Source organism: Bradyrhizobium sp. CCBAU 11357 (assembly GCF_028128865.1).
In the GTDB taxonomy this organism is placed as follows: Bacteria; Pseudomonadota; Alphaproteobacteria; order Rhizobiales; family Xanthobacteraceae; genus Bradyrhizobium.
In genome coordinates, this window is the sequence record NZ_LBJW01000102.1 from 172,601 (window position 1) to 228,158 (window position 55,558).

Annotated in this window: 48 protein-coding genes (1 of these 48 only partly in view); 23 read left to right on the forward strand and 25 right to left on the reverse strand. The window is 64.0% G+C overall.

The window, feature by feature from the left end; all coding sequences use genetic code 11:
• A protein-coding gene (locus XI05_RS20555) for a marine proteobacterial sortase target protein (protein ID WP_271505125.1) crosses the window boundary here: on the reverse strand, positions 1–1,010 show its 5' portion. The gene continues 1,255 nt to the left of window position 1, outside the view; only the first 1,010 of its 2,265 coding nucleotides appear in the window; it begins with the start codon at positions 1,008–1,010; the stop codon falls past the left edge of the window.
• 187 nt (positions 1,011–1,197) lie between these two features.
• Here XI05_RS20555 and XI05_RS20560 point away from each other — a divergent pair, with 187 nt between their 5' ends.
• On the forward strand, positions 1,198–1,968 hold the full coding sequence (locus tag XI05_RS20560; RefSeq protein ID WP_271505127.1) for a helix-turn-helix transcriptional regulator: 771 nt from the start codon (positions 1,198–1,200) through the stop codon (positions 1,966–1,968).
• Positions 1,969–2,088: 120 nt separating this feature from the next.
• Here the strand turns inward: XI05_RS20560 and XI05_RS20565 are convergent, their stop codons facing one another.
• On the reverse strand, positions 2,089–3,639 hold the full coding sequence (locus XI05_RS20565) for an acyl-CoA synthetase (RefSeq protein WP_271505129.1): 1,551 nt from the start codon (positions 3,637–3,639) through the stop codon (positions 2,089–2,091).
• Positions 3,640–3,905: 266 nt separating this feature from the next.
• Between XI05_RS20565 and XI05_RS20570 the strand changes: the two genes are divergently transcribed.
• The 10 genes from XI05_RS20570 to XI05_RS20615 all read left to right on the forward strand — a co-directional run bounded on the left by XI05_RS20570 (position 3,906) and on the right by XI05_RS20615 (position 15,900).
• Positions 3,906–5,042: an acyl-CoA dehydrogenase family protein gene (locus XI05_RS20570; RefSeq protein WP_271505207.1), complete on the forward strand. Its 1,137-nt coding sequence runs from the start codon at positions 3,906–3,908 to the stop codon at positions 5,040–5,042.
• 120 nt (positions 5,043–5,162) lie between these two features.
• Positions 5,163–6,326 (forward strand): acyl-CoA dehydrogenase family protein, encoded by a 1,164-nt coding sequence (locus XI05_RS20575; protein WP_271505131.1) that lies wholly within the window; start codon positions 5,163–5,165, stop codon positions 6,324–6,326.
• Entirely contained in the window at positions 6,326–6,982 is a 657-nt protein-coding gene (locus XI05_RS20580; protein ID WP_212255900.1) for a glutathione S-transferase family protein, read from the forward strand. Before XI05_RS20575 ends, XI05_RS20580 begins: the two co-directional genes overlap by 1 nt.
• Positions 6,983–7,176: 194 nt before the next feature.
• Positions 7,177–7,977 carry a helix-turn-helix domain-containing protein gene (locus XI05_RS20585; protein WP_271505133.1) on the forward strand — a complete coding sequence of 267 codons (801 nt, stop codon included), beginning with the start codon at positions 7,177–7,179 and terminating at the stop codon, positions 7,975–7,977.
• A 231-nt stretch (positions 7,978–8,208) separates the two neighbouring features.
• Complete coding sequence (locus XI05_RS20590) at positions 8,209–9,075, forward strand: 3-keto-5-aminohexanoate cleavage protein (RefSeq protein WP_271505135.1); 867 nt, start codon at positions 8,209–8,211, stop codon at positions 9,073–9,075.
• Between the two features lie 100 nt (positions 9,076–9,175).
• Positions 9,176–10,792 (forward strand): acyl-CoA carboxylase subunit beta, encoded by a 1,617-nt coding sequence (locus XI05_RS20595; RefSeq protein WP_271505137.1) that lies wholly within the window; start codon positions 9,176–9,178, stop codon positions 10,790–10,792.
• Positions 10,789–12,762 carry an acetyl-CoA carboxylase biotin carboxylase subunit gene (locus XI05_RS20600; protein WP_271505139.1) on the forward strand — a complete coding sequence of 658 codons (1,974 nt, stop codon included), beginning with the start codon at positions 10,789–10,791 and terminating at the stop codon, positions 12,760–12,762. Before XI05_RS20595 ends, XI05_RS20600 begins: the two co-directional genes overlap by 4 nt.
• A 242-nt stretch (positions 12,763–13,004) precedes the next feature.
• Positions 13,005–13,808: a hypothetical protein gene (locus XI05_RS20605; RefSeq protein WP_271505141.1), complete on the forward strand. Its 804-nt coding sequence runs from the start codon at positions 13,005–13,007 to the stop codon at positions 13,806–13,808.
• Between the two features lie 192 nt (positions 13,809–14,000).
• Positions 14,001–14,756 carry a ThuA domain-containing protein gene (locus XI05_RS20610; protein WP_271505143.1) on the forward strand — a complete coding sequence of 252 codons (756 nt, stop codon included), beginning with the start codon at positions 14,001–14,003 and terminating at the stop codon, positions 14,754–14,756.
• Positions 14,757–15,153: 397 nt separating this feature from the next.
• Entirely contained in the window at positions 15,154–15,900 is a 747-nt protein-coding gene (locus tag XI05_RS20615; RefSeq protein WP_271505144.1) for a C13 family peptidase, read from the forward strand.
• A gap of 72 nt (positions 15,901–15,972) precedes the next feature.
• Here XI05_RS20615 and XI05_RS20620 read toward each other — a convergent pair whose 3' ends face one another.
• From XI05_RS20620 to XI05_RS20670, 11 genes are all read right to left on the reverse strand, one after another.
• Positions 15,973–16,224, reverse strand: coding sequence for a hypothetical protein (locus XI05_RS20620; protein WP_271505145.1), 252 nt, complete (start codon positions 16,222–16,224; stop codon positions 15,973–15,975).
• 538 nt (positions 16,225–16,762) lie between these two features.
• Positions 16,763–17,740, reverse strand: a complete 978-nt coding sequence (locus XI05_RS20625) for an ABC transporter substrate-binding protein (RefSeq protein ID WP_271505147.1) — start codon at positions 17,738–17,740, stop codon at positions 16,763–16,765.
• 283 nt (positions 17,741–18,023) lie between these two features.
• Positions 18,024–19,010, reverse strand: coding sequence for an ABC transporter ATP-binding protein (locus tag XI05_RS20630; protein WP_271505148.1), 987 nt, complete (start codon positions 19,008–19,010; stop codon positions 18,024–18,026).
• On the reverse strand, positions 19,007–20,014 hold the full coding sequence (locus tag XI05_RS20635) for an ABC transporter ATP-binding protein (RefSeq protein WP_271505150.1): 1,008 nt from the start codon (positions 20,012–20,014) through the stop codon (positions 19,007–19,009). The genes XI05_RS20630 and XI05_RS20635 overlap by 4 nt, the downstream gene beginning before the upstream one ends.
• Positions 20,014–20,907, reverse strand: a complete 894-nt coding sequence (locus tag XI05_RS20640) for an ABC transporter permease (RefSeq protein WP_271505152.1) — start codon at positions 20,905–20,907, stop codon at positions 20,014–20,016. Before XI05_RS20640 ends, XI05_RS20635 begins: the two co-directional genes overlap by 1 nt.
• Positions 20,908–21,098: 191 nt before the next feature.
• Positions 21,099–22,046 (reverse strand): ABC transporter permease, encoded by a 948-nt coding sequence (locus XI05_RS20645; protein WP_212255917.1) that lies wholly within the window; start codon positions 22,044–22,046, stop codon positions 21,099–21,101.
• A 35-nt stretch (positions 22,047–22,081) separates the two neighbouring features.
• Positions 22,082–23,680: an ABC transporter substrate-binding protein gene (locus XI05_RS20650; RefSeq protein WP_271505155.1), complete on the reverse strand. Its 1,599-nt coding sequence runs from the start codon at positions 23,678–23,680 to the stop codon at positions 22,082–22,084.
• Between the two features lie 179 nt (positions 23,681–23,859).
• Complete coding sequence (locus XI05_RS20655; RefSeq protein ID WP_271505157.1) at positions 23,860–25,410, reverse strand: AMP-binding protein; 1,551 nt, start codon at positions 25,408–25,410, stop codon at positions 23,860–23,862.
• An 18-nt stretch (positions 25,411–25,428) separates the two neighbouring features.
• Positions 25,429–26,583 carry an iron-containing alcohol dehydrogenase gene (locus XI05_RS20660; protein ID WP_271505159.1) on the reverse strand — a complete coding sequence of 385 codons (1,155 nt, stop codon included), beginning with the start codon at positions 26,581–26,583 and terminating at the stop codon, positions 25,429–25,431.
• 332 nt (positions 26,584–26,915) lie between these two features.
• Entirely contained in the window at positions 26,916–27,161 is a 246-nt protein-coding gene (locus XI05_RS20665) for a PilZ domain-containing protein (protein ID WP_172789685.1), read from the reverse strand.
• 304 nt (positions 27,162–27,465) lie between these two features.
• Positions 27,466–28,806, reverse strand: coding sequence for a DUF2235 domain-containing protein (locus XI05_RS20670; protein WP_271505162.1), 1,341 nt, complete (start codon positions 28,804–28,806; stop codon positions 27,466–27,468).
• Between the two features lie 45 nt (positions 28,807–28,851).
• Between XI05_RS20670 and XI05_RS20675 the strand changes: the two genes are divergently transcribed.
• Positions 28,852–28,995, forward strand: a complete 144-nt coding sequence (locus XI05_RS20675) for a hypothetical protein (protein WP_271505164.1) — start codon at positions 28,852–28,854, stop codon at positions 28,993–28,995.
• 169 nt (positions 28,996–29,164) lie between these two features.
• On the forward strand, positions 29,165–29,713 hold the full coding sequence (locus XI05_RS20680; RefSeq protein ID WP_260381281.1) for a hypothetical protein: 549 nt from the start codon (positions 29,165–29,167) through the stop codon (positions 29,711–29,713).
• A gap of 200 nt (positions 29,714–29,913) precedes the next feature.
• Here XI05_RS20680 and ftsZ read toward each other — a convergent pair whose 3' ends face one another.
• Entirely contained in the window at positions 29,914–31,170 is a 1,257-nt protein-coding gene (gene ftsZ, locus XI05_RS20685; RefSeq protein WP_271505166.1) for a cell division protein FtsZ, read from the reverse strand.
• A 52-nt stretch (positions 31,171–31,222) separates the two neighbouring features.
• A complete protein-coding gene (locus XI05_RS20690) occupies positions 31,223–31,735 on the reverse strand; it encodes a hypothetical protein (protein ID WP_271505168.1) in 513 nt (170 codons plus the stop codon).
• 399 nt (positions 31,736–32,134) lie between these two features.
• On the opposite strand from XI05_RS20690, the gene XI05_RS20695 reads away from it, so the two are divergent.
• From XI05_RS20695 to XI05_RS20705, 3 genes are all read left to right on the forward strand, one after another.
• The gene (locus XI05_RS20695) at positions 32,135–33,190 is read left to right on the forward strand and encodes a dsDNA nuclease domain-containing protein (RefSeq protein WP_271505170.1); all 1,056 of its coding nucleotides are present in this window, start codon (positions 32,135–32,137) and stop codon (positions 33,188–33,190) included.
• Positions 33,191–33,243: 53 nt separating this feature from the next.
• Complete coding sequence (locus XI05_RS20700; protein ID WP_271505172.1) at positions 33,244–34,959, forward strand: hypothetical protein; 1,716 nt, start codon at positions 33,244–33,246, stop codon at positions 34,957–34,959.
• Between the two features lie 88 nt (positions 34,960–35,047).
• A complete protein-coding gene (locus XI05_RS20705) occupies positions 35,048–36,106 on the forward strand; it encodes a DUF5655 domain-containing protein (protein ID WP_271505174.1) in 1,059 nt (352 codons plus the stop codon).
• Positions 36,107–36,266: 160 nt separating this feature from the next.
• On the opposite strand, the gene rpmB is transcribed toward XI05_RS20705, so the two are convergent.
• A complete protein-coding gene (gene rpmB, locus XI05_RS20710; protein ID WP_260381277.1) occupies positions 36,267–36,575 on the reverse strand; it encodes a 50S ribosomal protein L28 in 309 nt (102 codons plus the stop codon).
• 539 nt (positions 36,576–37,114) lie between these two features.
• Between rpmB and XI05_RS20715 the strand changes: the two genes are divergently transcribed.
• The 5 genes from XI05_RS20715 to XI05_RS20735 all read left to right on the forward strand — a co-directional run bounded on the left by XI05_RS20715 (position 37,115) and on the right by XI05_RS20735 (position 43,980).
• A complete protein-coding gene (locus XI05_RS20715) occupies positions 37,115–37,900 on the forward strand; it encodes a DUF3108 domain-containing protein (protein WP_442869299.1) in 786 nt (261 codons plus the stop codon).
• Positions 37,901–38,632: 732 nt separating this feature from the next.
• Complete coding sequence (locus XI05_RS20720; RefSeq protein WP_271505176.1) at positions 38,633–42,016, forward strand: helicase-related protein; 3,384 nt, start codon at positions 38,633–38,635, stop codon at positions 42,014–42,016.
• Positions 42,017–42,100: 84 nt separating this feature from the next.
• Positions 42,101–42,352, forward strand: a complete 252-nt coding sequence (locus XI05_RS20725) for an RNA-binding S4 domain-containing protein (RefSeq protein WP_172786236.1) — start codon at positions 42,101–42,103, stop codon at positions 42,350–42,352.
• A 132-nt stretch (positions 42,353–42,484) separates the two neighbouring features.
• Positions 42,485–42,823: a ferredoxin FdxA gene (gene fdxA / locus XI05_RS20730; protein ID WP_018643465.1), complete on the forward strand. Its 339-nt coding sequence runs from the start codon at positions 42,485–42,487 to the stop codon at positions 42,821–42,823.
• A 344-nt stretch (positions 42,824–43,167) separates the two neighbouring features.
• Complete coding sequence (locus XI05_RS20735; RefSeq protein WP_271505179.1) at positions 43,168–43,980, forward strand: CarD family transcriptional regulator; 813 nt, start codon at positions 43,168–43,170, stop codon at positions 43,978–43,980.
• 86 nt (positions 43,981–44,066) lie between these two features.
• On the opposite strand, the gene XI05_RS20740 is transcribed toward XI05_RS20735, so the two are convergent.
• Together XI05_RS20740 and XI05_RS20745 are read right to left on the reverse strand one after the other, a co-directional pair.
• The gene (locus XI05_RS20740; RefSeq protein ID WP_271505211.1) at positions 44,067–45,455 is read right to left on the reverse strand and encodes an adenylate/guanylate cyclase domain-containing protein; all 1,389 of its coding nucleotides are present in this window, start codon (positions 45,453–45,455) and stop codon (positions 44,067–44,069) included.
• Between the two features lie 30 nt (positions 45,456–45,485).
• Positions 45,486–45,857: a winged helix-turn-helix transcriptional regulator gene (locus tag XI05_RS20745; protein ID WP_271505181.1), complete on the reverse strand. Its 372-nt coding sequence runs from the start codon at positions 45,855–45,857 to the stop codon at positions 45,486–45,488.
• Between the two features lie 108 nt (positions 45,858–45,965).
• On the opposite strand from XI05_RS20745, the gene XI05_RS20750 reads away from it, so the two are divergent.
• On the forward strand, positions 45,966–46,670 hold the full coding sequence (locus XI05_RS20750; protein ID WP_271505183.1) for a glutathione S-transferase family protein: 705 nt from the start codon (positions 45,966–45,968) through the stop codon (positions 46,668–46,670).
• A 246-nt stretch (positions 46,671–46,916) separates the two neighbouring features.
• Here XI05_RS20750 and XI05_RS20755 read toward each other — a convergent pair whose 3' ends face one another.
• Genes XI05_RS20755 through cyoA form a run of 7 tightly spaced genes read right to left on the reverse strand, consistent with a single transcriptional unit; the run spans position 46,917 to position 53,839 of the window.
• Complete coding sequence (locus tag XI05_RS20755) at positions 46,917–47,450, reverse strand: response regulator transcription factor (RefSeq protein ID WP_025033366.1); 534 nt, start codon at positions 47,448–47,450, stop codon at positions 46,917–46,919.
• Positions 47,440–48,843: an ATP-binding protein gene (locus XI05_RS20760; RefSeq protein WP_271505185.1), complete on the reverse strand. Its 1,404-nt coding sequence runs from the start codon at positions 48,841–48,843 to the stop codon at positions 47,440–47,442. Before XI05_RS20760 ends, XI05_RS20755 begins: the two co-directional genes overlap by 11 nt.
• A complete protein-coding gene (locus XI05_RS20765; protein WP_271505187.1) occupies positions 48,815–49,666 on the reverse strand; it encodes an SURF1 family protein in 852 nt (283 codons plus the stop codon). Before XI05_RS20765 ends, XI05_RS20760 begins: the two co-directional genes overlap by 29 nt.
• The gene (gene cyoD / locus XI05_RS20770) at positions 49,663–50,043 is read right to left on the reverse strand and encodes a cytochrome o ubiquinol oxidase subunit IV (protein WP_271505189.1); all 381 of its coding nucleotides are present in this window, start codon (positions 50,041–50,043) and stop codon (positions 49,663–49,665) included. Before cyoD ends, XI05_RS20765 begins: the two co-directional genes overlap by 4 nt.
• Positions 50,040–50,669 carry a cytochrome o ubiquinol oxidase subunit III gene (cyoC, locus tag XI05_RS20775; protein ID WP_271505191.1) on the reverse strand — a complete coding sequence of 210 codons (630 nt, stop codon included), beginning with the start codon at positions 50,667–50,669 and terminating at the stop codon, positions 50,040–50,042. Before cyoC ends, cyoD begins: the two co-directional genes overlap by 4 nt.
• Positions 50,670–52,667 (reverse strand): cytochrome o ubiquinol oxidase subunit I, encoded by a 1,998-nt coding sequence (gene cyoB / locus XI05_RS20780; protein WP_271505193.1) that lies wholly within the window; start codon positions 52,665–52,667, stop codon positions 50,670–50,672.
• 11 nt (positions 52,668–52,678) lie between these two features.
• Positions 52,679–53,839 carry a ubiquinol oxidase subunit II gene (gene cyoA / locus XI05_RS20785; protein WP_271505195.1) on the reverse strand — a complete coding sequence of 387 codons (1,161 nt, stop codon included), beginning with the start codon at positions 53,837–53,839 and terminating at the stop codon, positions 52,679–52,681.
• A 182-nt stretch (positions 53,840–54,021) separates the two neighbouring features.
• Here cyoA and XI05_RS20790 point away from each other — a divergent pair, with 182 nt between their 5' ends.
• Entirely contained in the window at positions 54,022–55,350 is a 1,329-nt protein-coding gene (locus XI05_RS20790; RefSeq protein WP_172786195.1) for an MFS transporter, read from the forward strand.
• Positions 55,351–55,558: the final 208 nt, after the last annotated feature.

The window sequence follows — 55,558 nt, forward strand, 5'->3', positions numbered from 1 at the left end:
AGCAAATAATCGGCATCGCCGACATGCTCGCGAAACAGGCCGACCGACGGCGCTTTCTCCCCAGCCGGCCTCCAGGTCAGCTCGAAGTCACGGTCGGCGGGCACGGCACCGTCGGCGAGCGTCACCACGCGCGTCGCATTGTCCGGGCTTTCCGTCTTGACGTTGTGATGGTGGCTCTTGATCTCGCCGAGCGCGAAGCCGGCCTGCAGGCGTACCGTGATGCTGGTCGGATTCACCGGCGCATTCTTGGCGGGATCCAGCACAGGGGGCGAGATGCGCTCACGATCCGGCACCGGGTCCGACGTCGCGGCGCCCCAGCCCGAGCCATCCTTGCGGAAGTCGACGCTCTGGACGATCGGCGCGGGATTGTAGCGCGGCCCGACCACGAGCGGCAGGCGTAACGAATAGTCGTTGCCGACTTGATGCACCGGCTCCTGGTACTCGATCTGCACCAGCACGGTTTCGCCGGGACCGATATTGGCGACCGAGTTGGTGAAGATGTTCGGCCGTTCCTGCTCCGTGAGCGCGGCCTTCTGGCCGGCGCGGCGCGCCTCCTCGTAGATCACGCGCGCCTGCTGCCGCTCCTTGATGTCGCCGACGATGACGCGGTCGCCGACCACCATCTTCAGCGTGTCGACGGCGCCGCCGGCCGCGAGCGGATAGACGTAGGTGGCCTCGACCCAATCCTTGCTCGGGTTGCGGAATGCTTGTGTGACGCGGGCGCGCAAGGTCGGGCCCGACACCGTGATGTCGACATCGGTCCCGAGGCGGATGGCCTCTAGGGTGACGCCGTCCTGCTTCAGCAGCAGGCTGCCCGAGCGTGCTTCGCCGGGCTGGAGCAGGCTGGCCTGTTCAGTCGTTGCCGACCAGCTCGCGCCAAAACTCACCAGCAGGGCCAGGAAGGCGACCAGCATCACTGCGATGCCTTGCGCGAGAAGGAACAGCCCGACCTTGATGAGGCGGCTCAACAGGGAGTGTTCGTCGCTGTCGGCCGTGTCGTAGGCGTCCATTTGGCTTGCTCCCGCAGCATGTTTGCTGGCCCTCAGCATCCGCCTGCGGGGCGGCAATTCGCGAGCAGAATGATCGGCAATGTTCCGCCGCGGCCGGCCCCGGCTCGCTTCGGCCGGGGCGGTCATGTGCGGTTTTGTGCTGGTTTGTCCGCCCTGCTAGAGTGACCATCCTGGAGCGGGGCTGACGATGCAGACGCAGGACAAACTCACCGACAAGCAGCTTTCGGACGAGCAGAGCCGCGAGATCGCCGAGACCATTCGCGAGGAGCTCGCCCGGCGGCGGATCTCCCGGCAGGCGCTGGCCGAGCAGGCCAAGCTGAGCCTGTCGACGCTGGAGAAGGTGCTCGGCGGCCGGCGCCCGTTCACGCTGGCGACGACAGTCCGGCTGGAGCAGGCGCTCGGCGTCTCCTTGCGCAAAAGTGTTGTCGTGGCGACGCCCGCGGCCGCAAGCGACGTCGCGCCCGACAGCCTCGGTTCCTATGCCCATCGCGCGGTGACCTGGCTCGAGGACGTCTACATCACCTTGCGGCCGTCGTTCGGCGACAAGGATGCGATTTTCGCCTATCGCACCGACATCGCGTGGGAGCCGAAAGTCTCGTCGCTGGTCTTTCGCGAGGGCGATCGGACCGACGCCGCCTACGAACATACCGGCGAGGTCGCCGTCCCGCATCAGTCTGGCTTCATCTACCTCGTCATCATCAAGCATGGCCAGCACCGCGTGATCACGGTGTCGCGGCCGACGGTATCCGGCGAGATGTATGGCATCATCTCGACGCTGCGCGCCGGGCCCGGGTCGCAGCTCACGCCGATCGCGGCGCCGATCGCCTATGTGCCGCTCAGGAATGTTGCGAAGCCGTCTCTGGGCCGGGTCGCGTCCGGCGATGCCAATTATGAGCTGTACCGAAAGCACCTGCGTCGCACGGTGGAAGAGCCCTTCGCGCTCTTCCTGCCGGCATAACCGCTTCGATCTCGTTCAGCACGCCTTCCGACGCGTTGAGGCTTGCGGGCATCGCCGAGCGCCGCTCGCGACGTCAGTCACCACATGCGCTCAAGAAAGCGCCCGCAAGGGGCGCTTCGATCAGGCGTTGGCGACCTTCTTGTCGATTTCGGACGCCGCCGAAAACGCCTTGCGCAAGGTCGGCTTGTGGATCTTGCCGGTGGCGTTGCGCGGCAACGCATCGACGAAGCGGATCTGGCGCGGGCATTTGAAGCGCGCCAGATTGGCCGCGCAATGGGCGAACAGCTCGGTTTCCGTCAGCTCGTGTCCCGGCTTGGTCGCGATGATGGCAAGGCCAACCTCGCCCCATTGCGCATCAGGAATGCCGATCACGGCAGCTTCCGCGATGGCGTTGAGCTGGTGCAGCACGTTCTCGACCTCGGCCGGATAGACGTTCTCGCCGCCCGAGATGTACATGTCCTTCCAGCGATCGACGATGTAGTAGAAGCCTTCCTCGTCGACGCGGGTGGCGTCGCCCGTGTGCAGCCAGCCGTCGGTGAAGGAGGTCTTGTTCGCCTCCGGCCTGTTCCAGTAGCCCGGCGTGATGTTGGGGCCCTTGACCCAGAGTTCGCCGAGCTCGCCGACATCGGCGTCGCTGCCGTCGGGGCGCACGATGCGCACCTCGGTGTGCAGCACCGGCTTGCCGGCCGAGCCGGCCTTGCGCGCTGCATCCTCGCGGTCGAGCACCAGCACGGCCGGCGAAGTCTCGGTCATGCCGTAGCCCTGCTGCAGCGCGACGCCGCGCGCTTCCCACACCTTCAACAGCGGCACCGGCATCGGTGCGCCGCCGACACCGCCGACGATCAGCCGGCTGAGATCGGTGGTCGCGAAAGCGGGGTTCTGCGCCATGAACTGGTAGATCGCAGGCACGCCGAAGAACACGTTGATGCCCTGCGCGGGATCGTTGATCAGGCCGAGCGCCGTGCCGGGATCGAAGGCGCGCATGATCATCACGGTGCCGCCGGCATGCAGCACGGGATTGGTGTAGCAGTTGAGTCCGCCGGTGTGAAACAGCGGCAGCACGGTGAGCAGCACCGAGGTCGGCCCGATGCAGGCCGGGCCGCCGAGATTGACGCAATTCCAGAAGGTCATGCCATGGGTGATGGTCGCGCCCTTGGGATGGCCGGTCGTGCCCGACGTGTACATGATGGTCGAGACGTCATCGAGCGTCACGTCCTCGGCGCGCTCCAGCGGCTTTGCGGCGGCGATGCCGGCCTCATAGGACCCGCCGGGTCCAAGCAGCAGGCTGGTCGCGACGCCGCAGAGCTTCGCCACGCTGAGCGCCGTCTCGGCCAGATCAGTATCGTGGATCATCACCTTCGGCGCGCAGTCGGCGGTGATGAACTGAAGCTCGGGTACCGTGAGGCGGGTGTTGAGCGGCACGAAGATCGCCCCCAGCCGCCCGCAGGCGAACTGCACCTCCAGCGTATCGGTCGTGTTCAGCGCCAGCACCGCGACGCGGTCGCCGCGCGAGACGTTGAGCGTGTGGCGCAGCAACGAGGCGAGGCGTGAAACGCGGGCATCGAGCTGCGAATAGGTGAAGCGGCGCTCGCTCGCGAGGTCGACGACCGCGGCCTTGTCAGGCGCGCGGCGGGCATGATGGGCGATCCAGTCGTAATAGCGAACGGCCAAAGATGTCTCCCTCGGCGGCTTCATACCGCCCGCTTTCTTGCGGCTTGCGCACCATGCCCGGCCTGGGCCTGGGGCCAGCCGGAGTCTTTGCAGCAACGTCTTTTTGCGCCAGAGTTGGCCTGCAAGCGGTGAAAATCGTCTTGCGTTGAGTTGCTGGCTTGCTGCCATGCTTGAACCGTCCGCGCCAATCAGCCACTCCGCGCAAGTGAGCGGCCAAGGTTCCAGCCATGGTGGCCGAGACGAATCCGTTCGAGGCAAGTCCCGCGATGAAGAGCCCGTTCTATACCGCCGAGCACGACGCGTTCCGCGACGTGATGCGGCGCTTCGTCGAGAAGGAGATCGCGCCCTTCGCCCATGAATGGGACGAAGCCGGCGAATTCCCGCGCGAGCTCTACCGCAAGGCGGCCGAAATCGGTCTGCTGGGACTTGGATTCCCGGAAGGATATGGCGGCATCGCCGCCGACCAGTTCATGAAGATCGTGGCGAGCCAGGAGCTTGCGCGCGCCGGCGCGGGCGGCGTCAGCGCGAGCCTGATGAGCCACACCATCGGCTCGCCGCCGATCGCGCGGGCCGCACGGGCCGAGGTAAAGGCGCGCGTGCTGCCGCAGGTGCTGGCCGGCGCGAAGATCTCCGCGCTCGCCATCACCGAGCCGGGCGGCGGCTCCGACGTCGCGAACCTGCGCACCCGCGCGCGGCGCGACGGCGAGCACTACGTCGTGAGCGGCGAGAAGACCTTCATCACGTCAGGGATGCGTGCCGATTATCTGACCGTTGCGGTGCGCACCGGCGGCGAGGGCGCCGGCGGCGTCAGCCTGCTCCTGATCGAAGGCGACACGCCCGGCCTGTCGCGGACGAAGCTGAAGAAGATGGGCTGGTGGGCCTCCGATACCGCGACGCTGCATTTCGACGCATGCCGCGTGCCCGCGGAGAACCTGATCGGCGAGGAGGGCCAGGGCTTCAAGATCATCATGCAGAACTTCAACAGCGAGCGCATGGGCATGGCGGCGAGCTGCACCGCCTTCGCGCGGGTCTGCCTCGACGAGGCGATCGCCTATGCCAAGGAACGCAAAACCTTCGGCAAGCCGCTCGCGCAGCACCAGGTCATCCGGCACAAGATCGTCGACATGGCGCAGAAGGTGGCGGCTTCGCAAGCGATGCTGGAAATGCTGGCCTGGCGGCTCGAGCAGGGCGAGAGCCCGGTCGCCGAAATCTGCATGATGAAGAACCAGGCGACGCAGACCATGGCGTTCTGCGCCTCGGAGGCCGTGCAGATCTTCGGCGGCGCCGGCTTCATGCGCGGCATCAAGGCCGAACGCATCTACCGTGAGGTCAAGGTCAACGCCATCGGCGGCGGCACCGAGGAGATCATGAAGGATCTGGCGTCGCGGCAGATGGGGTTGTGAACGCCGTCATTCCGGGGCGCGCGAAGCGCGAGCCCGGAATCCATCGCGCCGCAAGCACCGTCGAGAAATGGATTCCGGGCTCATCGCTGCGCGATGCCCCGGAATGACAAAGGGGAAAGAATGCTATTCACCGCCGACCACGACGACATCCGCCGCTCCTTACAAAAATTCATCGCGGGCGAGATCAATCCTCACGTCGATGAATGGGAAAAGGCCGACATCTTCCCGGCGCACGAGCTGTTCAAGAACATGGGCAGCCTCGGCTTCCTCGGCCTGAACAAGCCCGTCGAGTTCGGCGGCTCGGGCCTCGACTATTCCTACGCGCTGATGATGGCCGAGGAGCTCGGGGCCATCACCTGCGGCGGCGTGCCGATGGCGATCGGGGTGCAGACCGACATGGCAACGCCGGCATTGGCGCGCTTCGGCTCCGACGAGGTGCGGCGCGAATTCCTCAGCCCCTCGATCTCCGGTGACTACGTCGCCTGCATCGGCGTCTCGGAGCCCGGCGCCGGCTCCGACGTCGCCTCGATCAAGACCCAGGCACGCTCCGACGGCGACGATTACGTCATCAACGGCGGCAAGATGTGGATCACCAACGGCACGCAGGCCGACTGGATCTGCCTGCTCGCCAACACCGGCGACGGTCCCGTTCACCGCAACAAATCGTTGATCTGCGTGCCCATGAAGGCCAAGGGTGTCACTGTCGCGCGAAAACTCGACAAGATGGGGATGCGCTCCTCCGACACCGCGCAGATCTTCTTCGACAATGTCCGTGTGCCCAAGCGCAACCGGATCGGCGAGGAGGGCCAGGGTTTCACCTACCAGATGATCCAGTTCCAGGAGGAGCGGCTCTGGGGCGCGGCCGCCTGTCTGAAGGCGCACGAATACATCATCGACCAGACCATCGCGTACACGCGCAATCGGAAAGCGTTCGGCAAGTCGATCCTCGACAACCAGGTCGTGCACTTCAAGCTCGCGGAGATGCAGACCGAGGTCGAACTCTTGCGCGCGCTGATCTATCGCGCCGGCGAGCAGCTGGTCGCCGGCGAGGATGTCACGAAGCTCGCGACCATGGCCAAGCTCAAGGCCGGCCGGCTCGGCCGCGAGCTCACCGACGCCTGCTTGCAATATTGGGGCGGAATGGGCTTTACCAACGAGACGCCGGTCAGCCGTGCCTATCGCGACAGCCGCCTGACGTCGATCGGCGGCGGTGCCGACGAGGTCATGCTGATGGTCCTGTGCAAGATGATGGGCACGCTGCCGGGTAGTAAGGGGAACGCCTGATGATCACGCTCTATCATTGCGACGCCGCGCGCTCGTTCCGTCCGCTCTGGATGCTGGAGGAGATGGGGCTGCCCTATGAATTGAAGATGCTGCCGTTCCCGCCGCGCGTCTTCGCCAAGGATTATCTCGGCATCAATCCGCTCGGCACGATTCCTTTCCTGATCGACGGCGAGACCAGGATGACGGAATCCTCCGGCATCTGCCATTACCTCGGCACCAAATACGGCCCGACGCCGTTGATGGTCGGCCTGGAAGATCCCGCCTATGGCACGTTCCTGAACTGGATGTATTTCAGCGACGCCACGTTAACCTTCCCGCAGACGCTGGTGCTGCGATACACCCAGCTCGAGCCGGAGGAGCGCCGCAACCCGCAGGTCGCCACCGATTACGCGAAATGGTTCTTGGGGAGACTGCGCGCCGTCGAGGCAGCTACGGCGAATGCCGAAACATTGTGCGCGGGCCGCTTCACCGCCGCGGACATTGTCATCGGTTACGCGCTTCGGCTCGCGAGCAATATCGGGCTTGCCAAGGATTTCGGGCCAAACGTCGCAGCCTATTGGGCCCGCCTGCAGCAGCGCGACGGCTACAAGCGCGCCGTTGCTGCGGAGCAAAAGGCCGGGGAAGAGCAGAATGTCGCGCCTCGCGCGAGGGCGTAAGGGCCTCTGGCCGTCATTCCGGGGCGATGCGCAGCATCGACCCGGAATCTCGAGGTTCCGGGTTCGCGCTTTGCGCGCCCCGGAACGACAGCGCATGTTTCCATGACAGCGCTATCCTACCGTGACAGCGCCCAAATTTCCGCTAAGGTGACCTCCGTCCGCAGCGGCCAGAGAGCCGCGCGAGGAGGAACCCAATGGAATATAACGGTCGCGAATCCGACCATCTGATGCTGATCACGCCGGAGCGCGTGTTTTATGCGGGCCTGCTCGGCCGTCCGCGCAAGCGGACCCCCGGTTGCTGCCACGTCTATGTCGCGGTGAAGGGCAATCTGCACCTCACCATCGACGACGTCCTCGCCACCGGCGAGCTGTTCGTCACCTTGCCGAACCAGCGGCATTCCATCGCCAGCGACTATCGTACCGTGATCAGCGTGACGCTGGAGCCGGAAAGCATGCCGGATGGCGTGATCGAAGCCTTGGCCGTGCGCCTGACCGGACCCGATCGGGCCGCCTATGCCCGCAAGATCCTCGCCGCCTACGCGCTGCTGCGCCAGCGCCGTTATGGCGACATCACCACCGCCGAGTTCGACGAGATGTGCTTCGGCGAGGCGCTGCCGCGCCGTGTGCTCGACCCGCGCATCTCGCGCGCCGTGGCACGCATCGAGCGCTTCTCCGGCGAGCCGGTGACGGCGGACACCTGCGCCGCGGAAGCTGGCCTCTCGGCCTCGCGCTTCCTGCATCTGTTCAAGGAGGAGACCGGCATCTCGTTCCGCTCCTTCCGGGCCTGGAAGCGCGCGCGGCATCTGCTGCACTTCGCCAACCAGGACCTCAACCTCGCCCATCTCGCGCAGGACATCGGCTATCCCGATTCCACGCATTTCAGCCACTCGATCCGCCGCTTCTACGGATTGAAGCCGCGCGCGATCTTCGTCGGCTCGCGGGATCTCGCGATCTATCGCAGCACCGAAACGGTGCGGATGGCGGAGGCGGGTTAACGCCGCTCTCGTAGGGTGGGCAAAGCGACTTGTCCGCCGTAGCTCGAAGAGCGTAGGCGGAAGCGTGCCCACCATCTTTGCCAAACACCGAGAGTGGTGGGCGCGGCGCAAGGGCGCCTTTGCCCACCCGACGAAAGCTCGTCCTTTCCCAGCTTCTCCGCGCAAGAAGCCGCATGTCGCGCGGCACATGATCGCAAGCGTTGAATTCTCAACGTGCGAGACATTGAACGCATGAGCGACAAGGCCGTCATCACCTGCGCGCTGAACGGCGTGCTCACCGACCCCAGGCAGCACAACGTGCCCGTGACGCCCGAGCAGATGGCGCGCGAGGCCAAGGCTGCGTTCGAGGCCGGCGCGTCCATCATGCACATCCATCTGCGCCAGCAGGGGCCGGGCAAGGGACATCTGCCGTCCTGGGAGGTCGTGGTCAGCAAGGAAATCCAGCAGGCGATCCGCGAAGCCTGTCCCGGCGTGATCATCAACCACACCTCGGGTGTGTCGGGGCCGAATTATTCAGGCGCGCTCGACTGCATTCGCGAGACCAGGCCGGAGATCGCCGCCTGCAACGCCGGCTCGCTGAACTACCTGAAGGTGAAGGCCGACAACAGCTGGGCCTGGCCGCCGATGATGTTCGACAATTCGGTCGAGAAGGTGAAGGACTATCTCGACGTCATGAACGCGGTCGGCACCATCCCCGAGTTCGAGTGCTTCGACGTCGGCATCGTCCGCTGCGTCGGCATGTACACCCAAGTCGGCATGTACAAGGGCCCGCTTGAATACAACTTCGTGATGGGCGTCGCCTCCGGCATGCCGGCCGACCCTGAATTGCTGCCGATCCTGATCAAGCTGAAGCGTCCCGAAGCGCATTGGCAGGTCACCGCCATCGGCCGCGAGGAGATCTGGCCGCTGCACCAGCGCTGCGCCGAGCTCGGCGGCCACTTGCGCACCGGTCTCGAGGACACGTTCTACCTCGCCGACGGCAAGAAGGTGACATCGAACGGCCAGCTCATCGAAGCCGTCGCCGCCTGCGCAAGGCGCGCCGGCCGCGAGATCGCGAGCCCCGCCGAGGCGCGGAAGATCTTTGGGACGAATCGCTGAACATCCCCGTCGTTCCGGGGCGATGCGTAGCATCGGACCCGGAACCTCGAGATTCCGGGTTCACGCTTCGCGTGCCCCGGAATGACGATCAAGGTCTGTCATGTCCACCATCGAAAACACCATTTCCCCCGGCAGCGCCAGCTACCACGCCAACCGCGACGGCATGCTCGGGCTGATCGATCGCATGCGCGCGCTGGAAGAGCGCACGCGCGCGGCCTCGGCCGCGGCGAAGGACCGCTTCCACAAGCGCGGCCAATTGCTCCCGCGCGAGCGCGTCGCGCTGGTGCTCGATCCCGGCGCGCCCTTCATCGAGCTGTCGACGCTCGCCGGCTACATGTTCGACGTGCCGGATGCGAGCAAGAGCGTGCCGGGCGGCGGCGTCATCGCCGGCATCGGCTTCGTCTCGGGCATCCGCTGCATGGTCAGCGCCAGCGATTCCGGCATCGACGCCGGCGCGCTGCAGCCTTACGGCCTCGACAAGACGCTGCGGGTGCAGGAGCTCGCGCTGGAGAACAAGCTGCCCTACGTCCAGCTGGTCGAAAGCGCCGGCGCCAATTTGCTGCGCTACCGCGTCGAGGATTTCGTGCGCGGCGGCAACATCTTTCGCAACCTGGCGCGGCTCTCGGCCGCCGGCCTGCCGGTCGTCACCGTGACGCACGGCTCCTCCACCGCGGGCGGCGCATATCAAACGGGTCTCTCCGACTACATCGTGATGGTGCGCGGCCGCACCCGCGCCTTCCTGGCGGGACCCCCGCTGCTGAAAGCGGCGACCGGCGAGATCGCGACCGAGGAAGAGCTCGGCGGCGCCGAGATGCATACGCAAATCTCCGGCTTGGGCGACTATCTCGCCGAGGACGATCGCGACGCGCTTCGCATCGCGCGCGAGATCATGGCGGCGATGGAATGGGAGCGGCCGGGCAGGGCGGCTCCAGAGTTCAAGCCGCCGCGCTACGATCAGGACGAGCTGCTCGGCATCATGCCGATGGACCACAAGCGCCCGGTCGACATGAAGCAGGTGATCGCGCGCATCGTCGACGATTCCGATTTCACCGAGATGGCGCCGAATTACGGCCCGGCCACCGTCTGCGGCCATGCCCGCATCGAGGGCCAGGCCGTCGGCATCATCACCAACAACGGCCCGCTCGACCCCGCCGGCGCCAACAAGGCGACGCATTTCATCCAGGCCTGCTGCCAGACCCGCACGCCGCTGCTCTATCTCAACAACACCACCGGCTATATGGTCGGCAAGGCCTATGAAGAAGCCGGCATGATCAAGCACGGCTCCAAGATGATCCAGGCGGTGACGTCGGCGACGGTGCCGCAGATCACCATCTATTGCGGCGCCTCGTTCGGTGCCGGCAATTACGGCATGTGCGGCCGCGGCTTCCATCCGCGCTTCTGCTTCTCCTGGCCCAACGCCAAGACCGCGGTGATGGGCGGCGAGCAGGCGGCCGAGACCATGGCGATCGTGACCGAGGCGGCAGCAGCCCGCCGCGGCAAGCCGATCGAGAAGGACAAACTGGACGCGATGAAGGCGCAAATCATCGGCGTGTTCGACGGCCAGATGGATGTGTTCTCCACCAGCGCCCGCGTGCTCGATGACGGCGTGATCGATCCGCGCGACACCCGCGCCGTGCTGTCGGAGGTGCTCGCGATCTGCCGCGAGGGCGATGCGCGCACGCCCCAGCGCATGCAATTCTCGGTGGCGCGCCCATGAGGAACGGATCAGTGCAGCAGCGGCCGTTCTTCAAGGTCCTGGTGGCCAACCGCGGCGAGATCGCGCTGCGCGTGATGCGCAGTGCGCGGCAGCTCGGCCTTGGCGTCGTCGCGGTCTATTCGGATGCCGATCGCGATGCGCTTCATGTGAGGCAGGCCGATCAGGCCGTGCGCATCGGCGAAGCCCTGCCGGCGCAATCCTATCTGAACATTCCCGCGATCATCGCCGCGGCCAGGGCCAGCGGCGCGGATGCCGTTCACCCCGGCTATGGCTTCCTCGCCGAGAACGAGGAGTTTGCGCGCGCCTGCAAGGAAGCCGGCCTCGTCTTCATCGGCCCGTCGCCGCAGGCGATCGAGGCGATGGGCAACAAGGCCGGCGCCAAGGAGATCATGAAGAAAGCCGGCGTGCCCATCGTGCCCGGCTACCAGGGCACTGAGCAGGGCGACGAGGCCATGCTCGCGGAAGCCAGAGCGATCGGCTTTCCCGTGATGATCAAGGCGGTCGCCGGCGGCGGCGGGCGCGGCATGCGACTCGTCACCGATGCGGCGTCGTTCCCCGATGCGCTGCGCAGCGCGCGGTCGGAAGCGAAGGCCGCGTTCGGCGATCCCACACTCATCCTCGAACGCGCCATCCAGAATCCGCGCCACATCGAGATCCAGGTGTTCGGCGACAGCCACGGCAACGCCATCCATCTCGGCGAGCGCGATTGCTCGGTGCAGCGGCGCCATCAGAAGCTGATCGAGGAGGCGCCGTCGCCCGCGGTCACGCCGGAGCTGCGCGCGAAGATGGGCGAGGTTGCGGTCGCCGCAGTCAAGGCGCTGCGCTATGAGGGCGCCGGCACGCTTGAATTCCTGCTCGATTCCAGCGGCGCGTTCTACTTCATGGAGATGAACACGCGGCTCCAGGTCGAGCATCCCGTCACCGAGGCGATTACCGGGCTCGATCTCGTCGAGCTGCAGCTGCGCGTCGCGCGTGGCGAGCCATTGCCGGTGAAGCAGCAGGACATCAAGTTCTCCGGCCACGCCATCGAGGTCCGGCTCTGCTCGGAAGACGCCGCGCAGGATTTCATGCCGCAGTCCGGCCGCATGGCGCGCTGGCACGTGCCAGAGGGCATCCGCGTCGAGCACGCGTTGCAATCGGGCTCGGAGATCCCGCCGTTCTACGATTCCATGATCGCCAAGGTGATCAGCCACGGCGCCACACGCGAGGAGGCGAGGGGGCGGCTGATCGTCGGGTTGGAGCAGCTCACCGCGTTCGGCGTAACCACGAACCAGGCGTTCCTGTTGTCCTGCCTGCGTCATCCCGGCTTTGCCAAGGGCGAAGCGACGACGGCGTTCATCGGCGCGCATCGCGATGAATTGCTGGCGCCGCGCGCGGACGCGGCATTCGAGACGGCGCTGGCGGGCTTGGTGCTCTACGTCACCAACCCGCGTGCGCCGTCCTGGCAGGACGGGCGGAGCCTCGCCGCCACTTTTCCGCTGCCGGCGAAAATCGAGATTGCCGGCCACGCGCACGAGCTCGACATCACGCGCGAACGCGACGGCAGCTACACCGTCGCCGCCGAAGGCCGCCAGTATAAATTCGAGATCGACGAGCTCGATCCCGACGCCATCCGCTTCCGCCACGCTGGTGTGATGGACAGCGCCAAATTCCTGCGTGACGGCGATCGGCTCCATCTCCAGCACCGCGGCATCCCGCTCGCGGTCACCGATCTCACCCTCGCCGCGCCGAAGGCCGCCGCAAGCAATGGCGGCGACGGCAAGGTCCGCGCCGCCATGAACGGCCGCGTCGTCGCCGTTCTCGTCAAGCCCGGCGACCGCGTCACCGTCGGCCAGCCGGTGCTGACGCTGGAAGCGATGAAGATGGAGCACGTCCACAAGGCCGGCATCGACGGCGTGGTCAGCGCGATCGACGTCGCCGAAGGCGAGCAGGTCACGACGGGACGGATCGTCGCGGAGATCGGGGCTTAGCCGGTGCCGCGAGTTCCGCAATCGTAGGGTGGGCAAGGGCGCGAAGCGCGGTGCCCACGAATGTCGATTATGAAGCGGGATAGTGGGCACGCTCCGCTTTGCCCACCCTACAGGACCTCCCGGAAATACCAACGATTTCAACGGGGTATTCGCCCGCAAAAGCTTGCACATAATCACCATTGAACATTGTTCAGTCCTGGACTACAAATAATGAACTTTGTTCAATCAACCCGGAGCCTCGCATGCTGCACGCCGATGATCCCGCCCAAGCGGCCACTGCCAGGCTGCCTTCACTGTCTCGCCGTTTCGCGCTTGGCGCGCTGCAAGCCCGCGAAAAATACTTGGCCGGTGCATTCTTCATCCTGATCCTGGCTGCGTTCTTCGCACCCGCACTGCCAGCCTCCGCCTGGCACATCCCGCATTTCGTCGACGACCGCACCTGGTTCGGCGTGCCCAACGCCGGCGATGTGCTGAGCAATCTGGCTTTTCTCGCGATGGGCGTCTGGGGCTCCGAGCGGCTGCGTGCCCGCAATGATGCGCCGGCGGGTGCGAGCTGGTTCTTCGTCGGGCTGATCCTCACGTGCCTGGGCTCGGGCTTCTATCATCTCGACCCCGATGTGCCGCAACGACTCGTCGCCGATCGTCTCGGCATGGCGGTGGCATTCGCGGGCTTTCTCGGCATCGCGGCCAGCGAGCGCATCAGCACGCGCGCAGGTGAAGCGGTGCTGGTGCTGACGATGATCGCGGGTCTATTAGCTGCCTGGGTCGCACGCGAGAATCTCACGCCATGGGTGGTGGTGCAGTTCGGCGGCATGGCGCTGGCCGTGGGCCTCGCGTTGACACGCCCGAGGCCCGGCGCACTCGGCGTGCCGCTCGGCGGCGTGATCGTCTTCTATGTGCTGGCCAAGCTGTTCGAACTCGGCGATGCAACGGTGTTCGAGGCGACCGGGCACGTGATCTCGGGCCACACGCTCAAGCACCTCGCCGCCGCGCTCGCGGCCTGGCCGGTGATCCGGGCGCTTGGATCTGGGCCCAGTACTCATTAAGCGGCTGGCCGCCGACTGATGTCCGCTTAAGCCCCAACACCGGCGAAGAAGAGCTATCTTCCAATGTCGCTGACGGGCCATTAAGCGACATTGCCAAGTCAATTGAACCGCGGGGGTAGCGCGGCGCCGCGGGCGCGCGGCGCGCTGATATGTGTTAAGCTTTTCTGGCCGGTTAAGCATCGGGAGAGGATTGTGACGCGACGCGAGTTCATCGCAGTCGTCAGCAGCGCGGCGGCCATCCGCCCGATCGGCGCGCGTGCAGAGCGCCCGCCAGAGCGTGTCCTCTATTTCACATACTCGGCCGGCTATCGGCACGACGTCATACCACTTTCCGAAGCAATCCTGACGCAGCTTGGAAGGAATTCCGGTGCCTTTGAAGTCATCGCAACGGAAGACTTGTCTGAATTTTCGACCGGAAACCTCGAGCGGTACGCCGCTGTGATGTTCTACACAAGCGGTGAAATTCCGATGAGCGGTGCCCAAAAGATAGCACTTCTCAACTTTGTGCGCTCGGGCCGTGGCTTTCTCGGCGTTCACTCGGCCACGGACACATTCTACACTTGGCCAGACTATCTCGATCTGATCGGCGGCTATTTCAATGGTCATCCCTGGCATCAGAGTGTGACCATCGAGGTGACTGATGTTGCAGACCCACTGGTGGCGTTTCTGGGGAATTCGTTGCAGTTGAACGACGAAATCTACCAGATCAGCGACTTCGACTATCGCGGATCACGCGTGCTCCTGCGCCTCGACCAAAGTTCGGTGGACCTCAATAAGGCCGGTGTGCATCAACGCTTCTATGGTTGGCCGCTCGCCTGGAAACGATTTTACGGCGAGGGGCGAGTATTCTATTCGGCGCTTGGCCACGCGGCGTCGGTCTGGCAGGACCCGCGCTGTCAGAAAATCCTCACTAACGCTATCCTCTGGTCTACGAGAAGGTCGACCTAGTGCAACCGGATTGCCATGCCGCTTGTGCATTTCCTACAGGCAAATATTGTGGCGATATCGACAATGCCGCTCGCGTTGATCGAGACTGGCTGTCGCCCGGCATGTCGGATTATCGGAAGTATCCCACGCTGCAAAGAACTGAAAGACAAGAACGTAGGCCACTGCACGCTCAATGCTGGTTATCACTTCGAGTTTGGGTCAGACTCGACCCTCAATGTGCCGGATCGGGGCTTCCGGTCCTTCCTGACAAGCTGCCTTTTTTGAGGCGCATCGAACGTCGCCGTCGGCCATGTCCGGGCCCTTGCACTTCCATTCCGAAGGATGAAAATCCGCTGACTTTCCTCTATTTTGTGTTGAGCCGCAGTTCTGAAGCAGCGATCTCGAAACGAGGTTCGCGATGACCTCCAGGTACTCGATCAGGTGGCTCGGCGCGCCGCTCGTCGCTTTTTTTCTGACCATCTGGCCATTCGTTCCTCCGGTGCATGCTATTGAGGGCGCTGCAAAGGTTGGCGTGGTGTCCTTTGGCCTGTATGGGGATCAAAGCGTGTTTAGATCCGAGGCGACCGGCGCGGCTCAGGTCGTGGCCGGCCGTTTCGAGACTGGACCGATCAACGTGGAGTACAATTCCAAGAAAGGGGGAAGTGCAACGATCGAAGCTCTGAGCAAGTCGTTGCAGGCGGCAGCCAATCGCTTGGATCCCGAGAAAGATGTTCTGTTTTTGATTCTCACCTCGCATGGCTCTCCTGATGGCCTTGCAATCAAGGCGGGGCGGCTCACAGAAACGCTTACACCATCTCGTCTCCGCGACATGCTCGCGAAGACAGTTGTGCGACACAAGGTGGTGGTCATCTCGGCTTGTTATTCCGGGGTTTTTATCCCGCGCCTGGCGACTCCCGATGTGCTGGTCATCACCGCGGCCGATGACAAGCATCCGTCGTTCGGCTGCCAGGACAAGGCCAAGTGGACCTATTTTGGGGACGCTTTTTTCAACGTCGCGCTGCGAAAAGCTGCCAGTCTGAAGGATGCGTTTCTCGATGCGCGCTCACTCGTCCGGAAGCGAGAATTGCGGGAACATTTCGAGCCGTCGAATCCGCTCATGGCAGGCGGTGCAAACGTGCTGCCATTGCTCGTCGGACGCCCTTAAACAACCGGCCGTGAGCGCAGACGCTATTGCCCGCGGGCGTATCGCGGTGTCCGGTCACACTCGATAAGCAGACTATTTGGCTGCCCGCTTAGGCTTCGCATTCGGCCACTTGCGGTCATCAGAATTTGTGCCCTGCGGCTCTTGATCATGGTCGTCCGCTAGTCGCCGCCCCCCGAGACGAAAGCCGCGGATACATTCGAAGCCGATATAACCGAGCATCAAAAGGACAACGAAGGCAGGGACGAATTTGCTGGGATCACGCGTCAACTCATGGATGAACACCAGGAAAGTGAAATAGAGCGCAATCCAAGTGTTGTGTGTCATGTGCTGTTGCTCGACAATCGTACCCGCCTGTTATGGTTGCGTTCCGACAGTCAACAGGATGAGCCAAAATGGCCTGCGAGCTTGTCGGCGACAAAAATAGTCGTCGCGCAGGTGAGGTGCACGTCCTCCTGCGGAGAACAAGCCACTACAGACAAGCTCGTAGCAGCAAGTAGAGCCAAGACTGCTGTTTTGCAGAGAGGGTTCACGCTTGATCTCGGTCCTTGACCCGGGACAAAGTGCCGACAACGCCAACCTCTTGTGGGTTGCACAAACAGCAGCCCGTCAACCGAGAACACGGCGAATGCTCAATTTTCAATGAACAGAGGAAGTCAGCTGTGGGCCAAAGGCTGTCCTTGGCGGCTCCGCGATCGCTTTCCGCTCAGCCTCGGAAGCGGACCGTGGGACCTAAGAGGGGAAGTCAGCCACGGGCCAGGAGCGGACAGGCTTAGGCCGTCCGACGAGAGTAGCGAAGTCGGGCAAGCAACTCAGCTATCGCAGGTGGCAAGGGGTGGCCACCCCATCGCGCTCAGAGCTGGACCTATTCGATCACCCCGTCGGCCCGCACCAGCATCGCGTTCGGAAATTTGATGCCGAGCGTGTTCGCTGCCTTCTGATTGATGGTCAGGTCGAAACGCGCCGGCCGCTCCATCGGCAGATCTGCGGGGCGCGCGCCCCGGATGACCTTGTCCAGATAGGACGCGATCCGCCGCATCCCGTCCGCCGGACTCGGTCCATAGGTAAGCAGCAATCCGTCCTTGGCCCAGTCGGCCCAGGTGCCTGCCATGATGATGCGGTTGTCTGCGCCGAACTGCACGATCTTCTGCTTCTGCAGTAACAACAGTCGTGACGACACGATGACCATACCCTCCGCGCGCTCACGCTTGGCGGCCTCGAATGCGCCGTCGAAATCGCCGGGCCGGCGGACCTCGAGGGATTGCAGTTGAATTTTGTGCGCGTTCGCCGCCCGCAGGGTCTCGCGGTATTCCGGATCGGCATGGTCCGGGTTCCACAGCACCCCCACCCGGGAAATCTCCGGCACCGCCTCTTTCAGAAGCTCAAGCACCTTGCCCGCGAGTTCGTCGTAAACCAGCGTGACGCCGGTGACGTTGCCGCCGGGACGGCTGACGCTCGCCACCAAGCCGCTCTGGACGGGGTCGTTGCTGACCAAGGCCACGATCGGGATTGTGCTGGTCGCCCGTTTCACATGCGGCGCCACGTCCCCGCCATAGGCGAAGATCAGATCGGGCTTGAGCTCCACCAATTCCGCGGCGAGCGCGGGAAGCCGCTCGGCCTTACTCTCCGCATAGCGGTATTCCAGCACGATGGTTTTCCCAACGACATGCCCGAGCGCTGCCAGAGCGTCGACCAGCACGTAGACCGGATCGATCTGGGGTGAATTGAACAGCAGGATTCCAAGACGCGGGATTTTTCCCGACGGCTGCTGCGCGAATGCACGGAACGGCATCGCCAGAGTGGTTGCGCCAAACGCGGCGAGAAGTTTGCGGCGGCTGTTCATCAGTACTCTCGGCAGCATTCTTGTCGCGGGATAAATACACAGCTGCACGTGAAAATAAAGCGGTGCGCTGCATCTCTGTGACGCATGGCTTTCGACGACGGTTACGTCGCGAATTTTGCTCAACCGTAGCCGGCGAAATTCGGAAGTGCAAACGAGAGCTGAGACTCAGAGCATGTGAAAGGGTGTGCTTGTCCGCTTCGGGCCAAAAGCGGGCAACGCTCCGCCCAGCAGAAGATTTCCGCTCGTCCCTCAGGAGCTGACATCGCGTTTATGAGTACATGCCCTAGCGGCCGCGCCCCGTCCCGTCATTGAGCAAACACGCCACCTGATGGCCGTCGCCGGCATCCAGCAGCGCCGGCCGCTCCGTCTTGCAGCGCTCCATCGCAAACCGGCAGCGGGTGTGAAATGCGCAGCCTGAGGGCGGGTTGACCGGGCTCGGCACGTCGCCGTCGACCAGCGGCGCGAGCTTCTTCGCCAGCGGATTGGCGATCGGCACCGAGGCGAGCAGGGCCTGCGTATAGGGATGCCTGGGATTGCGGAACAGCTCGTCCTTGTCGGCGATCTCGACGATGCGGCCGAGATACATCACGGCGACGCGGTGGCTGATATGGGCGACCACGGCGAGGTCGTGCGCGATGAAGAGATAGGAGAAGCCGTGCTGCCGCTGCAGGTCGATCAAAAGGTTGATCACCTGCGCCTGGATCGAGACGTCGAGCGCGGAGACCGGCTCGTCGCAGACGATCAGGCGCGGTCCCAGCGCCAGTGCGCGGGCGATGCAGATGCGCTGGCGCTGGCCGCCGGAGAATTGATGCGGGAAATTGCGCATCTGGTCGGGCCGCAACCCCACCTGCTCGAACAATGTTGCGACCCGCGCTTCCAGCGCCTTGCCGGTGGCGAGCCCGTGCACGGCGAGCGGCTCGCCGACGATGTCGCCCGCGGTCATGCGCGGATTGAGGGAAGCGAAAGGATCCTGGAACACGATCTGCATCGAGCGGCGATGCGGCCGCAGCGCCGTCTTGGAAAGATGCGTGATGTCCTCGCCGTCGAGCCGGATCTGACCCGAGGTCGGCTCGACCAGCCGCAGCACGCTGCGCGCCACCGTGGACTTGCCGCAGCCGGATTCACCGACGAGGCCGAGCGTCTCGCCGGTGCCAAGCGCGAACGAGACGCCATCGACCGCATGCACGGTGCCGACCTGCCTTCGCAGCACGCCGGCGCGCACGGGGTAGTGCTTTTTGAGGTCGGTGACTTCGAGCAGCGCCTCGGTCATGCCACCTCCGCGACTTCTTCCGCGCGCCAGCAGGCGGCGAGATGGCCGCCGCCCCAATCCGCCAGCGGCGGATATTCGGCTTCGCAACGTTTGATGGCGAGCTTGCAGCGCGGCGCGAAGGCGCAGCCTTGCGGCAGCCGCACCAGCGATGGCACCGTGCCGGGGATTTCGTTCAGCCGCGCCGGCGCGGCGACGCCGGAGGCCGGCACGGCCGGGATCGAAGCCATCAGTCCCCGCGTGTAGGGATGCTTGGGCGCGGCGAACAGCGCCTCGACGCTGGCTTCCTCGACCTTCCGCCCCGCATACATCACGATCACGCGTTGCGCGGTCTGCGCGACAACGCCGAGATCGTGCGTGATCAGCACCAGCCCGGTGCCGAGCTCCTTCTGGAGGTCGAGGATCAGCGCCAGGATCTGCGCCTGGATGGTGACGTCGAGCGCGGTGGTCGGCTCGTCCGCGATCAGGAGCGCCGGCCGGCACGCCAGCGCCATTGCGATCATCGCGCGCTGGCGCATGCCGCCGGAGAGCTGATGGGGATATTCGCGCGCCCGCCGCGCCGGTTCGGGGATGCGCACCAGCCGCAGCATCTCGACCGCGATGCCTTGCGCCTCTTTGGACGAGATATTCCGGTGCAGCCGCACCGCTTCGACGATCTGGTCGCCGATCCGCATCACCGGATTGAGCGAGGTCATCGGCTCCTGGAAGATCATGGAGATGCGGTTGCCCCTGACCGCGCGCATCTCTGATTCATCCAGCGCCAGCAGGTCGGTGCCTTCGAGCGAGACCGAGCCGCCGACGATGCGGCCGGGCGGATCTGGCACGAGGCGCATCAGCGACAGCGCGGTGACGCTCTTGCCGCAGCCGGATTCGCCGACGATCGCCAGCGTCTCGCCGCGCCTGACGCTGAAGGAGAGGTCGTCGACCGCCTTGAACAGGCCGGAATTGGTGAAGAACACCGTCTTCAGGTTCTTCACATCGAGCACGAGATCGGTCTTGTCTGCCATCAGCCGCGCTGCCTCGGATCCAGGATGTCGCGCAGGGCGTCACCGAACAGATTGGCGCCGAATACGGCGAGGCTGATCGCGATGCCCGGGAAGATGACGAGCCACGGCGCGGTGCGGACATATTCGGCGGCGGATTCGGACAGCATGCGCCCCCATGACGGATAGGGTTCGGGAATGCCGAGGCCGAGGAACGACAGCGAGGCCTCGGTCAGGATGGTCGAGCCGAGCTGCGCCGTCGCCAGCACGATCAGCGGCGCCAGCGTGTTCGGCAGCACGTGGCGCAGCGCGATGCGCGTCTCGCTCATGCCAATCGATTTTGCGGCCTCCACGAACGGCTGCTCGCGCAGCGCCAGCGTGTTGGCGCGGATGACGCGCGCCACCGTCGGGATCAGCGGAATGGCGATGGCGATGATCACGTTGGGCAGCGACGGCCCGAGCGCGGCCGTCATCACCAGCGCCAGCACCAGCAGTGGCAGCGCCTGCAGCACGTCCGAGACGCGCTGGAACACGAGATCGACCCAGCCCGAGAGATAGCCCGAGGTGAGGCCGACGATCACGCCGATGGTGCCGCCGAGCGCGGTCGAGCCGATGCCGACCGCGAGCGAGATCCGCGCGCCGTGGATGATGCGGCTGAACACGTCGCGGCCGAAGGAATCGGTGCCCATCCAGTGCGCCAGGCTCGGGCGCGCCAGCGCGCGGGCGGAATCCACCGTCAGCGGATCATAGCGCGCGATGACATCGGCGAAGATCGCCGTCAGCACGAACGCCGTCATGATGACGAGCCCGGCCGCGCCCAGCACGTGCCGCTGCGCCATGAACAGCACGCGCCGCCAGCCCCCGGTCGCATGCGCCCCGGCCCGCCTCAGTTCAACGTCGAAATCAATGGCGGCCATATGCCTCTCCGCGGGGAGAAACACCTCTCCCCATCGGGGAGAGGTCGGCGCGTAGCGCCGGGTGAGGGGGCTCAGGTCTCAAGACGGAGTGCAACCCCTCACCCGGATTGCATCTTCCGATGCAATCCGACCTCTCCCTATGGGAGAGGTAGAGCACCGTCGTCGCGTCAGATTGTTCCAACCTCATGCTTTTAATCCGTGTACCTGATCCGCGGATCGAACACCGCATAGAGCATGTCGACGGTGAAGTTGGCGAACACCACCACGACCGCGATGAACATCACGAGGTTCTGCACGATCGGATAGTCGCGCCAGCGGATCGCCTCCACCAGGAAGCGCGCGACGCCGGGGATGTTGAACACGGTCTCGGTGACGATCAGGCCGCCGATCAGGAACGCCGCCTCGATGCCGATCACGGTGATCACCGGCAGGATCGCGTTCTTCAGCGCGTGGTGATAGTTCACGGCCGCATCGGAGGCGCCCTTGGCGCGGGCGGTGCGGATGTAATCCTGGCGCAGCACCTCCAGCATCGAGGAGCGCGTGATGCGCATGGTCAGCGCCGCGCTGCGGAAGCCGACCGCGGCGGCCGGCACGGCGTAGGTCGCGAACGCCTCGAGCCAGGTCTTCGGATTGGGATTGAAGATCGGCATCTGGCCGAACATCGCCACCGACGCGGTGAGGATCAGAAGGCCGAGCCAGAACGAGGGCAGCGACAGGCCGCTGAGGCTGACGACGCGAAGCGCATAGTCGAGCTTCGTCCCCTGCTTCACCGCGCTGATGACGCCCAAGGGAATGCCGATGGACGCCGAGAACAACAGTGCGAGGCCGGCAAGCCGCGCCGTGATCGGAATCCGCGGCAGGATCTCCTGCAGCGCCGGCTTCTCCGAGACATAGGAGTAGCCGAAATCGCCGCGCAGAAAGCCGCCGATCCAGTGCAGATATTGCGTCACCAACGGCTGGTCGATGCCGAGCTGCTTCTCCAGCTCCGCCTTGTCGGCGGGATCGACGTAGCCGGCGGCGGCGAACAGGATGTCGACGATGTTGCCGGGCACGATGCGCAGCAGGAAGAAGATGACGACCGAGATCCCGAACAGGGTCACGAGCATCAGGAACAGGCGCCGCACCAGATAGGCAAACATGCATCGCCCTCCGCGCTACTCGTCAGCCTCGCGCGTTACTTGTCGAGCCACACATCCTCGTAGCGGAAGCCGTTGTAGGAGCTGTTCGACATGATCGTGACGCCCTTGACATAAGGCTGCCAGCAGGTGCCGGCGCGTGCATGGAAGATGATCGGGCGGGCGACGTCCTCCTGCAGCTTCTTGTCGATGTCCCAAACCAGCGGCCTGCGCTTGGCGAGGTCGGTCTCCTGCGACTGCACGTCGAACAGCTTCTCGATCTCCTTGTTGCAATAATTGGTGTAGTTCCGTTCCGAGCCGCAGGAATAGTTCTCGTAGAACGACTGGTCGGGATCGTCGACGGAATTGCCGGTGAGGTTGAGGCCGAGCATGTAATCCTTGCGCGCGACCTTCGGGAACCAGTTCGCGGTTTCCACGACGTCGAGCTCGCCGTCAATATAGATGGTCTTCAGCTGGTCGATCAGGATCACGGCGGGGTCGCGATATTCCGCGATGTTGCGTGTCGAGACTTTCACGTTGAGGTGCTTGTCCGGACCGTAACCCGCCTGCTGCATCAGCTTCCTGGCTTGCTCGCGGTTGGCGTTGATGTCGCGGCCATAGCCCGGAATGGTCTCCAGCTTCTCCTTCGGCATGCCCCAGATGCCCTGCGGCGGCGGCAGCATGGTGCCGCCGATGTCGCCCTGGCCTTCGAACAGGATGTCGACGAACGCCTTGCGGTCGAGCGCGAGCGACATCGCGCGGCGGATGTCGATGTTGTCGAACGGCGCCGAGGTCGAATTGACGATGATGTTGGTCGAGACGTTGGTCGGCTCGACGACGCAGGTCGCGTTCGGCGCCTGCGACTTGATGTCCTTCAAAAGCGGGATCGTGATGTGCGTCGGAAAGGTCATGTCGAACTTGCCGGCGACGAAGGCCAGGATCGCGGTCGAGCGGTTGGTGATGATGGTGTACTCGATGCCGTCGAGATAGGGCAGGCCCTTCTTCCAATAGTCCGGATTGCGCGTCAGCTTGATCGATTCATTGGCCTTGAACTCGACGAACTTGAACGGTCCGGTTCCGATCGGATGGGTGCGCATGTCTCCCGGCGAGACGTGACAGGGATAGACCGGCGTGTAACCGGAGGCGAGCATCGCCAGCAGCGACGGCTGCGGCCGCTTCAGGTCGAAGGTGACCTCGAACTCGCCGTTCGTCGTGACCTCGTTGACCTCGCTGTACCAGGCCTTGCGCGGATTCTGCCGCAGCTTCTGCTGCGACTTGCCCATCAGGAGGTCGAAGCTGCACTTGACGTCGGCCGAGGTGAACGGCTTGCCATCGTGCCATTTCACGCCCTGGCGCAGCTTGAACGTCAGCTTCTTGTTGTCGCTGCTCCAGGACCAGCTCTCGGCCAGCTCCGGCCGCAACGTATCGGGGCTGTTCTGCGCGATGTGCTGATCGTAGATGAGGAGATTGTTGAACACCCCCATGAACGGGACGTTGATCGAATAGGTCGCGCCTTCGAGGATGGAGGCATTGGCCGGACTGTCGCGGTGATACATCCGCAAGATGCCGCCCTGCTTGGGCTCGCCGGCGAGCGTGACGGTCGAGGCCGTCAGCACAGATAGCGCCGCCATTGCGGCGAGCGCCCACACGCTCCGCATGCTCATCCTCCCTGGACCTCGGCCTTTGCGGCCTGTTTGTCCGAACGATAGCACGCAAGCGGGCGGAGGCAACCGCTAAGGCCACATGCCGCCTCGACAATTCGGATGACGGAAGGCCGCAGGGTGTTCATCGTCTCACGATGAGAGTGCAGTGCGAAGGGCTCGCGCGCCGGGCGCCCTCACACGATCCGCGAGGCCTTGTTGCCCCAGTACCGGTCCCGCAGCAGCCGCTTGTACAGCTTGCCGGTCGGCAGCCGCGGCAATTCCTTTTCGAAATCGACCGAGCGCGGCACCTTCTGCCGCGACAGCGATTTGGCGCAGAACGCGATCAGCTCTTCGGCGAGCGCCGGCCCCGGCACCACGCCCGGCATCGGCTGCACCACCGCTTTCACCTCTTCGCCGAGATCGGCATTGGGCACGCCGAACACCGCGGCGTCGGCAACCTTGGGGTGGGTGATCAGGAGGTTCTCGCATTCCTGCGGATAGATGTTCACCCCGCCGGAGATGATCATGAAGGTGGCGCGGTCGGTCAGGTAGAGGAAGCGATCGGCATCGACATAGCCGACGTCGCCGACCGTGCTCATGCTCCCATCCGGCGAGCGCGCCTCCCTGGTCTTCTCGGGGTCGTTGAAATATTCGAACGGCGTTGCCGTCTTGAACCAGACCTGGCCGGGCGTGCCGGTCGGGCATTCCCGCATGTTCTCGTCGAGAATGTGCAGGTCCCCGAGCAGCACCTTGCCGACGGTGCCGCGATGCGCCAGCCATTCCTCGCTGTTACAGGCGGTGAAGCCGAGGCCTTCGGTGGCGCCGTAATATTCGTGGATGATCGGACCCCACCATTGGATCATGTCGTCCTTGACCTGGGGCGGGCAGGGCGCGGCGGCGTGGATCGCGATCTCCAGCGACGACAGATCGTAGCGCTTGCGCACCTCCTCCGGCAACTTCAGCATGCGCGAGAACATCGTCGGCACCAGCTGCGTGTGGGTGATGCCCCATCGCTCGACCAGCTGCAGGTAACGCTCGGGATCAAAGCTCTCCATGATGATCACGGTGCCGCCCATGCGGATCGTGAGGTTCACGGCAGCCTGCGGCGCGGAATGATAGAGCGGCGCCGGCGACAGGTAGACCATGCCCTCGCGGTAGTGCCAGAGCCTCAACAGGAAATCGAACAGCGGCAGATTGTGCTTCGGCGGCTCCTCCGGCAGTGGGCGCAAGATGCCCTTCGGCCGTCCCGTCGTGCCGGAGGAATAGAGCATGGCGGTGCCGAGCCATTCGTCGGGCATCGGCGTTGCCGGCAGACCGGCGGTCACCTCCGATAGGCCGACGATGCGCTCGCTCTCGCCCGGGCCGTCGGCGACGATGCAGAGCTTGATGTCGGGGCAGGCCTGGATCGCCTCGCGCGCGATGCCGAGCTTGCCCATCGACGTGATCAGGATCTTCGACTGGCTGTTGACGAGCAGATAGGCGAGCTCGCCCGGCGTCAGGAAGGAGTTGATGCAGGTGTAGTAGAGCCCGGCGCGCTCGCCCGCGCCGCAGGCTTCGAGATAGCGCGCATTGTTCTCCATGAAGATCGCGTAATGATCGCGCCGCTTCAAGCCGTGCTTGCGGAACAGATGCGCCAGCCGATTGCTGCGCGCCTCGAGCTCGCGATAGGTGACGGCTTCGCCCGTCGCCGCCATGATGAAGGCGGGCTGCAGCGGACGCAGGCGGGCGTGGTGACCTGTGTACATCGATCCTCCGGCTTTGGATCAGGCGGCAAGGAGCAGGATCTCGCGCACATCGGCGGGACCCGTAATTTTGCGCGGGTTGCGCGGGATCCAGTTCGTGCGCATCGCGGCTTGCGCGATCGCATCGAAATGCTCCGGCGCGATGCGCACCTCGCCAAGGCTGCGCGGCATGCCGAGCGAGCGAATGAAGGCATCGAGCACGTCGGCCGCATCGCGGCCGGGATAGCCCATGGCGGCCGCGACGATCGTCTGCCGCTCGGCATTGTCGCGCGCGTTCCAGCGCATCACCGCCGGCAGCATGACGCAGGAGGTGTAGCCGTGCGGCACGTCGAAGGCCCCGCCCAGCACGTAGCCGATGCCGTGGCTCGCGCCCATGGGCACGCCGGCGGCGAGCGCGCCCATCGACAGCCAGGTGCCGATCTGTGCGTCCATCCGCGCATCGAGATCTCCAGCGTTGGCCTTCACCCGCGGCAGCGCGTCGGCGAGCATGGCGAGGCCCTTCACCGCCTGCGCATCGGCGTAAGGATGCGTCTCGCGCGAGCAGATCGCCTCGACGCAATGGTCGACGGCGCGGATGCCGGTCGACAGGAACAGCCATTCCGGCGTGTGCACGGTGATGCCTGGATCGAGGATGGTCGCGCGCGGCACCGTGAGCGGATGCCGCAGCATCTGCTTCACCTGCGTGGCGCGGTCGGTGACACCCGCGATCGATGAGAACTCGCCGCCGGCGATCGTGGTCGGCACGCTGACCTGCCGCACGGTCGGCGCTGTCATCTCGGGCGCGACGCCCTTGTGCACGCGGATGCGGTCGATGCCGGCGACATCCTCGATGCCGTTGGCTAGGCAGAGCTGCACCGCCTTGGCGCCGTCGGTGATGGAACCGCCGCCGACGGTGACGATCAGATCGGCCTCCGCCTCGCGAGCCGCTTGAGTGGCCGCGATCACCGCCTCGCGCGGCGTATGCGCGGGCATGGCGTCGAACAGGCCGGCGCAGCGCCGGCCGAGCGCGTGCTTGATCTTCTCGATCTCGTCGGTCTGCCGGTTCAGCGTCCCCGACACCATCAGGAAGGCGCGGCTTGTTCCCAGCCGGTCCATCTGCGCGACGATGGCCTCCGCCGCGGGATGGCCGAACACGACCTCCTCGATCGCGCCGAAAACGACACGTCCCTGGTGCACGCCTGTCCTCCCCGGACAAAATCGTTCTTGTTGTTGGGAGGTAATCTAGCGGACCCCGCCAAGTCAGTCATGCGCGAAGACGCTGGCCGGCTTGCAGCGCCGGGGGCAGGGCCGTGGCGGCGCCGGCGCGCACGCCTCGTCCTTCGAGACGGCGCTACGCGCCTCCTCAGGATGAGGCTCATCAGCGCCGGTGCCCTTCGAAACGGCCGCCGCACGCTCCGCCCTCATCCTGAGGAGCCCGCGAAAGCGGGCGTCTCGAAGGATGGCCGCAAGGGAAAGTCTCTCAAATGCGATTCCTGCCACAAAGGCAGGGACAGCCCGCCGCTATTCCCTCAAAACACCACGCCCACGCGCGTGCCGCGCTTCCAGGCGATGCGGCAGCGCTTCCTGGTGTTGACGTGCAGCAGCTCGAAGCGATCGGGAATCTTCACCTGTCCGCCGAGATCGACGCAGGCCCCGCCGGGCGAATAGTCGATCAGCGTGCACGGGATCACCGGCGCGCGCGGGTCGGTGATGATCTTGGCCTGGCGCGACACCAGGCCTGCGGGCTTCACACGGACAAACTTTCGCGGATGCATTGGCACGTCTCCTCCAATTCCGCAGGTCTCGCGGCGGGTGATCTGTCCCAATCATGAAAAAGAGATGATGCGATCCCCCTAAGCCGCGCCCGAGAATTTTAACGAAAAGTGTCGGCGAATGGCAAAACCAGCGGTAGCGGAGTGCGCTCATGCTCTCCCATAGGCGAAATGGCATGCGTCTGCCTCCACAACCGTCATTGCGAGCGAAGCGAAGCAATCCAGAAATCCCTCCGCGGAGGCAGCCTGGATTGCTTCGTCGCAAGGGCTCCTCGCAATGACGCCGTGGCGGGTGGTGCCCCCGCCCTCACCCCGTCACGCCCTCCACCTCCGCCCCCGCCGCCAGGTCCACCCCCGGCGGCACCGGCATCGGCACCGTCACGTAATCCTTCGGCAGGTTCACCGGCCGGTAGTCCGGCTCCACCGCCATGCGCTTCAGCACGCTCTCATGCACATGCGCGCCTTCGGGGATCAGGCGCGGCTCGCCATCGGGGATGTAGACCCCGAAATAAACTTTCCGCGCCGGCCATTCCCGGTACTTCGCGCTCTTCGGCAAGAACTCCAGCACGCGCCAGATCGCATTCATGGAATCGTGCAGCATGCCGGTCTTGCCGGTATAGGCGGGCTCGACGTATTTGAACGGCGAGTTCTTGCGCTGGATGCCCCAGGCGAGCTGGTTCACCGTGCGCGGGTTGAACTTCAGCCCGGCCTTCTCGGCCTCGTCGATCATCCAGAGCAGCGGATATTTGGATTCGCCGCTCTCGGCTTCCGGATAGCCGCCGCCGACGTCGCAATGCACGCCGGCGAACCACACCTGCAGAATGTCCTGCGGCACCTTCTTCTCGTCGGGCACGTAGCGGTTGCTCCAGAATTCCTGCGGCTCGGCGTATGGCTTGAGGCGGAACATGCGCCGCCGCTCGTCGATCGCGTTCGCCTGCCGGAAGATTTTTACGCTCGGATCGCGCAGCGTGAAGGCGAGCTCCTCCAGGCTCGGCAGGTAGAAGCGGTCGGCGCGCGGCACGATCACGCTCGCCACGGTGTCCCAGACGCCGACGAAATGGATGGTCGGCCAGCGCGTCGAGGTGATGCGCGCGAACTGCGCGGCGAGGTCGAATTCGTCTTTCGGCAGCGGTCCGCTCTCGTCGAACACGATGCCCTTGATATCCTCGACGTCGTTGCCGCGCCCGCTGCCGGAATATTGCTTGTAGGCGATGAGGCCCGAGCCGGCGAGGTTCGCCTGCTCCGGCGAGATCAGCCCGACCTTGTGGATCAGCCCCGCCAGCACGCGCACCGTGTAGGCCCCGCGCGAGAAGCCGAACAGGTAGATCCTGTCTCCGGGCGCGTAATGCTGGATCAGGAAGCAATAGGACGAGAGCACGTTGTCATCGAGCCCGTAGCCGGTGGCGAGCCCCAGCACCAGCTTGATGTTGGCCTTCCAGCGCCCCCAGGTCGACGGCTCCGTCATGGTGCCGACCCCGGGATCGTAAAACACCATCTGCCGCGGCTGCGTCTTGTCCGTCTTGCGCAGGCAGCGATAGAGCTTCAGGACGTTGGAGATGTTCTCCGAGATCTCGTTGCCGGTGCCGTCACAGCAGATGACGAGGTTCTTGCCGGCGGGCTTGTGGTCGGAATTGGCCGCGGTCTCCATGGGATGCGCCTCCGGGGAATGCTACCGGGGCGAGTATAGCGGAAAATGAGCGGCAGCGAGGAGGAGGAAGGGCTGTCCGGGAAATATGTCGCGGACCGCAAGGCTTTGGCATCGATCAGCCGACCGGCGGGCGGCGCCGCCGGCAAGCAGCCCCATGGCCGCAATCTGTTGACATTAACCGCTTGTTAACCATGCCGTCGCCTAATGCTGACGATGGGGGATCACCATGTCGGCCCATGTGACGCGACGGAAATTGATGCCTGTTTCGGCCGATCCGGCCATCCGGTCGGCGGCGAGGCTGGCGGTTCGCGCCAAGGCCGTCCTACAGGGCAGAACGCCTGTCCTATGGAGCAAAGCCATGTTCGCAAGGGACGACTTAGTGGACAATCTCAGCCGCGATCTCGATCGCGCGCGCGGCAGACGCGATGCGCTCGCATCCGAAGCCACGACGCTGACGGCCCAGATCGCCGAAATCGAAGCCCGCCTTTCGGAGGAGAAGAAAAGGCGGGAGCGTGAGCGCGTCCTGACCGAGATCGAATTGATCAAGACGCGAATCAAGCAAGCCGCCGGCGCGTTTGCACCTGTCGTCGACGGACTCTCCAGGGCGGTCGAGCAGGCTGCGGCAGTTGTGCCCGAGGCGCGCGAGCTCAATAGTTTCCTGGTGTCGGTGGCGACCGAGATCGACAGCGTGCTCGATCCCCTGCTCCGTGAACTGGATCAGCGCGCGGATGCGGTGCGATCCGGCCACGCAGCGCTGGACTTGCCGAGTTCGGCCGTTGAAGCGCCGCCCGTCGAGCTGCCGAAGGACACCAACGAACGCCTGCTTCGCTTTCCGGCCTGGCTGTCCCGCGACAAGGAAACGGACAAGAAGGAAGCAGCGGAGAAGCCGCACAGCACGGCAGCGTGAAGCCTCGGCGGCTGCGCGCCTTTGGAGCGTTGTTGTTTTGCTCCGTCATTCCGGGGCGCGCCCCTTGGCGCGAACCCGGAATCCATTGCTCAACGGTCACCGCGGCTAAATGGATCCCGGGCTCTCGCTTCGCGAGCCCCGGGATGACGACCTGTTATTTGGCTCGCTGGTCGCCCGACACGCGGCCTGGCTCCCCCCGCTCAGTTCGCCGCGCGGCGCAGGAAGGCCGGAATGTCGAGAACGCTCTCGTCGGGCGCATTGCGCGCAGGCGCGCGGCCGTAAGGATCGAGCGGCTGAAGCGCCGCTTGCCGCGCATAGTCCAGGCCCGGCCTTGCCGGCGGCCCCACCGGGTGGTGCGGCTGCGGGCGCAGCGGCGGGCTTCCCGCTTGCGCAAGGGGGGCACTGCGCTCGATGCGATCGGCGATGCGGCGGCCGTCGTTGCGCAGCCTGCCGGCGAGCTGGGTGAGGGCGGTTTCCACCGGCTGCGCCTGCGCCGGGTCGAGATTGTCTATACCGGTCGCCACCACCGAGACGCGGACGATGCCCTCTAAGCTCTCGTCGAACGACGCGCCGACGATGATGTTGGCATCCGGATCGGCCTCGTCGCGAATCCGGGTCGCCGCTTCGTCGACCTCGTACAGCATCAGATCCTTGCCGCCGGTGATGGAGATGATGAGGCCACTGGCGCGCTTGATCGAGGGGTTCTCGATCAGCGGATTGGAGATCGCGGCGACGGCGGCCGCAAGCACGCGCTTCTCGCCGGAGGCCTCGCCCCGTCCCATCATGGCCTTGCCCTTCTCCTTCATGACGGAGAGGACGTCGGCAAAATCGAGATTGATCAGGCCTTCCTTGACGATGAGGTCGCTGATGCAGGCCACGCCCGAATAAAGCACCTGGTCGGCAAGGGCGAAGGCATCGGCGAACGTGGTCTTCTCGCTGGCCACCCGGAACAGGTTCTGGTTCGGGATGATCAGGAGGGTGTCGACCGTCTTCAGCAACTCCTCGATGCCGGCTTCGGCAAAGCGCATGCGGCGCTGGCCCTCGAAGTAGAACGGCTTGGTGACCACGCCGATGGTGAGAATGCCGAGCTCGCGCGCGATCCTGGCGACGATGGGTGCAGCCCCGGTGCCGGTGCCGCCGCCCATGCCGGCCGTCACGAACACCATGTGCGCACCGGTCAATTGCTCGCGGATGGTGTCGATCGCCTCTTCGGCTGCGGCGCGTCCCAGTTCCGGCTGCGAGCCGGCGCCGAGGCCTGCGGTCACCCTTGTGCCGAGCTGGATGAGGCGCGTCGCCTTCGACATCGCCAGCGCCTGCGCGTCGGTATTGGCGACCACGAACTCGACGCCTTGCAGCCCGGCCGTGATCATGTTGTTGACGGCATTGCCGCCGGCGCCGCCGACGCCGAACACGACGATGCGGGCCTTCATTTCGTGGATATCGGTGTTGCCAGTCATTCTTCCCTCGCGATTGCTCCGGCAAGCCGGGGGTTAAAGAAAGTCTCGCGTGCTAGCTGCGGGCCGCGCGGTCTGCTTGCACGATGAAGGCGGCCAGATGCCCCAACCGGCGCGCCGCGTGTCCCGCGATCGAGCCGCCAGGGCGGCGATCGCTGCGCAACGCCGCCACTTCGTCTTCCAGTCGTGCCGCCCATGCATTGGCGGCCGTCGTCTCGGCGGCCGCCTGCGTCAGCTCGACGGCGAGGCGATCGGCACGCTCGCGCTCGCGCTCGAACACGACCCTGTAGGCGGTTGCGACCGATTCGAGCCGCGCGATCTCCGCCTTGAAGACTTCGGTCTTGACGGCCTCGATCCTGGCCAGGGAGGCCCCGATGGGATCTGCCCGGCGGGCTCGTCGCGGGCGGGGCGTGTAGCGGAGCTCGGCGAGATCGACGCTCACCACCGCCTTGCCGTCGTCCGACCGCGAGCGCGGCAACCGGCGACGCCGCGCCAGCGCCCGCGCGGCCTCGCGCGAGACATTGAGGCGGGCACCGAGATCGGCATACGTCAACAACTCAACGCACATCGGCGCTTCTCCTGGAGCGAACCGGGAAGGGATTTCGAGCTAGTGATGGCTGGACGATTACCGCAGGCTAGGATGCGTTGGTTAATGGACGGTTAACGCGCGCGGGGGGTGTTTACGGGTGCGGCCGCGGTGCCGGCCGCCGGAGTCGTAGGGCACCATCTGCGGCGGCTGCGTCTTGTCCGGCTGGCGCAGGCGGGATGGAGCTTCAGACGTTGGAGATGTTGTCCGAGATCTTGTTTGCCGGTGCCTTCACGGCGGATGACCAGGATTTTCATCGCAAAGGCCCCAGTAAAAGTAGAAAGTAGTATATGCAACCTCTGGATTAAGTTGCATCTTTTGTCCATATGTCGATTGCGCCTTTGCCTCTGCGTTTGCAGAGGACATTTTTTTGGATTTTAGATGCGAAAGAGCCTTTTGGAAGCCTTGGTTGAAAAGCCTCAACGAGAGACCTCTGGATCGGACACGTCCGCTCGATTTGATTATCAGAAGGGCTGGGCGTTTTGCCAGATGCTCCGTAGGCATATGGAGCAGGCGGACTATCTTGTTGCCTTCGAATTCCACGACGATGTGCTATTTTTGACGCCGAGTGCAGCTCCAACAAGCGCCGAATTCTTCCAAGTAAAAACATCAAGCGCGGCGAGCCCAAGAAAGTTGGCCAGCTTGCTTTTGCGTCCCAAGAAATCGAATTCAATTCTGGGTAAGATGTTTTTGAATTTCGATGGGCTGCTCTCTGGGAATGAGGTGCAGGTGATTCTCGTTTCCAACGTTGCCTTCGAATTCGCAGGCAAGGACATTTCAGCCAATGAGCTTCCGAAGACCGTCAGAACGAAGATCATCACAAAATTGAAGGATGAGATCCAGAGCTTCGATGTAGAGAAATTTGAGAAGCTGCACTTTATTGTAAGCGGAGTATCAATCGAAGCGATGCATAGCTATTTGCATGGCGAGGCGATGGAGTTGTTCAATTCCCAGTTCGGCGAAGGACATGGGTTCAATGTGCATAGCTGGGTAAGATTGATTCACAGCGAGATCGCAAGAAAGAACAACTACGCATCGGATAAGATTGCGACCGTTGATGATCTGATTTCAAAGAAATGCATTGGACGCAAAGTTGTAAATGAGAGTCTGGAGCTGCTTTCATCTCAGAAACGAAAAGCTCCGGACATGACGCTCGTAAATATCGAGCTCAAAGACGCCGGTTGGGCCTCGCAAGATCTGATGCGAATGGGCAAGAGGATGCCCCAGGCGGTGACTGATTTCACTGACCCGACAAACCTAGAAGCTGGGGAGCTTGTGAATCAGCTTGAGGAACTATTTTCATCGCAGCCAGATGTAGCAAATCTCTCTCATTTTATTGGCTTGGCGGAGCAGGAGCTTCGAGCGTTGCTCCGTGCTCCCTATGATCTGGCGTATCTCCGGGCTCTTAGCGTCGTGATCTACTATGAAAAAATCTAGATTTCGTCAGCTCATTCGAAATCTCCGCAAAGGCCGTGTTAATGACAAGCTTAGTGTTCAAAGAGGTGTTGATCCTCTCAAAAGTCGAAAAGACGGCGAGAAGAGAGACGTTCGACCCGAAGATCAACCTAATCACGGGCGAAAATGACGTAGGGAAGTCCACTCTAATAAAGAGCCTCTATCACGCACTCGGTGCTGATGTCCCTGGACTCCAAAACGCGCGCTGGAAGAGAGCTCGTCCGATTTATTGCGTGCGTTTCTCGTTGGGCGCGACGGACTATGTGGTAATTCGCGATGAGCGGTACTTTGGCGTTTTCGACGCAAAGGGGACACTGATAGGAAGATTTGCGGGAATTTCGGGCGAGACGGGCATTGCCCACTTTCTGAATCCGAAACTCAATTTTCGCATAGAGCTTGAGCGCGCCGAGGACGGAAGATTAGGGGCGGCTGGTCCTGCATTCTACTTTCTTCCGTTTTACATCGATCAGGACGAAGGCTGGACCAAGAGTTGGGCTTCGTTCTTGGGCTTGCAACAGTTCAGTCTGTATCGAAAGAATATGCTTGAGTATCATTTGGGGGTTCGTCCGCAGTCATTCTATGACGCGAAAAAGCGGCAGGTTGAACTTATCGATGAGAAGACGAAGCTCGTCGCTGAAATCGAGACTCTGAACAAAGTCAGGGATTCGTATCAAAAGAGAAAGGCCCATAGGCAGGTTGACCTTGATCCTTCTGTGTTCCGGAAAGAAGCCGAAGAACTCGTTGATCAATACAATGCAGTCTACGGACGGCAACAGCAGGTAGGACAGGAACTAAAGGACGTCAGAAGCGAGCGACATAGCATCGAAAATGAGATTGCTGTTCTTCGACAAGCGATAAGGGAGCTCGATGCTGACTACAGCTACGCTGAAGATCCAAGTACTTTGGACCCTGTGTTATGCCCTACTTGCGGTACGGAGATAGCCAATTCGATAGTCGAGCGCTTCGGAATTCTTGATGATATCGACCTTTGTTATGATCTCCTGGATCAGAGAAAGAAGAAGCTGCGCGACGTGCAAGAGCAGGAAATCGAAGTCGATCTTAAATATCAGGCTGTGACCTCTGAACTTGCTCCTTTAGAGGACATTCTGAAGCGAACGCGCGAAAAAGTGACGTTTGCGGAATTCGTGGCCGCCGAGGGGATGAAGGAAATTCTTTCATCGCTGTCCCAGGACATAAACGAGTTGGCCGCGCGCGAGCAGGGAATTCGGCTCAGTCTCGCAAAACTCGATGATGATCTGAAGCTGGACTCGAAGCGGAAGCGGGAAATCAACGACTATTACCAAGCCCGGATGAAGGAGTTCTTGGGCAATTTGAACGTGAATGTGCTTTCGACCGAAGACTACAGGACGTTCGACAGACAAATTAAAGCCAATGCACTTGGTAGTGATCTACCTCGCTCGCTGTTGGCTCAGCACTTCTCTTACCTTCACACGATGTCACGTTTCAACCCGGCTACGATCTGTCCCCTAGTCATAGATTCCCCTCTTCAACAAGAGCAAGACCGGCACAACATTGGGGCTATCTTCAGCTTTATTTTCTCCCGAGTTGTATCGGGGCAGCAGCTCTTGTTGGGAACGTTGCACTTTGACGAGGTACCGAAAGAGGTCGTTCCTCCGAATGCCAATAGGATTCACCTGACTCAAGAACTGCATTTGCTGCGCGAGGATCAGTATGGCGACGTTTTAAGCCGCGTCGGGGGGATGCACGAGCAGACTTTAGCGACGGACTGAGGCGATGTTTTCTGCGTGCAGGGAGAAAAGAAGTTGCGATGACTACTGCAGCGTTCCCGTATTCTCGTAGTCTCTTGAATGAATCTAGATGAGTGAATCATTCAAGATCGAGAGGTTCTTCTGCAATGATTGCAAGCAGAAGACGAAGCACTTCGTTCGTGCCGAGCACTTTAAGACAAAGATGGACGATGATGAGCCGGTTAGCTTTACACAGAGAGTTCTAATTATTGAGTGTTGCGGGTGCGAGCACCTCGCACTTGTTAAGCTGACTCATTTCTCTGAGGACGTAGGGTACGACTATGATCCGCAGTCAGGTGAGCCGATTGAAGTCCCGAATTGGGATGAGATGATCTATCCACCTGTAACGTATCGCGTGGCGCCAACTTGGTTCGAGGATCTTCCCGACCCTACTCTTCGAGAGATTTCGGCCGAAATCTATAAGTCACTTCAGACCGGCTCGCATTATCTCGCCACGTTTGGCTCGCGGACGCTTATCGATCGCCTGATTGTGCTCACCGTGGGGGATAAGGGCAATTTCACGAAGGGGCTTACAGCGCTGCGGGACGAAGGCAAAATTTCTCAACACGAGCGTGATATCTTGGAGCCAGTGTTGCAAGCTGGGCATGCAGCTGCGCACCGCGGTTGGGCGCCAACTAGAGAGCAACTGGCCACCATTCTTGATACGGTCGAAGGATTGCTACATCGGCTGCTCGTATTGCCAAAACTTGCTGAAGAGCTCGAGGAGGCTGTGCCTTCTCGAACTGGCGCAAGGAATAAGCAGGTAGTAACGCTACCCAATATCAAGGCAAAAATTGATGCCGCGCCTAAGGATCTGAGGGCTGTGTACGAGGATCTCGCAGGTCGTCTAAGGGCCTTGGGGGATGATGTGACGGTTCATGCGCAGAAGCACTACATGGCATTTCGGCGTAGGCGCAATTTTGCATCAGTTCAAATCTACAATCGAAAAAAAGTCGTGCGCGTCTATCTCAATCTCGATCCAGATAAGGTCGAGGCGAATGGCTTGGCTATGCGGGATGTTCGCCAACTCGGCCACTTTGGTACTGGCGATGTCGAGGTCACGATCCAGACGAAGAAGGATGTCGAAACGGCCGCCAATCTCTTCAAAGCAAGTTATGACGCCTCGTAGGACGAACGGAGCAAAATGGTTGCAGTCGAGTTGATGCCGCGTTCCGTCGCTCAAAAACAAAAGCGGCCGGATCTTCCGATCCGGCCGCTACTCAAACTCTTACTCGGCTAAGCCTACGCCACGCGACGCAACTTAGCCCCCGCCCTATCCTAAAAAAATCTCAGCTGGCCTGCTTCGCCGGCGCGGTGTCGCCGACCTTCTTCTGGATGGCGCGCTTCAGCTCGACCGCGCGCGGGGAGAGCGCATCGGCGTTGGCCTTGAGCAGGTAGGCATCGAGGCCGCCATTGTGGTCGACGCTCTTGATCGCGTTGGTGGAGACGCGCAGGCGCACGTTGCGACCGAGGGCTTCCGAGATGAACGTCACGTTGACGAGGTTCGGCAGGAAGCGGCGCTTGGTCTTGATGTTGGAGTGGCTGACCTTGTGGCCGACGAGGGGGCCCTTGGCCGTCAGTTCGCAGCGGCGAGACATGGCATAAATCCTTTAGTTCGAACCCCCAACGAGTGCGGCCGCCATTTCGGCGCCACGGGGGCAAATTCTTTCGTCCTTGCAGGGAGCGGGCGGACGTATAGGGGGGAAGGGGCCCTGCGTCAAGGTTTTGGGTGGCGATCTCGTGCCCCACAACAGGTGTCATCGCCCGGCTTGACCGGGCGATCCAGTACCCCACGGCGGCGCGGCTGACCAGAGGCGCTGCGGCGTACTGGATGCCCCGCCTTCGCGGGGCATGACAGCGGCCCCCGTTACCGCCCGATCACCAAAACGGCAATGATTGTCGCGCCTTACCATCACATAAAGGGCGTATTCGCCGTCGAAGAGTCCGGTGGAGTTCCCGGGGCTGCACGCCCCGACACATTGTTTGCCGCCGTTTTTGGCTTAAGTAACAGCGCATCGCGCCCCGATTGGATTGTTTCGTGCCGACAATTCTTCATTTTGCGCAAGACTTGCGCTCAGCCCGACCGCGTCTGGCTGGCCGGCTGATAGCGCTTTGCGGCCTGGCGGCGGTGCTGGCCATGGCATCCGGCGCGGCGCCGGCGGCGGCGCAAGGCAAGCTCGAGGCGCAATATGAGGCGACGCTGGCGGGCATTCCCGTCGGCAAGGGCGCCTGGAACATCGATATCCAGGACGACGTGTTCTCGGCGGCGGCCGCCGGCGGCACCTCGGGGCTCTTGAAGTCGTTCACGGGCGGGTCCGGCACCGGCGCGAGCCAGGGGCGCGTCGTTGGTGGCGCGCTGGTTGCGACCGGCTACCAGGCCTCCACCACCACCCAGAAGAAAACCGAAGAGATCCGCATCACCCTCGACAAGGGCAATGTGAAGGATTTTGCCATTTTGCCGGAGCCGCCGGTCGATCCGGACCGCATCGTCGTCACCGAGGCGCATCGCCGCGGCGTGTGGGACCCGATGACGGCCTCGCTGCTGCGCGTGCCCGGCACCGGCGATCCCGTTGCGCCCGAGGCCTGCCACAACGCCGCGCCCGTGTTCGACGGCCGCATGCGCTACGAGCTCAAGCTCGATTTCAAGCGCATGGAGACCGTGAAGGCGGAGAAGGGCTACAAGGGCCCGGTCGTGGTCTGCGCGATCTATTTCGTGCCGATCGCCGGCTACATCCCCGACCGCCCCGTGATCAAATACCTCGCCGCCCAGCGCAACATGGAGATCGCGTTCGCCCCCATCGCCGGCACGCGCATCCTGGTCCCGTTCTGGCTGAAAGTGCCGACGCCTCTCGGCCCGGCCATGCTGGAAGCGACCAGCTTCATCACCGCCCCCCAGCCGCCACGCGTGGCGAAGACGCAGTAGGCGAGGCGTCCGCGCCTCTCCCTCCGCCGTCATTCCGGGGCGCGCCCCTTGGCGCGAACCCGGAATCCATCAGGCCGCAGAGACGGTTGCGCGATGGATTCCGGGTTCGCGACTGCGTCGCGCCCCGGAATGACGAGCGAAATGGGTCTCCAAAAGCGCGCCCTAATGATTTCAATGACTTACCTACTGTGTCTGGGGTTGTTTTCGCACTTTTTGTTTTGCCGCCCCCTCATCGGTGAATCCATTTGACTCCTCCCCGATTCTGATTCGACTCAAGGCCATCCCCAGCTTTAACCACCCCGGTCGCTTGTGCGGCTGCGCAAAACTCCATCTAGTGCGCAACCAACACGAGTCCCGCGACATGTTGCGTGAACGGAACGGGACTCAATCGGGAGTCAGCGATTCGGCCGCGATTCGTTCTAGAGTCGTTCCGAAGCTTAAAGCGAACGGGAAAAGCGTCGCAAAGTGAAACAGTTGCGCGGGATTTGGGGAGGGCGTGCCGCACTCTCCGCCGTCATGCCCCGGCTTGACCGGGGCATCCAGTACGCCGCGGCCTTTCGGCCCTGGCACAACTGCCGCGGCGTACTGGATCGCCCGGTCAAGCCGGGCGATGACAGCAGTGGAGGAGGCCCCACCCCAGCGTTCGGAGACATAGCCGACACCTCGGCGTCGCCTCCCCGCCCCGGATAGCACTGACATTCGCCCAAATCGCCATTACCTAATCCGATAGACATGGCTTTTTCCTCCTCCCCCTTCGCCTCCGAGCGCGCACCCGGTGCGGGCGTCACTGCGGTGCTCGGTCCCACCAACACCGGCAAGACCCATCTCGCCATCGAGCGGATGCTGGCGCATCCCTCGGGGCTGATCGGCCTGCCGCTGCGCCTGCTCGCGCGCGAGGTCTACAACAAGATCGCCGATCGCGCCGGCGAGGCCAGCGTCGCGCTCGTCACCGGCGAGGAGAAGATCAAGCCGAAGAACCCGCGCTATTGGGTCTCGACCGTCGAGGCGATGCCGCGCGACCTCGATGTCTCCTTCCTCGCCGTCGACGAGGTCCAGATCGCCGCCGATCTCGAACGCGGCCACGTCTTCACCGATCGCATCCTCAACCGCCGCGGCCGCGACGAGACGCTGCTGTTAGGCGCCGCCACCATGCGCCCGATCATCGAGCGCCTGTTGCCGGGCGTCTCCATGATCACGCGGCCCAGATTGTCGCAGCTCGAGTTCGCCGGCGACCGCAAGATCACGCGCCAGCCGCGCCGCACTGCCATCGTCGCCTTCTCCGCCGACGAAGTCTACGCCATCGCCGAGCTGATCCGCCGCCAGCATGGCGGCGCCGCCGTGGTGCTGGGCTCGCTAAGCCCACGCACACGAAACGCGCAGGTCGCGATGTTCCAGAACGGCGACGTCGATTATCTCGTCGCCACCGACGCCGTCGGCATGGGCCTCAATCTCGACGTCGACCACGTCGCCTTTGCCTCCGACCGCAAGTTCGACGGCTACCAGTTCCGCCGCCTGACGCCGTCCGAGTTCGCGCAGATCGCGGGCCGCGCCGGCCGCGCCACCCGCAACGGCACCTTCGGCACCACGGGCCGCTGTGCGCCGTTCGAGCCCGAGCTCGTCAATGCGCTGCAGAACCACACCTTCGATGCCGTGAAGGTGCTGCAATGGCGCAATTCGAAGCTGGATTTCTCCTCGCTCGGCGCACTCCAGGTCTCGCTGAACCTCGCCCCGGGCCACGAGACGCTGACGCGCGCGCCGATCGCCGAGGACATGCGCGTGCTCGATCACGCCGCCCGCGACGGCGAGGTGCGCGATATCGCGCATGGCAAGGCCGCCGTGGAGCGTCTGTGGGAAGCCTGCCAGGTCCCGGACTACAGAAAGCTGTCGCCGGCCGCCCATGCCGAGCTGGTGACGACGCTGTACGGCTTCCTGATGCGGAAGGGGTGCATTCCCGATGCCTGGTTCGAGTCCCAGGTCACCCAGGCCGACCGCATCGACGGCGATATCGACACGCTGTCGGCCCGAATCGCCCAGATCCGCACCTGGACCTTCGTCGCCAACCGCCCGGACTGGCTGAAAGACCCCGAACGCTGGCAGGGGATCGCGCGGGAGGTCGAAAATAAATTATCGGATGCGCTCCATGAACGCTTGACTGAGCGTTTCGTTGATCGCCGGACCAGTGTATTGATGCGCCGCCTGCGGGAGAACACGAGCTTGAATACTGAAATCGGCAAGACCGGCGAAGTCATCGTCGAAGGCCATGTCATCGGCCGTCTCGATGGCTTCACCTTTGCACCGGATGCGGCGGAAGCCGGCTCCGATGCGAAAGCCTTGCAGGCTGCAGCGCAAGCGGTGCTCGCCGGCGAGATCAACGCGCGCGCCGAAAAGCTCGGCAATGCGCCGGACGAGCAGTTCGTGCTGACGTCCGAAGGCATCATCCGCTGGACCGGTGATGCCGTGGCGCGGCTCGCCGCCGCAGACGACGCGCTGCATCCGCGCATCCGCATCATCTCGGACGAGCGCCTGACCGGCGCCCCCCGCGACAAGGTGCAGGCGCGGCTCGAGCTCTGGCTCAAGACCCACATCGAAAAGCTGCTCGGGCCGATGTTCGAGCTGTCCAAGGCCGAGGACGTCACGGGTATCGCCCGCGGCATCGCCTATCAGCTGGTCGAGGCGCTCGGCGTGCTCGAGCGTCCGAAGATTGCCAGCGAGCTGAAGGATCTCGATCAGCCCTCGCGCGCGACCTTGCGCAAATACGGCGTCCGCTTCGGCGCCTACCACCTCTATTTCCCCGGCCTGCTCAAGCCCGCCGCGCGTGCGCTCGCCGCGCTGCTCTGGGCGCTGAAGCAGGACAATGTCGATCTCTCCGCGCTGTCGGGCGCGCAGCATCTGGCCTCCTCGGGGCGCACCTCGTTCCCGGTCGACAAGGCGCTGCCGCGCGATGCCTATCGCGTGCTCGGCTACAAGCAGGCCGGCGAGCGCGCCGTGCGCGTCGACATCCTGGAGCGCCTCGCCGACTTGATCCGCCCGGCGCTGGCCTGGCGCGAGAACTCGCCGGGCGAAAAGCCCGCCGGCGCGTTCGATGGCCGCAGTTTCGTGGTGACGCAGGCGATGACCTCGCTCACGGGATCGGCCGGCGAAGATTTCGCCTCCGTCTTGCGCGCGCTCGGCTATCGCATGGAGAAGCGCCCGCCGCTGCCGCAAAAGCCTGTCGTGACCGAGACGGTTGCGGCCGAGACGCCGCCCGCTGAAGGCAGCGCGGAGACCTCGACCGAGGCTGCGGTTGAAGCCGTTGCCGGCCTGCCGACTGAGGCGCCGGCCGCTGAAGCCATCACGGTCGAAGACGCCCCTGGCATGGAGCCGCACGACGAGCCCGCTCCTGAGGAGGTCCACGCGGAGCCGGCGCTGGAAGCATCTGCTGAAGCGCCCGTCACGCCCGAAGACGCCCCCGGCATCGCGCCGCCCGCAGAAGAGGCTGCGACGTCCACCGAGGCTGCCGGGCTCGAAGCGGCTGCCGCCGAGACCGCCGCCACCGAAGCCGCCGCTTCGCCCGATGCTGCCGCGCCGGTCGAAGCCGCCGCGACACCCGCCGAGCCCGAGCTCGTCGAGGTCTGGCGTCCGGGCGGCCGTCACGAGGATCGCAAGCCGCGCCACGAGCGCCATCGCCATCAGCGTCACCACAATCAGCGTCCGCAGGCCGGCGCTGAGGCTGGCGCCGCACCAGCGAGCGCCGCGCCCGGCGAAGCAGCCGACGGCGCGAAGCCGGGCCATCGTCATGGCGGCCATCGCCGCGATTTCCGCAAGCCGCGTGAAGGCGGCGAGGGCGGTGAGCGCCGCGACGACCGCAATCGCAGCTTCCAGGGCAAGGGAGACCGCGACAAGGATCGCGATCGCAACCGCGACAACAAGAAGTTCGGCGGAGATCGCGACAAGGGCCGCGACAATCGTGGCCGCGACCGCGACAAGGGCCGGGACCGCCGAGATCGCGAGTCCGGTCCGTCGCTGCGTCCCTACGCCTCCAGCGCGAACCCGCGCGAGCGCGATCGTCCGATCGATCCGAACTCGCCCTTCGCCAAGCTCGCCGCGCTGAAAGAGCAGCTGGGGCGCAAGGAGTAGCATAGCGTTTTCAAGCGAAGTGCGGAGCGGTTCGCGTGAAGAAAACGCGTCAAGAGGAATAAAGCCACGACCGAGCGGCAGCGCATCGACAAATGGCTGTGGCACGCGCGGGTGGTGAAGGCGCGCACCTCCGCGGCCGAGCTCGTCGTCACCGGCCATGTCCGCGTCAACGGCGTGCGCGAGACGTCGCCCGGCCATGCGATCAAGGCCGGTGACGTCCTCACCATCGCGCTCGATCGCAGTGTGCGCGTGCTGAAGGTCACCGCCTTCAACGAGCGCCGTGGCGATGCCGCCTCGGCTCGCGTGCTCTACGAGGAGCTCGGGACGCGCAATTAATCGCGCTTGGTATTCATTTCTTGATCGATCAAAAACACAAAGCCGTCATGATCGGGCCTTCCCGACCTTGCGGCGCCGGGCCATCCGCGCTAGGCAAGCCGCGACTTTTAAAAGAGCTTTTCGGAGCGTTGGATGACTTACGTCGTCACTGAAAACTGCATCAAGTGCAAGTACACCGACTGCGTCGAGGTCTGCCCGGTCGACTGCTTCTACGAAGGCGACAACATGCTCGTCATCCATCCCGACGAGTGCATCGATTGCGGCGTGTGCGAGCCGGAATGCCCCGCCGACGCCATCAAGCCGGACACGGAACCGGGGCTGGAAAAGTGGCTCCAGGTCAACGCCGATTACGCCAAGAGCTGGCCGAACATCACCCAGAAGAAAGAATCACCCGCCGACGCCAAGGAATTCGACGGCATGGAGGGCAAGTTCGAGAAATATTTTTCTCCGAACCCGGGCTCCGGAGACTAATTCGCGCTCAAACTTAACCCTAATAGCGGCGCTGCCGCCGAAAACCAGCCCTCAAGACCCCTAAATCATTGATTTTTGCGGGAAATGTGCTATATTGGGCACATTAAGCCGAACCCCGTCAGCCCCGTTGGCCCCTCTGGGTTCCCGTGAAACCAAATGTCGAACAGGGGCGTGGCAGTTTCCGCGCGCAGGCTGTGTCACAGAAAACGCGTAAAAAGAGTACTTCAGCGAGGGCTTCCCATAAGGAGGCCAAAAAAGTCGCCGCGGCCAGCCGTAGCGCATCCAAGGGTCGGACCGCGACGAAGGCGCCGGCTGCAAAGTCCTCGAAGAACAAAAGAAGCGCAATGCCTAACAAGACTGCCAAACCGGCCGCGAAAGCGACCGCTGCCAAGCCTGCTGCCGCCAAGCCTGTGACTGCCAAGGCCCCCGCTGCCAAGCCCGCCGCGCCGAAGGCTCCCGTTGCTGCTGCACCCGCCAAGGCCCCCGTCGCCGCCAAGCCGGCTGCCAAGCCCGCGGCTCCGCCGAAGGTCGAGGAAAAGAAGGTCGTGACCCAGCGTCAGGGCTTCAAGGCCAATGAATTCGTGGTCTATCCCGCTCACGGCGTCGGCCAGATCCTGGCCATCGAGGAGCAGGAGATCGCCGGTGCGAAGCTCGAGCTGTTCGTCATCAACTTCATCAAGGACAAGATGACGCTGCGCGTGCCGACCGCCAAGGTCGCCAATGTCGGCATGCGCAAGCTGTCCGATCCGGCGCTGGTCAAGAAGGCGCTGGAGACGCTCAAGGGCCGCGCCCGCGTCAAGCGCACCATGTGGTCGCGCCGCGCCCAGGAATACGAAGCGAAGATCAATTCGGGCGACATCGTCGCGATCGCGGAAGTCGTGCGCGACCTCTATCGCTCGGAATCGCAGCCCGAGCAGTCCTACTCGGAACGCCAGCTTTATGAAGCGGCGCTCGACCGCCTCTCCCGCGAGATCGCGGTGGTGCAGCACTCGACCGAGACCGAAGCGGTCAAGGAGATCGAGGCCCAACTCGCCAAGAGCCCGCGCCGCACCAACGCCAAGGCGGAAGCCGCCGACGGCGAAGCCGACACGGACGCCGAGGGCGATGCCGACGATACCGATGGCGACGACAGCACCGTCGCCGACGAGGCCGCGTAAGCAGCTTCGTTCTGCGCAAGCCATCAAAAGCCCGGCCGAATGGCCGGGCTTTTTGTTTGGCTTCCTGCCGCAGCGGGGAGTTCGCTCTACGCGCCGCGCGGCTGGGTCCAGATCGAGATCGGCTGCTGAATACCGCGCACCGCCTGCGGCTCTCGCGCCTCCAATGACTGAAACGTTGCGGCCGCGCCGCCAAGCTCGGCCTTCGCCTGGCTGACGAGATCGTCACTTGCCACCAGCGCGCAGTCGAAGGCGCGGGTCAAGGCCTCGAGACGGCTGGCCACGTTGACGGTCGCGCCGATCACGGCGAATTCCAGACAGGTCTGCCCGAGGTCACCGAGCACTACCGGCCCATAATGCAAGCCGAAGCTCACACGCAGCTTTGGGTCGCCTGACGCTGCGCGCCGATCGTTCCATCGGTCCGCCGCGGCGATCATCGCCTGGGCGCATCGCAGCGCGTTGCTGGCGTCGCACTCGCCCGCGAAGGGTGTGCCGAACGTCGCCATCAATCCGTCCCCGAGATATTTGTCGAGCGTGCCGCTGTGGCGGAAAACCTCCTGCTCCATCAATCCGTGGAATTCGCGCAACGTTCGCACCACCTCCTGCGGCGAGCGCGCGTCGGCAAAGGCGGTGAAGCCGACGATGTCGACGAACAGCACCGCGACGTGTTGCGTGCGCACCTGCTTCAATGGCTCGTCCTGCTTCGACAATTCCGCCACGACATTGGGCGAGAAGTAGCGTGCGAGGTTGCCACGCTCGCGCTCCACCGCGGCGTGCCGGACCAGGAGGTCGTTGCTGCGGCGGACCGCGAGCGCCAAGGTCATGGCCACGATCATGAATACGACCATCTCCTGGATGCGAACGTGGAATCCGATCGCGCTGGGCGAGATCATCGCCAACAAGCGCTGATCGTCGCCTGCTGCGGCCGCGATGCGGGCCGTCAGCGCAGGATCGCGATCGGGTTGCCACCACACCCAGGCCATGCCGATCATCCAGAGCGAAGCCGTCCAGCCGCCGACCGCAATCACGGTCCGCCAGGTATAGGCCAGCGTGGCGCCTGCGAGCAGCACGAAGAAATAGATGAAGTTGCCGAAATGGTACTGCATCGCGACTGGCCAGTGCGAGGCTCCGAACGGATTGGGAATCACGATGAGGCACGTGAGCAGCGCCAGGTCGCAAAACAGCAGTGCCAATTCCGGCCGTGACACGCCCACCCGCCCAACCTTGACCTGGGCCCAGCCGATCAGTGCGAACAGGCCGAGCAGCGCCACGTAGTAGAGCTGCTCCCAGGCCGGGTTGATCACCAGCAGCAGGCAGCCAATGACGACGAGGGCGACATAGCGCGCCCGCACCGCGAGTTGCAGGCCTTCCCGCTTGGCGGACGTCAGCGCGGCCTGCGCGAACTGAACCGTTTCGGCGTCGCGCTTGCTGGGCGCGGGCGAAAGCGCAGCCGGCAGGTTGAATCGCTCGACGAGCATTGTCACGGCAGTCTCCTCACTTGGGCCTTTTCAAGTCCGCTGCGTCCTTGCCGAAACGCCGATTTCATCCCGACGGGCTTCTCCGTCAGCCGCGGCCGCAACCGACGTCCACCAGTTCCCCAAGGCATCGATCAATGGCACGAGTGCGTGACCGGCGGACGTCAGATCGTACTCGACGCGCAGCGGATATCCGCCGAATTCAGTGCGGCTTACGATACCGGCGTCCTCCAGCTTGCGCAGCTCGAGTGCGAGCATTCGGTGTGAAATGGTCGGATTGTCGCGGCGCAAGTCGCTGAAGCGCTTGGTGCCCTGCTTCAAATAATAGATCAGCAGCGTCGGCCAGCGGCCGCTCAGAACCTGCATCACTTCCTCGATGGGACATCTCGAGACGAGATCCTTCATCGGCGCCTCCAGGTTACAAAAAAGTTCGTAATTTACTTGACGCGGCGAGCAACTAGGGTCGCATCACCGCTGCGCAGCGTGATCACCAGAAATCACGGAGAATGAATCATGGACCCAATTCTACTCTACGGCTTCCCGAAGGGAAGCTCCATGGGGCTCGTTGCGGCGCTCGAATGGCTGGGCAAGCCATACCGGCTGTGCCGGGTCGACATGATGGGCGAGATGCGAAGCCCGTCATACGCCCGCATCAATCCGCGACATGAGACGCCGGTGTTCGTCACCGAACAGGGCGAGGTGCTTACGGAAACCATGGCGATCGCGGCCTGGCTCGAAGCCAGGGATCTCGAACGTCGCATCAGCTTCGATCCGCTGTCGCGGCAAGCCGATCGAATGCATCAGCTCATGGCATTCGTGAATACCGGTTTCACCGCCGCCTTCGCGCCGCTGTGGGCCGCAATGGAAGCCGAAGCCATGGAGCCCGCCACGAAGTCGGCCCTGCGTGCCTTTGGCACAGCAAGGGTCATCGAACGTCATGACAAGCTCGAAGGGATGATCGAGCCGCGGCAATTCCTGCTCGGGGAGCGGCCGACGCTGGCCGACGCCGTGCTTGTCGGCGTCGCGCGCTGGCTCGACTTCCACGCGGTTGCGGAGAGGAGCCGCTGGCCGAAGCTGGCGGCACTGCGAGCCCGCCTCGAAGCCGATCCCGCGGTCCTCTACGCGACAGCTCTGGAGGACGGCGGCTCTGATCCGGGAACGGGATCGTGCACAGGCCACATCGCGCTGGCCGAATTGATTGCGCGGTTCGGCAAATAGGGAAGAGAGGAGCCTCGGCGCGCTCCTCCTACCTGACCGACGGCTATCGCACATGACCTGTATCGGCGGCCGGTGCGCACGCCTCGTCCTTCGAGACGGCGCTTACGCGCCTCCTCAGCTGAGGCTAGTCAGCATCAGTGCTCGTTGAAACTGCAGCCACGCACTCCGTCCTCATCCTGAGGAGCCCGCCCAGAGCGGGCGTCTCGAAGGATGGCCGCAGGGATGCTCTCATATCCGATAGCCCGCCTACTTCACGGGGCGTTTCTCGAGCTTCCTCGCCAGCGTCCGCCGGTGCATGCCCAGCCGGCGGGCCGCCTCCGAGATGTTGAACTCGGTCTCGATCAAGGTCTGGTGGATGCGTTCCCATTCCAGTGTCTTGATCGAGGTTGGCCGCGTATCGAGCGCGACCTCGGCGTTGCCTTCGGCCTTGTGGAAGGCGGCCTCGATGTCGTCGGTGTTCGACGGTTTTGCCAGATAGTGGCAGGCGCCCAGCTTGATCGCCTCGACGGCGGTGGAGATGCTGGCGAAGCCGGTCAGCACCACGATCAGCATGTCGGGATCGTGCGTGTGCAGGAGCTCGACGCAGGCAAGGCCCGAGGCGCCGCCAAGCTTGAGGTCGACCACGGCATGACCGAAGGAGCGTTCCTCCAGCACCTGGCGCACCTCCTCGATCGAGGCGGCGAGCACGACCTCGTAGCCGCGGCGCTCGAACGAGCGCTTCAGGGTGCGCGCAAAGCCCGCATCGTCCTCGACGACGATGAGCGAACGGTCAGGCGTCAAAACTCCCTCCGATCGCCAATGTTGCAAGCGGCAGCGTGAGGCGCACGGTGGCGCCGCGCTTCCTGTGGTTCTCGGCGGTCACGGTGCCACCCAATTTGCGCACGACGTTCACCACCAGGAACAGGCCGAGCCCGCCGCCTGCGCGACCCTTGCTCGACTGGTAGGGCTTGCCCAGCTGCGCCAGCATCTCCGGCGCAAAGCCCGGGCCGCGGTCGGAGATCGACAGCACGAGATTGTCGCCCTCGCGCTCGGCGACGAGCTCGACCCACTCGCGCGAGACCTCATAGGCGTTGTCGAGCACGTTGAAGATCACCTGCTTCAGTGCGACGTCGGAGACGATCGCGACGTCCTCGCCGAAGGTGTTGACGAAGTAGAGCGTGCGGGCCGAGCGCGCATTGCGCCATTCGTCGACCAGCGCCGTGACGAAGGCCGTCACCGTCGTCGGCGAGGAGCCTTCACCTCGCGCTTCACCCGCCGACACCAGGATGCCCGTGACGATCGACTTGCAGCGCTGCAGCGACGTCTCCATTTCGGCGAGATCCTCGGCAAGCTCCTGATCGGCGGCAAGATTCGGCATGCGGCGCCAATCGCTGAGGATCACCGAGAGCGAGGCGAGCGGCGTGCCGAGCTCATGCGCCGCGCCGGAGGCGAGCAGGCCCATGCGCACGATATGGTCCTGCTCGGCGGCATGCTGGCGCAGCGCCGCCAGATGCGCGTCGCGCTCGCGCAAATTTCGGTTGATGCGGGTGACGAACACCACCAGCAGGACAGCGTTGAGCACGAAGCCCAGGAGCATGCCGAGCACAGTGAGCGTATAGGTCTCGCTCAACGGATTTGGCGGCAGATCGAGCGGCCGGTAGGCCAGGGTCAGCCAGACGAAGCTCGCGCAGGTCAGCGCCACCAGCGACCAGGTCGAGCGGGCATCGAGCAGCACCGCGCCCAGCGTCACCTGGAGCAGGAACAGCGAGGTGAAGGGATTTGTGGCGCCGCCGGAGAGATAGAGCTGCGCAGTCAGCGCGGCGACGTCCAGCATCAAGGCGACCAACAGCTCGTTGTTGGTGATCGCGGCGCGATGGCGCACCCAGACCAGGCTGGAGACGTTGAGCAGCACCAGCGCGCCGATCACCGCGCCCATCCGCTCCAGCGGCAAGGGGATGCCGAGGCCGAAATGCACGGCACCGATGGTCACGATCTGGCCGACCACCGCGGTCCAGCGCAGCTGGATCAGCAGCGCCATATTCTTGCGGTTGGTCTCGTCGTCGGTCGGCGTGGTGCCGATCAGCTCGCTGCGCGCGTCGGCCTGCGATTGCAGCGTGACGGCTTTCCCGTCACGCCCAAGCGTCTGGGAAAGCGTCTTCCCGTCGTCAGGTCGGCTCGACGATCGTTCCAGCATCTGATCCCGTCCTGCGGGCGACGGCATCCGAGCCGCCGGCCTTGTCGTGGACGAAGCGCTTGCGGCGGAACAGCCCGCCGCCGAATGTGACGAAAAGTCTGCCGGCCAGCATGAAAGCCAGGGCAAACCACGTCAGCGCGTAGATCAGGTGGTTATTGGGAAAGCGGATCACGGTCAATCCGCCGATTGGGCCGCCGGCAATTTGTGATCCGGCGTCGGCATCCACGAAGAAGGGCGCGACCTCGCGAAGGCCGCGTGCCGCCGCGATGGCGGCGACGTCCCGCGAGTACCAGCGGTTGTGCTGGGGCACGTTGTTCCGGAGAAAGCCGCCCTTCGGCTCGGTGATGCGCAGGAGGCCGGTGATCTCCAGCCGACCTTGCGGATTGCCGTCCCGGCGCGTTGATGCGTCGCGCCGCTCGGACGGCACGAAGCCGCGGTTGATCAGCACCAGCGTGCCGTCGTCGCGCTGAAGCGGGGTCAGCACCCAATAGCCGGGGCCTTCCTCGGTGACGGCCTGAACCAGTGTCTCGCCGTCATGCAGGAAGCGCCCGCTGAGGCTGACGTGCCTGTATTCGTCGCTTGCGGCACTGACGGCGGGCCACGCCGCGGGCGAGGGGATCGGCTGCGCCGGCGCGTGGACGCGCTGCTCGACCCGGTCGATCAGCGCCAGCTTCCAGGCGCGGCGCTCGATCTGCCAGACGCCGAGCGCGATCAGAAGCACAAAAGCAATGAGCGAGAGGACCGTGAGCCACAAGGACGGGGGCCGCGCAGCCTTGCTGCGCGCATCTCCGTCCTCGCCCGTCACTGTCCCGGTTTCGGTCACTTCATGCCGCTCATCTGATGCATCGGCATCATGTTGCTGTTGAGGTGGCTCATCACCCACAGCGAACCCGACAGTGCGATCACCACCATCACGATGGTGAAGATCAGCGCCATCATGGTCCAGCCGTTCTCGGACGTCGTGTTCATGTGCAGGAAGTAGACCATGTGCACGACGATCTGCACGACCGCGAAGGCCATGATCACCAGCGCGGTGATCTGCTTGCTCGGCAGCACGCCGCTCATCACCAGCCAGAACGGGATCGCGGTGAGCACGACCGAGAGCACGAAGCCGAGCATGTAGCCCGAGAACGTGCTGTGGGCGTGGCCGCCCTCGTGGTGATGGTCGTGCGCGCCGGCTGCGTGGGTATCGGTGCTCATCGCAGAACTCCCAGGAGATAGACGAAGGTGAAGACGCCGATCCAGACCACGTCGAGGAAGTGCCAGAACATCGACAGGCACATCAGGCGGCGGCGGTTGGCCTCGATCAGGCCGAACTTTCCGACCTGCACCATCAGCGTCACCAGCCAGATCAGGCCGCAGGAGACGTGCAGGCCGTGGGTGCCGACCAGCGTGAAGAAGGCGGAGAGGAAGGCGCTGCGCTGCGGCGTGGCGCCCTCGTGGATCATGTGGGCGAACTCGAAGAGCTCGATGCCGATGAACGCGGCCCCGAACAGACCGGTGATCGCGAGCCAGACTTGCGTCTGCGCGACCTTGTTCTGTTGCATGGTCAGCATGGCAAAGCCGTAGGTGATCGACGACAGCAGCAGCATCGAGGTGTTCACCGCGACCAGGTTCAGGTCGAACAGGTCCTTCGGCGCCGGGCCGGCGGCGTAGTTGCCGCCGAGCACGCCGAAGGTGGCGAACAGGATCGCGAAGATGAGGCAGTCGCTCATCAGGTAGATCCAGAAGCCGAGCGAGGTGCTCCAGCCTTCCGGATGCGGATGCTCGTCGGCGAGGTAGAAGACCGGCTCGCCGGTCTGCGAGGGATTGACGGCAACGGTCATTTACTTGGCTCCGGCGAGCAGTTTGGTGCGCGCGTCCTCGGTCCGGATGACGTCTTCAGCCGGAATGTCGAAGTCGCGGTGATAGTTGAAGGTGTGGCCGATCCCGACGGCGAGCATCGCGATGAAGCTCACGGCCGCCAGCCACCACATGTACCAGATCAGGCCGAATCCCATCGCGGTGGCGAGGCCGGCGAGAATGACGCCGGTGCCGGTGCTGCTGGGCATGTGGATCGGCCTGAAGCCGGTGAGCGGACGCTGGTAGCCGCGCCGCTTCATGTCCCACCACGCGTCATTGTCGTGAACGACCGGGGTGAAGGCGAAGTTGTAGTCCGGCGGCGGCGAGGAGGTCGCCCATTCCAGCGTACGGGCGTCCCAGGGATCGCCGGTGACGTCCTTGAGCTGCTCGCGCTTGAGCAGGCTGACCGCGAACTGCATCAGCATGGAGAGGATGCCGATGAAGACGAACAAGGCACCGATCGCGGCGATGACGAACCAGATCTGCAAGGATGGATCGTCGAACACGCGCAGGCGGCGGGTCACGCCCATCAGGCCGAGCACGTAGAGCGGCATGAAGGCCAGGTAGAAGCCGGTGACCCAGAACCAGAACGACATCTTGCCCCAGAACGGATCGAGCTTGAAGCCGAACGCCTTCGGGAACCAGTAATTGATGCCGGCGAACGCGCCGAACACCACGCCGCCGATGATCACGTTGTGGAAGTGCGCGATCAGGAACAGGCTGTTGTGAAGGACGAAGTCGGCCGGCGGCACCGCGAGCAGCACGCCGGTCATGCCGCCGATCACGAAGGTCAGCATGAAGGCGATGGTCCACATCATCGGCAGCTCGTAGCGGATACGGCCGCGATACATCGTGAACAGCCAGTTGAACATCTTCGCGCCCGTCGGGATCGAGATGATCATCGTGGTGATGCCGAAGAACGAATTGACGCTGGCGCCCGAGCCCATCGTGAAGAAGTGGTGCAGCCACACCAGGTACGACAGGATGGTGATGACGACGGTGGCGTAGACCATCGAGGTGTAGCCGAACAGCCGCTTGCCCGAGAAGGTCGAGGTGACCTCGGAGAAGATGCCGAACGCCGGGAGAACCAGGATGTAGACCTCGGGGTGGCCCCAGATCCAGATCAGGTTCACGTACATCATCGGGCTGCCGCCGAAATCGTTGGTGAAGAAGTTGGTGCCGACATAGCGGTCGAGCGAGAGCAGCGCGAGCACCACGGTCAGGACCGGGAAGGAGGCGACGATCAGCACGTTGGTGCAGAGCGAGGTCCAGGTGAACACCGGCATCTTCATCATGGTCATGCCGGGGCAGCGCAGCTTGACGATGGTGCAGATCAGGTTGATGCCTGATAGCGTCGTTCCGACGCCGGCGACCTGCAGCGCCCAGATGTAATAGTCGACGCCGACGTCGGGACTGTAGCCGATGTTCGACAGCGGCGGATAAGCCAGCCAGCCGGTGCGGGCGAATTCGCCGATGAACAGCGAGGCCATCACCAGCACCGCGCCGCCGACCGTCATCCAGAAGCTGAAATTGTTCAGGAACGGGAACGAGACGTCGCGCGCGCCGATCTGCAGCGGCACGACGTAGTTCATCAGGCCCGTGACCAGCGGCATCGCCACGAAGAAGATCATGATCACGCCGTGGGCGGTGAAGACCTGGTCGTAGTGATGGGCGTTGAGATAGCCTTCGGAGCCGCCAAAGGCGAGCATCTGCTGGCCGCGCATCATCAGCGCGTCGGCAAAGCCGCGCAGCAGCATCACGATGCCGAGGATCATGTACATGATGCCGATGCGCTTGTGGTCCACCGTGGTGAACCATTCGCGCCAGAGATAGCCCCAGAGGCGGAAATAAGTGAGGCCGCCGAGCAGTGCCGCGCCGCCGAGCGCGACCACCACGAAGGTGCCGACGACGATCGGCTCGTGCAGCGGCAGCGATTCGAGGCCGAGCCGGCCGAAGATGAGCTTGAGAAGATCAGGAGACATGCGCGTTCTCTTTAGGAATCAGACTTCGGACGCTGTCCGAGGAAGAAGGACGAGGACTTCAGCGGCGTGAACGACGGCCGCTTCAGGCCGGCGCCGAGCAGCGGCGCGGTGTCGACGGGTGCCGTGATGGACGCCGTGGTCTTGCCCTGCGGCGCATCCGGCGTGCAGGTGCCGGCGACGAAGCTCGGCTCGGGCCCAAGGGGGCTGCCGCGGCGGGCATACTTGTCGTAGGTGAGCGGCAGTGTGTTGTTCAGGCCCTGATGGCCGTTGCCGCCCTTGGCGTCGATCGCCATCATCTCGCTCTGGCACATCTTGCCGGTCTCGACGCACATGTTGAGGATCAGGCGGTAGAGATCGGCATCGACGGTGCCCCAGCGCCGCACCGGCTCGTTCTGGCTGGGCTTCTCCAGCTGGAGATATTCGGCGCGGCCGAGCGAGCCGCCGGCGGACTTGGCGCTGGCGATCCAGGCGTCAAAGCCCTTGTCGTCGAGGCCCCTGAAGTTGAAGTGCATGCCGGAGAAGCCGGCGCCGCTGTAGTTCGCCGAAAAGCCCTTGTAGGTGCCGGCGTGGTTGACGACGGCGTGGAGCTTGGTCTCCATGCCCGGCATCGCGTAGATCTGGCCGGCGAGCGCGGGGATGTAGAACGAGTTCATCACCGAGGACGCGGTGATGCGGAAGGTGATCGGGCGATCGACCGGAGCTGCGAGCTCATTGACGGTGGCGATGCCGTAGTCCGGGTAGATGAAGAGCCACTTCCAGTCGAGCGCGACGACGTCGACCTCGAGCGGGGCCTTGGACTGGTCTACCGCGCGCTCGGCATGAATGCGGCCGAGGGTGCGATAGGGGTCGAGCAGATGCGTGCCCATCCAGGTCAGCGCGCCCAGGCAAACGATGATCAGCAGCGGCGCCGACCAGATCACCAGCTCGAGCTTGGTCGAGTGATCCCAGTCCGGTTCGTATCGGGCCTCGGTGTTGGACTGGCGGTAGCGCCAGGCGAACAGCACCGTCAGCGCCATCACGGGCACGACGATCAGGAGCATCAGGACGGTGGAGATGATGACGAGGTCGCGCTGCTGCGCGGCGATATCGCCGGCTGGCGCCAGCACGACATAGTCGCAGCCGCTAAGCGCGGCAGCCAGAGGTAGTAGCGCCAGGATCTTGAGACGAGACACGGGCCGAGCCTTATGAGAATGAGTTTCCTTTGCGGGGCCAACGGGTAGCTGCGGCGCAACAATCCGGACATTGGACAATTTGTCCAATGTTGCAGTGCGGGAGCTTGGGCCAGACAGGGGCAGATTGCCTGGCGTCCCGCCGGGCGGTCGGCTTTGGTTTTCAGGACGTTAAGGGCGCACGAATGGCGACGGCACAGACCCCCGCAATGGCAGACCTCCACACGGGCGAGCACGGCCACGACCAGGCCAGTCCCGGCGAGATCGCCATCGGCGTCATCATCGGCCGTACCTCGGAATTCTTCGACTTCTTCGTCTTCGCGATCGCCTCGGTGATCGTGTTTCCCCGCCTGGTGTTCCCGTTCGCGAGCGAGCTGACCGGCACCCTCTATTCCTTCATGGTGTTCGCGCTGGCCTTCATGGCCCGTCCGATCGGCACCGTCATTTTCATGACGATCGACCGGGAATACGGCAAGACGGCCAAGCTGGTGTCGGCGCTGTTCCTGCTCGGCACTGCCACTGTCGCGCTCGCCTTCCTGCCCGGCTATCACGAGATCGGCGTCGCGGCGATCTGGCTGCTGGCGCTGGCGCGCATCGCGCAGGGTCTGGCCTGGGGCGGCGCCTGGGACGGCATGGCTTCGCTGCTGGCGCTGAATGCGCCGGCCTCCCAGCGTGGCTGGTACGCGATGGTGCCGCAGCTAGGCGCGCCGCTCGGGCTGATCGTGGCGAGCGCGCTGTTCGCCTATTTTGCCGGTCTGCTCTCGGCCGATGATTTCTTCGACTGGGGCTGGCGCTATCCGTTCTTCGTCGCCTTCGCCATCAACGTCGTGGCGCTGTTCGCGCGCCTGCGCATGGTGACGACGGAAGAATACGCCTCGCTGTTCGAGAGCCGCGAATTGCAGCCCGCGCGCATCTCGGAAACGGTCGCGCGCGAAGGCCAGAACATCATGCTGGGCGCCTTCGCGCCGCTGGCGAGCTTTGCGCTGTTCCACATGGTCACGGTGTTTCCGCTGTCCTGGGTGTTCCTGTTCACCCGCGAAAGCCCGGTGCGCTTTTTGATCATCGAGATCGTCGCCGCCGTGTTCGGCGTCGCCGCGATCGTGGCCTCCGGCATCATCGCCGACCGCGTCGGCCGCAAGTCCCTCTTGATGGGATCGGCGATCGCGATCGCGGTCTACAGCGGCTTCGCGCCGCAGCTGCTCGACGCCGGCGCGTTCGGCGAGACCATCTACATGGTGATCGGCTTCATCCTGCTCGGCCTGTCGTTCGGCCAGTCGTCGGGTGCGATCGCCTCGAACTTCAGGCAGATGTACCGCTACACGGCCTCCGCGCTGACCTCCGACATGGCCTGGCTGTTCGGCGCCGGCTTCGCCCCGCTGGTCGCGCTGCTGCTCGCCACCAATCTCGGCGTCATCGCCTCGGGTGCGTATCTCTTGTCGGGCGCGTTCTGGACCCTGCTCGCGCTCTGGCTCAGCGGCCAGCGCGAGGCAGGCGACATGGACGCCGGACGCTGATCGCTCCGTGCATGCAGATGGGGCAACGGCGCTGTTGGCGCCGTGCCCATCTCTAGAGCGCGAATGAAATGAGGCTTGATCGCGCAACGACGGAGGTGCGCTCCCTCTCCCGCTTGGGGCCCGCTTGGGGGAGAGGGTTGGGGAGAGGGTGTCTCCGCACCGGGACACTCCCCTAGAGGAGAAAACTCTCACCCGCGCCTTCGGCGCG

Bases quoted from the DNA above. Each gene is read 5' to 3' on its own strand.
- XI05_RS20675 (WP_271505164.1), top strand. From the start codon at position 28,852: ATGAGCGGCAGCGAGGAGGAGGAAGGGCTGTCCGGGAAATATGTCGCG.
- XI05_RS20645 (WP_212255917.1), bottom strand. From the start codon at position 22,046: ATGTTTGCCTATCTGGTGCGGCGCCTGTTCCTGATGCTCGTGACCCTG.
- XI05_RS20625 (WP_271505147.1), bottom strand. From the start codon at position 17,740: ATGAACAGCCGCCGCAAACTTCTCGCCGCGTTTGGCGCAACCACTCTG.
- cyoD (WP_271505189.1), bottom strand. From the start codon at position 50,043: ATGAGCACCGATACCCACGCAGCCGGCGCGCACGACCATCACCACGAG.
- XI05_RS20680 (WP_260381281.1), top strand. From the start codon at position 29,165: ATGTTCGCAAGGGACGACTTAGTGGACAATCTCAGCCGCGATCTCGAT.
- XI05_RS20570 (WP_271505207.1), top strand. From the start codon at position 3,906: ATGAAGAGCCCGTTCTATACCGCCGAGCACGACGCGTTCCGCGACGTG.
- XI05_RS20655 (WP_271505157.1), bottom strand. From the start codon at position 25,410: ATGTACACAGGTCACCACGCCCGCCTGCGTCCGCTGCAGCCCGCCTTC.
- XI05_RS20600 (WP_271505139.1), top strand. From the start codon at position 10,789: ATGAGGAACGGATCAGTGCAGCAGCGGCCGTTCTTCAAGGTCCTGGTG.
- XI05_RS20615 (WP_271505144.1), top strand. From the start codon at position 15,154: ATGACCTCCAGGTACTCGATCAGGTGGCTCGGCGCGCCGCTCGTCGCT.
- XI05_RS20705 (WP_271505174.1), top strand. From the start codon at position 35,048: ATGAGTGAATCATTCAAGATCGAGAGGTTCTTCTGCAATGATTGCAAG.
- XI05_RS20740 (WP_271505211.1), bottom strand. From the start codon at position 45,455: ATGCTCGTCGAGCGATTCAACCTGCCGGCTGCGCTTTCGCCCGCGCCC.
- XI05_RS20720 (WP_271505176.1), top strand. From the start codon at position 38,633: ATGGCTTTTTCCTCCTCCCCCTTCGCCTCCGAGCGCGCACCCGGTGCG.
- XI05_RS20695 (WP_271505170.1), top strand. From the start codon at position 32,135: ATGCGAAAGAGCCTTTTGGAAGCCTTGGTTGAAAAGCCTCAACGAGAG.
- cyoB (WP_271505193.1), bottom strand. From the start codon at position 52,667: ATGTCTCCTGATCTTCTCAAGCTCATCTTCGGCCGGCTCGGCCTCGAA.
- XI05_RS20750 (WP_271505183.1), top strand. From the start codon at position 45,966: ATGGACCCAATTCTACTCTACGGCTTCCCGAAGGGAAGCTCCATGGGG.
- XI05_RS20690 (WP_271505168.1), bottom strand. From the start codon at position 31,735: ATGTGCGTTGAGTTGTTGACGTATGCCGATCTCGGTGCCCGCCTCAAT.
- XI05_RS20605 (WP_271505141.1), top strand. From the start codon at position 13,005: ATGCTGCACGCCGATGATCCCGCCCAAGCGGCCACTGCCAGGCTGCCT.
- XI05_RS20620 (WP_271505145.1), bottom strand. From the start codon at position 16,224: ATGACACACAACACTTGGATTGCGCTCTATTTCACTTTCCTGGTGTTC.
- XI05_RS20790 (WP_172786195.1), top strand. From the start codon at position 54,022: ATGGCGACGGCACAGACCCCCGCAATGGCAGACCTCCACACGGGCGAG.
- XI05_RS20590 (WP_271505135.1), top strand. From the start codon at position 8,209: ATGAGCGACAAGGCCGTCATCACCTGCGCGCTGAACGGCGTGCTCACC.
- rpmB (WP_260381277.1), bottom strand. From the start codon at position 36,575: ATGTCTCGCCGCTGCGAACTGACGGCCAAGGGCCCCCTCGTCGGCCAC.
- XI05_RS20630 (WP_271505148.1), bottom strand. From the start codon at position 19,010: ATGACCGAGGCGCTGCTCGAAGTCACCGACCTCAAAAAGCACTACCCC.
- XI05_RS20575 (WP_271505131.1), top strand. From the start codon at position 5,163: ATGCTATTCACCGCCGACCACGACGACATCCGCCGCTCCTTACAAAAA.
- XI05_RS20635 (WP_271505150.1), bottom strand. From the start codon at position 20,014: ATGGCAGACAAGACCGATCTCGTGCTCGATGTGAAGAACCTGAAGACG.
- ftsZ (WP_271505166.1), bottom strand. From the start codon at position 31,170: ATGACTGGCAACACCGATATCCACGAAATGAAGGCCCGCATCGTCGTG.
- XI05_RS20580 (WP_212255900.1), top strand. From the start codon at position 6,326: ATGATCACGCTCTATCATTGCGACGCCGCGCGCTCGTTCCGTCCGCTC.
- XI05_RS20670 (WP_271505162.1), bottom strand. From the start codon at position 28,806: ATGGAGACCGCGGCCAATTCCGACCACAAGCCCGCCGGCAAGAACCTC.
- XI05_RS20745 (WP_271505181.1), bottom strand. From the start codon at position 45,857: ATGAAGGATCTCGTCTCGAGATGTCCCATCGAGGAAGTGATGCAGGTT.
- XI05_RS20640 (WP_271505152.1), bottom strand. From the start codon at position 20,907: ATGGCCGCCATTGATTTCGACGTTGAACTGAGGCGGGCCGGGGCGCAT.
- XI05_RS20585 (WP_271505133.1), top strand. From the start codon at position 7,177: ATGGAATATAACGGTCGCGAATCCGACCATCTGATGCTGATCACGCCG.
- XI05_RS20715 (WP_442869299.1), top strand. From the start codon at position 37,115: ATGGCATCCGGCGCGGCGCCGGCGGCGGCGCAAGGCAAGCTCGAGGCG.
- XI05_RS20560 (WP_271505127.1), top strand. From the start codon at position 1,198: ATGCAGACGCAGGACAAACTCACCGACAAGCAGCTTTCGGACGAGCAG.
- cyoC (WP_271505191.1), bottom strand. From the start codon at position 50,669: ATGACCGTTGCCGTCAATCCCTCGCAGACCGGCGAGCCGGTCTTCTAC.
- XI05_RS20595 (WP_271505137.1), top strand. From the start codon at position 9,176: ATGTCCACCATCGAAAACACCATTTCCCCCGGCAGCGCCAGCTACCAC.
- XI05_RS20760 (WP_271505185.1), bottom strand. From the start codon at position 48,843: ATGCTGGAACGATCGTCGAGCCGACCTGACGACGGGAAGACGCTTTCC.
- XI05_RS20650 (WP_271505155.1), bottom strand. From the start codon at position 23,680: ATGCGGAGCGTGTGGGCGCTCGCCGCAATGGCGGCGCTATCTGTGCTG.
- fdxA (WP_018643465.1), top strand. From the start codon at position 42,485: ATGACTTACGTCGTCACTGAAAACTGCATCAAGTGCAAGTACACCGAC.
- XI05_RS20735 (WP_271505179.1), top strand. From the start codon at position 43,168: ATGCCTAACAAGACTGCCAAACCGGCCGCGAAAGCGACCGCTGCCAAG.
- XI05_RS20665 (WP_172789685.1), bottom strand. From the start codon at position 27,161: ATGCATCCGCGAAAGTTTGTCCGTGTGAAGCCCGCAGGCCTGGTGTCG.